The 57,671-nt window shown below is 55.1% G+C and carries 45 protein-coding genes and 1 other RNA gene (1 of these 46 only partly in view); 3 read left to right on the forward strand and 43 right to left on the reverse strand.

Translation table 11 applies throughout. The annotated features are described in order from the left end of the window. The 3 genes from BLR64_RS03655 to BLR64_RS03665 form a co-directional block, all read right to left on the reverse strand. A protein-coding gene (locus BLR64_RS03655) for a hypothetical protein (protein ID WP_090712318.1) crosses the window boundary here: on the reverse strand, positions 1-361 show its 5' portion. 47 nt of this gene lie to the left of the window's left edge; only the first 361 of its 408 coding nucleotides appear in the window; its start codon is at positions 359-361; its stop codon lies off the left edge, out of view. A gap of 12 nt (positions 362-373) precedes the next feature. Then, the gene (locus BLR64_RS03660; RefSeq protein WP_208607126.1) at positions 374-598 is read right to left on the reverse strand and encodes a DUF1540 domain-containing protein; all 225 of its coding nucleotides are present in this window, start codon (positions 596-598) and stop codon (positions 374-376) included. Between the two features lie 229 nt (positions 599-827). Then, entirely contained in the window at positions 828-1,325 is a 498-nt protein-coding gene (locus tag BLR64_RS03665) for a YpuI family protein (RefSeq protein WP_068726411.1), read from the reverse strand. 453 nt (positions 1,326-1,778) lie between these two features. On the opposite strand from BLR64_RS03665, the gene BLR64_RS03670 reads away from it, so the two are divergent. Beyond that, the gene (locus BLR64_RS03670) at positions 1,779-3,677 is read left to right on the forward strand and encodes a S8 family peptidase (protein WP_090712320.1); all 1,899 of its coding nucleotides are present in this window, start codon (positions 1,779-1,781) and stop codon (positions 3,675-3,677) included. Between the two features lie 42 nt (positions 3,678-3,719). Here the strand turns inward: BLR64_RS03670 and pdxR are convergent, their stop codons facing one another. After that, positions 3,720-5,165, reverse strand: coding sequence for a MocR-like pyridoxine biosynthesis transcription factor PdxR (gene pdxR, locus BLR64_RS03675; RefSeq protein WP_090712322.1), 1,446 nt, complete (start codon positions 5,163-5,165; stop codon positions 3,720-3,722). Positions 5,166-5,258: 93 nt separating this feature from the next. Here pdxR and BLR64_RS03680 point away from each other — a divergent pair, with 93 nt between their 5' ends. Further along, positions 5,259-6,488 carry an aminotransferase-like domain-containing protein gene (locus BLR64_RS03680; protein ID WP_090712324.1) on the forward strand — a complete coding sequence of 410 codons (1,230 nt, stop codon included), beginning with the start codon at positions 5,259-5,261 and terminating at the stop codon, positions 6,486-6,488. Positions 6,489-7,029: 541 nt separating this feature from the next. Here the strand turns inward: BLR64_RS03680 and rnpB are convergent. The 30 genes from rnpB to BLR64_RS03830 form a co-directional block, all read right to left on the reverse strand. Next, an RNA gene (gene rnpB / locus BLR64_RS03685) (RNase P RNA component class A) lies at positions 7,030-7,438 on the reverse strand. 62 nt (positions 7,439-7,500) lie between these two features. Next, entirely contained in the window at positions 7,501-8,616 is a 1,116-nt protein-coding gene (locus BLR64_RS03690; RefSeq protein WP_090712326.1) for a Nif3-like dinuclear metal center hexameric protein, read from the reverse strand. After that, positions 8,592-9,368 (reverse strand): tRNA (adenine(22)-N(1))-methyltransferase, encoded by a 777-nt coding sequence (locus tag BLR64_RS03695; protein WP_090712327.1) that lies wholly within the window; start codon positions 9,366-9,368, stop codon positions 8,592-8,594. The genes BLR64_RS03690 and BLR64_RS03695 overlap by 25 nt, the downstream gene beginning before the upstream one ends. After that, entirely contained in the window at positions 9,365-10,204 is an 840-nt protein-coding gene (locus BLR64_RS03700) for a hypothetical protein (protein ID WP_090712329.1), read from the reverse strand. The genes BLR64_RS03695 and BLR64_RS03700 overlap by 4 nt, the downstream gene beginning before the upstream one ends. A 78-nt stretch (positions 10,205-10,282) precedes the next feature. Continuing rightward, the gene (rpoD, locus tag BLR64_RS03705) at positions 10,283-11,416 is read right to left on the reverse strand and encodes an RNA polymerase sigma factor RpoD (protein WP_068729286.1); all 1,134 of its coding nucleotides are present in this window, start codon (positions 11,414-11,416) and stop codon (positions 10,283-10,285) included. Between the two features lie 40 nt (positions 11,417-11,456). After that, positions 11,457-13,277 carry a DNA primase gene (gene dnaG, locus BLR64_RS03710; RefSeq protein WP_090712331.1) on the reverse strand — a complete coding sequence of 607 codons (1,821 nt, stop codon included), beginning with the start codon at positions 13,275-13,277 and terminating at the stop codon, positions 11,457-11,459. A 40-nt stretch (positions 13,278-13,317) separates the two neighbouring features. Further along, complete coding sequence (locus BLR64_RS03715) at positions 13,318-13,797, reverse strand: YaiI/YqxD family protein (protein WP_244157602.1); 480 nt, start codon at positions 13,795-13,797, stop codon at positions 13,318-13,320. Positions 13,798-14,047: 250 nt separating this feature from the next. Then, positions 14,048-16,129 (reverse strand): glycine--tRNA ligase subunit beta, encoded by a 2,082-nt coding sequence (glyS, locus tag BLR64_RS03720; RefSeq protein ID WP_090712333.1) that lies wholly within the window; start codon positions 16,127-16,129, stop codon positions 14,048-14,050. Then, positions 16,122-17,009: a glycine--tRNA ligase subunit alpha gene (gene glyQ, locus BLR64_RS03725; protein ID WP_039876047.1), complete on the reverse strand. Its 888-nt coding sequence runs from the start codon at positions 17,007-17,009 to the stop codon at positions 16,122-16,124. Before glyQ ends, glyS begins: the two co-directional genes overlap by 8 nt. Positions 17,010-17,472: 463 nt before the next feature. Further along, on the reverse strand, positions 17,473-18,228 hold the full coding sequence (gene recO / locus BLR64_RS03730) for a DNA repair protein RecO (RefSeq protein WP_090712334.1): 756 nt from the start codon (positions 18,226-18,228) through the stop codon (positions 17,473-17,475). A 36-nt stretch (positions 18,229-18,264) separates the two neighbouring features. Next, positions 18,265-18,408 (reverse strand): YqzL family protein, encoded by a 144-nt coding sequence (locus BLR64_RS30705; RefSeq protein WP_090712335.1) that lies wholly within the window; start codon positions 18,406-18,408, stop codon positions 18,265-18,267. Positions 18,409-18,515: 107 nt separating this feature from the next. Continuing rightward, the gene (gene era, locus BLR64_RS03740; protein WP_090712336.1) at positions 18,516-19,409 is read right to left on the reverse strand and encodes a GTPase Era; all 894 of its coding nucleotides are present in this window, start codon (positions 19,407-19,409) and stop codon (positions 18,516-18,518) included. Between the two features lie 794 nt (positions 19,410-20,203). After that, a complete protein-coding gene (locus tag BLR64_RS03745; RefSeq protein ID WP_167360599.1) occupies positions 20,204-20,695 on the reverse strand; it encodes a cytidine deaminase in 492 nt (163 codons plus the stop codon). 322 nt (positions 20,696-21,017) lie between these two features. Next, a complete protein-coding gene (locus BLR64_RS03750) occupies positions 21,018-21,413 on the reverse strand; it encodes a diacylglycerol kinase family protein (RefSeq protein WP_068729300.1) in 396 nt (131 codons plus the stop codon). Beyond that, positions 21,413-21,910 carry an rRNA maturation RNase YbeY gene (gene ybeY / locus BLR64_RS03755; protein WP_090712338.1) on the reverse strand — a complete coding sequence of 166 codons (498 nt, stop codon included), beginning with the start codon at positions 21,908-21,910 and terminating at the stop codon, positions 21,413-21,415. Before ybeY ends, BLR64_RS03750 begins: the two co-directional genes overlap by 1 nt. Next, positions 21,907-24,168 (reverse strand): HD family phosphohydrolase, encoded by a 2,262-nt coding sequence (locus BLR64_RS03760; protein ID WP_090712339.1) that lies wholly within the window; start codon positions 24,166-24,168, stop codon positions 21,907-21,909. Before BLR64_RS03760 ends, ybeY begins: the two co-directional genes overlap by 4 nt. Positions 24,169-24,185: 17 nt before the next feature. Then, positions 24,186-25,157 carry a PhoH family protein gene (locus tag BLR64_RS03765; protein ID WP_068729306.1) on the reverse strand — a complete coding sequence of 324 codons (972 nt, stop codon included), beginning with the start codon at positions 25,155-25,157 and terminating at the stop codon, positions 24,186-24,188. 15 nt (positions 25,158-25,172) lie between these two features. Next, a complete protein-coding gene (gene yqfD / locus BLR64_RS03770) occupies positions 25,173-26,354 on the reverse strand; it encodes a sporulation protein YqfD (RefSeq protein WP_090712340.1) in 1,182 nt (393 codons plus the stop codon). Continuing rightward, positions 26,351-26,644, reverse strand: coding sequence for a sporulation protein YqfC (gene yqfC, locus BLR64_RS03775; protein WP_090712341.1), 294 nt, complete (start codon positions 26,642-26,644; stop codon positions 26,351-26,353). Before yqfC ends, yqfD begins: the two co-directional genes overlap by 4 nt. Positions 26,645-26,869: 225 nt before the next feature. Continuing rightward, positions 26,870-27,481 (reverse strand): hypothetical protein, encoded by a 612-nt coding sequence (locus tag BLR64_RS03780; protein ID WP_090712342.1) that lies wholly within the window; start codon positions 27,479-27,481, stop codon positions 26,870-26,872. A gap of 16 nt (positions 27,482-27,497) precedes the next feature. Continuing rightward, the gene (floA, locus tag BLR64_RS03785) at positions 27,498-28,499 is read right to left on the reverse strand and encodes a flotillin-like protein FloA (RefSeq protein WP_068729313.1); all 1,002 of its coding nucleotides are present in this window, start codon (positions 28,497-28,499) and stop codon (positions 27,498-27,500) included. A gap of 52 nt (positions 28,500-28,551) precedes the next feature. Continuing rightward, entirely contained in the window at positions 28,552-29,949 is a 1,398-nt protein-coding gene (locus BLR64_RS03790; protein WP_090712662.1) for an NfeD family protein, read from the reverse strand. A 170-nt stretch (positions 29,950-30,119) separates the two neighbouring features. After that, positions 30,120-30,563, reverse strand: a complete 444-nt coding sequence (locus BLR64_RS03795; RefSeq protein WP_039876079.1) for a GatB/YqeY domain-containing protein — start codon at positions 30,561-30,563, stop codon at positions 30,120-30,122. Positions 30,564-30,578: 15 nt separating this feature from the next. Then, positions 30,579-30,752: a 30S ribosomal protein S21 gene (gene rpsU, locus BLR64_RS03800; RefSeq protein WP_005547957.1), complete on the reverse strand. Its 174-nt coding sequence runs from the start codon at positions 30,750-30,752 to the stop codon at positions 30,579-30,581. A gap of 137 nt (positions 30,753-30,889) precedes the next feature. Continuing rightward, positions 30,890-31,249, reverse strand: coding sequence for a histidine triad nucleotide-binding protein (locus BLR64_RS03805; RefSeq protein WP_090712343.1), 360 nt, complete (start codon positions 31,247-31,249; stop codon positions 30,890-30,892). A 562-nt stretch (positions 31,250-31,811) separates the two neighbouring features. Further along, positions 31,812-35,240 (reverse strand): AAA family ATPase, encoded by a 3,429-nt coding sequence (locus tag BLR64_RS03810; protein ID WP_090712344.1) that lies wholly within the window; start codon positions 35,238-35,240, stop codon positions 31,812-31,814. 1 nt (position 35,241) lies between these two features. Continuing rightward, entirely contained in the window at positions 35,242-36,426 is a 1,185-nt protein-coding gene (locus tag BLR64_RS03815; protein WP_090712345.1) for an exonuclease SbcCD subunit D, read from the reverse strand. A gap of 60 nt (positions 36,427-36,486) precedes the next feature. Beyond that, positions 36,487-40,572: a helicase-exonuclease AddAB subunit AddA gene (gene addA / locus BLR64_RS03820; RefSeq protein ID WP_090712346.1), complete on the reverse strand. Its 4,086-nt coding sequence runs from the start codon at positions 40,570-40,572 to the stop codon at positions 36,487-36,489. Continuing rightward, complete coding sequence (gene addB, locus BLR64_RS03825) at positions 40,569-44,087, reverse strand: helicase-exonuclease AddAB subunit AddB (protein ID WP_090712347.1); 3,519 nt, start codon at positions 44,085-44,087, stop codon at positions 40,569-40,571. The genes addA and addB overlap by 4 nt, the downstream gene beginning before the upstream one ends. Positions 44,088-44,490: 403 nt before the next feature. Then, a complete protein-coding gene (locus BLR64_RS03830; protein WP_090712348.1) occupies positions 44,491-45,891 on the reverse strand; it encodes a class I SAM-dependent rRNA methyltransferase in 1,401 nt (466 codons plus the stop codon). A 98-nt stretch (positions 45,892-45,989) separates the two neighbouring features. Here BLR64_RS03830 and BLR64_RS03835 point away from each other — a divergent pair, with 98 nt between their 5' ends. Beyond that, positions 45,990-46,982 (forward strand): Na/Pi cotransporter family protein, encoded by a 993-nt coding sequence (locus tag BLR64_RS03835; RefSeq protein WP_090712349.1) that lies wholly within the window; start codon positions 45,990-45,992, stop codon positions 46,980-46,982. A gap of 100 nt (positions 46,983-47,082) precedes the next feature. On the opposite strand, the gene BLR64_RS03840 is transcribed toward BLR64_RS03835, so the two are convergent. The 9 genes from BLR64_RS03840 to prmA form a co-directional block, all read right to left on the reverse strand. Further along, complete coding sequence (locus BLR64_RS03840; RefSeq protein ID WP_090712350.1) at positions 47,083-47,910, reverse strand: energy-coupling factor transporter transmembrane component T family protein; 828 nt, start codon at positions 47,908-47,910, stop codon at positions 47,083-47,085. Further along, complete coding sequence (locus BLR64_RS03845; RefSeq protein ID WP_090712351.1) at positions 47,907-49,613, reverse strand: ABC transporter ATP-binding protein; 1,707 nt, start codon at positions 49,611-49,613, stop codon at positions 47,907-47,909. Before BLR64_RS03845 ends, BLR64_RS03840 begins: the two co-directional genes overlap by 4 nt. A 96-nt stretch (positions 49,614-49,709) precedes the next feature. After that, positions 49,710-50,270 carry an ECF-type riboflavin transporter substrate-binding protein gene (locus tag BLR64_RS03850; RefSeq protein WP_167360591.1) on the reverse strand — a complete coding sequence of 187 codons (561 nt, stop codon included), beginning with the start codon at positions 50,268-50,270 and terminating at the stop codon, positions 49,710-49,712. A 177-nt stretch (positions 50,271-50,447) separates the two neighbouring features. After that, positions 50,448-52,673: an Ig-like domain-containing protein gene (locus tag BLR64_RS03855; RefSeq protein WP_090712354.1), complete on the reverse strand. Its 2,226-nt coding sequence runs from the start codon at positions 52,671-52,673 to the stop codon at positions 50,448-50,450. A gap of 138 nt (positions 52,674-52,811) precedes the next feature. Beyond that, positions 52,812-53,249: an NUDIX hydrolase gene (locus BLR64_RS03860; protein WP_090712356.1), complete on the reverse strand. Its 438-nt coding sequence runs from the start codon at positions 53,247-53,249 to the stop codon at positions 52,812-52,814. 366 nt (positions 53,250-53,615) lie between these two features. Further along, the gene (gene mtaB, locus BLR64_RS03865) at positions 53,616-54,962 is read right to left on the reverse strand and encodes a tRNA (N(6)-L-threonylcarbamoyladenosine(37)-C(2))-methylthiotransferase MtaB (protein ID WP_090712358.1); all 1,347 of its coding nucleotides are present in this window, start codon (positions 54,960-54,962) and stop codon (positions 53,616-53,618) included. A 3-nt stretch (positions 54,963-54,965) separates the two neighbouring features. Next, entirely contained in the window at positions 54,966-55,730 is a 765-nt protein-coding gene (locus BLR64_RS03870) for an RsmE family RNA methyltransferase (RefSeq protein WP_090712360.1), read from the reverse strand. A 96-nt stretch (positions 55,731-55,826) separates the two neighbouring features. Next, a complete protein-coding gene (locus tag BLR64_RS03875; RefSeq protein WP_090712362.1) occupies positions 55,827-56,522 on the reverse strand; it encodes a site-2 protease family protein in 696 nt (231 codons plus the stop codon). A gap of 2 nt (positions 56,523-56,524) precedes the next feature. Next, positions 56,525-57,577: a 50S ribosomal protein L11 methyltransferase gene (prmA, locus tag BLR64_RS03880; RefSeq protein ID WP_090712364.1), complete on the reverse strand. Its 1,053-nt coding sequence runs from the start codon at positions 57,575-57,577 to the stop codon at positions 56,525-56,527. Between the last annotated feature and the right edge of the window lie 94 nt (positions 57,578-57,671).

Below are 57,671 nucleotides of genomic sequence, written 5' to 3' on the forward strand. Positions count from 1 at the left end.
TCCCCAGTCCCATCGCCCAGGCTCCCGCTGTTTTCTGCCCGCGGGAATAGGCACTGTAACCAAGAACAACCGCCACGGGTCCGGCAATAATGGACCAGATGAATAACGAAACGACCCCGAACCCCAGAGCGATATAGCCCATTGTCCTGCTGTCGTTATGCTCGCCAGCCGACTGCCGGACCTCTGAAGCATTATTGTCGCTGGTTCCCGGTTGACGCACCAGAGGCGGACTCACCTCGGCAGCATATTCCTCACGGTGTACCGGGTCGCGTCTTGGATAATCCACACGGCTGCGCGGACGCAGGATTACTTTTCTGCGCCGTGACGGGTCAACCTTAGTTTCCTCATCATTAGATTCCATTAGCCATCCCCCCTACTCGCCCGGCTTAAAGGTCAGACAACAGGTTGCAGATGAAGTGCCCGCATGATCATGATGATCGCCGCGGCTTGTCATCTCTTCGGCGAATTCTTCCTTGAAGGCGCTGCCCGCATGCTTGTCGATTTCAATAACGATCTCTTCAGCCCGGCATACATTTTGCGAACCCCAATAATGGCAATTGCTTACGCTGCATCTTACAAGCGGTTTGGCGTTTGACATGATTATCATCACCTCGGTATCATTATGTCCCTGCTCCTGCGTCTGTATGCGGATAGGGAATGCCACCTGCTGGTGGAGCAGGCAATGAGAAGCTTATAAACAACCAAGCGCCGTTCAGCGCTGCGGATGAACGATGTGATACAGCAAAAAGAGACCGGACCTGCCATATGCCATGGCAAGCACGATCCCTTGAGCAATTATAGCTATGGAGCTGACGGTCCAGTGCAGGCTATACCTGATTCTGCATCCGTTTTTCTGTCAGATAATCGTTTTCGTAGTAGCTGAGATCATCCCGCAGCTCTTCGTACACCTTGGTAATTTCCATAATAATGTCGCGCGCCGGACGGACCGGCTTTTTGCGGAAGCGGATGGCATCCTGGCCTGTGTAAGCGTAACGTCCGTCTTCGGAATAGCTTTCATTTTTTGGATAAAAGAAGTTGTTCACTCCGTAATGATATACGTTGTAAAGCGCTTTTTGCGCGAAATCCTGATCAAACGTGGCACGCCGCAACGCAACCCCGAGCTTCTCGTAAGACATTTCGGAGAAGACCAGCAGATGGCGGAGATCGGACAGAAAGCCTTGATAAAATGCTGCTGTTTCCTCATCCTCTTCCGTTACCAGCTGAGGCAGCGCATGGGTGTTCAGGAATAGTTCCATTTTTCCGATTACGGATTTCAGTTTTTCTCTCGTCGTTTCACATAGTTTCTGCACATTAGCTGCTGACATGGCGGTTGCTCCCCCTTATTAGTCCTTGCTCTTAGTGTTGGTAAAGACAGGTATTGCCAGGAATACTTGATCTCATCCCGGCCTCAAAAAGACGGTGCAAGCGGTTTATTTCTTGAAAATATTATAACAAAAACTTCATTCAATTGATACGCAGCCTGGACTGGCCGTTAAATCAGTTTGATATCGCGGATGATTTTGTTGCAATATCAAGGGGCTGAACAAGCTGTTTAATCAGTTTGATATTATAACAAAATCTTCATCGATGCACCTCTGGGGGGACCGGACCGCTCTTTAGCGGATGATTTTGTTGCAATATCAAGAGGCTGAACAAGCTGTTTAATCAGTTTGATATTATCACAAAAATGGGGGACACGGTACCCTTTTCTGTGATGCATAAAAGCGGCGCTCTCTTCTAACCCTACAGGTATACGATACCTAGAAGGAGCGGAGAATATGTCCCGAAAAAATCTAACCGTCGCCGGTCTGATGACCGCTGCGTTCACCGTGATCCTGCTTACTTTTCTGCTTCGTCCTGCCGAAGAAGCGAAGCTGAAGCAGGCAGCCCTTCCCCCCGTTCCAGGTCCCCCGCAGGAGAAAACAATGAAGAAGACCTCTCTTGTGCAGGATGTCAGCGCTACCGACCGCCTGAACCGGACCGATGTCAGCAGACACCTGCGTACAATGCTCGCCGAAACGCATGGTGCAGCCCCGCGGGATATATCAGCATATGCCAAGCGCCTGCAGCAGGGACACGGGCATATCACCATGCTGATGTGGATCGATTACCGGACCCATAAAACCAGCACCTTCAAATCCTCGCTTCCCGAAGGCACTGACCAGGAGAACAAACAGCTGCTGAAATACCTTAATATGGCAAAATCAGCGATCAAAGGCCATCAGTCCTATGAATCACCTTCCTTTATTATCGGAGACAAAAAATATTATTTTATGGCCCAGCGTGACCAGGAAGGCCATATCGGCGTAATCGCGTTAATCAGCCAGAACATTCTGGAGCGCGTTGCCGATCATCAGCTCAAGAACCTGCGCCTGATCCCTTACCCTAAGGAGGGCAAATACCGGGTAGAATCGGTTCATGCCGATACCCTTAAGGATATTACGGTAAAAACAGGCCATGACAACGAGAACGCCAGCCATTTTTACGAAAATGAAATTGTCGTCCGCTTCAAAAACGGCCACCCTACACCCGGCCAGCTTCAGACGATATCTGCTGATATCCGCTGCAAGCAGCCGCGCAAACTGGGATATGCTTATATTTTCCGCTCGGACAAGCTGAACTACTCCCAGCTCAAAACCTACTTTGCGTATAAATGGAGTCCTGAATATACAGAGCCCCACTATATGTATTTAACCAATGATACCTCTTACGAAAATACCGGGACTGGAGCCGTTACGCCAAATGATCTGCTGTTCTCCACCTACCAGTGGAACCTGCCGGCTATTGAAACGGAGCAGGGCTGGAATTTATCGAAGGGCAGCAATGAAGTGATCGTCGCCGTTGTAGACACGGGGGTTCAAGCCTCCCATCCTGATCTGCAGGGCCAGCTGCTGGCCGGATATAACGCCATTAGCAGCGGTTCTGCTCCGGATGATGATGTAGGACATGGAACGCATGTGGCCGGGATTATCGGGGCTATAACCAACAACGAGGAAGGTGTGGCCGGCATCAGCTGGTACAACAAGATCCTTCCGGTAAAAGCGCTCGACAACTCCGGTGCGGGTACAACCTATTCCGTTGCCGAAGGCATTATCTGGGCAGCCGACAACGGGGCAAAGGTCATTAACCTTAGCCTTGGCAACTATGCCGATTCACAGTTTTTGCACGATGCGATTAAATACGCCTATGACAGGGATGTCGTCATCGTCTCCGCTGCAGGCAATGACAACACGGAGCGGCCCGGTTACCCGGCTGCTTACGAGGAAGTACTGGCTGTAGCCGCAACGAACTCTGCCGGGGAAAGAGCTTCCTTTTCCAATTACGGGGATTATATTGATGTCGCCGCTCCCGGTGAGAGCATTGCCAGCACCTATCCGGATAACCAGTATGCCGCCCTCTCGGGAACGTCCATGGCCAGTCCGCATGTTGCTGCGCTTGCCGGGCTGATCCGTTCGCTCAATCCGGCCTTAACCAACAATGAGGTTATGGAGCTGATGACCGCAAATGCCGTTGATCTTGGCGAGGCCGGTCATGATAAGTATTACGGCTGGGGCCAGGTTGATATCTACAAGACATTGCGGGCCGCGGGAGGAAGCGATGTGCCGCTGCAGCTGTTTCCGCAGCATGTCGGCCAGCAGCTGAAGAGTATGCGCGAGAAGGCGGATACTGCCCATTAAAAATGAGACGGCAGGCAGCTCAGGCCTGCTGGTGTATACAGCTCATGTTAATTGGTCCGTGCGCAGATGCTCTGTCAGCAGCTGCAGGAACAGCCTGAGCCCCTTTTCCATATCGGCTTCCTTCATTTGCGAGTAGCAGAGGCGGATATGCCGGGAAGGAACCTCGCCGGAATAGCAGACATCGCCCGGCAGAAAAGAAATGCCAGCCTGCTCGGCCCGTGCATGCAGCTTCCCGATCCCTTCTGCACCCGGCAGCTGCAGCCACAGGTTCAGCCCGCCTTCCGGCACATTACAGGTGACTCCCGGGGGTGCGTATCGTTTCAGCAGCTTCACTGCTGTCTCCATACGCCCCCGCAGTGCCGTGCGCAGCTGCCTGGTATAGGCATCATACCTGCGGGTGATAAACGGCAGGACTGCCCGCTGGTTCAGCAGCGGACTGCCGAGATCGCTGGCCGACTTGGCTGCGATCAGTCTGGACAGGATGTTGCCTCCAGCGGCTACACAGGCGATCCGGCATCCCGGTGCAATAACTTTGCTGAAGCTTTTCATATAGACCACATGGCCTTCCTTGTCCATTGATTTGATCGGCGGCGGGGGCGGCTTATGAAAATAGAGATCGCTGAACGGATCATCCTCGACAATCAGGCAGCGGTAGCTTCTGGCCAGTTCCAGCAGCCGCTGTCTTCTTGTCATGCTCATCGTTACACCGCTCGGATTCTGGAAGGTGGGGTTGGTATAGATGAGCTTTGGGGGACGCTTGTCGCAGAGTCTGGTAAGCACATCGAGCCTCATTCCTTCACTGTCTATAGGGATAAAAATCATCTCCGCTCCGCGTCCGGCGAAAACATCAATGGCTCCTGTATAGCTGGGTGCCTCCAGATATACGGTATCTCCGGGACCGACAAAGGTCCGGGCAACAAGATCAATCCCCTGCTGGGAACCGCTTGTAATCATTACATCGGAAGACGGGACCTCCACCCCGCGGCTCTGCAAATGCCGGCACATCACTTCACGCAGCTCGGCATCTCCCTGAAAATTACCGTAGGAAGCCATCAGCTCAGGCTGGCCGGTTACGAGCGAGGACATCGTGGCCCCGATATATTGCAGCGGCAAAAGCTCACTATGAATCGCTGCAAGATGAAAGGGATACTGTACGGCAGAATAATCAAAATTGCGCCACAGCTGGGCCCGCGGCAAAAAATCGTCATATCCGTCCTGCCAGGCGCTTCCCGCCTCTACCGGGGTGAGCGGCCTCCGTGCGACGAAGCAGCCTTTTCCCTGGCTGCAGATGATATGGCCGTGGCTTTCCAGCTCCTCATAGGCTTTGCTTACTGTAACCTGGCTGACCTTCAGCGAGGAGGCCAGACCGCGTACGGAAGGAAGGCGTATCCCCGGCTGCAGCAGTCCGGAGGTGATGCGCTGACCCAGCGTATCGCTGATCTGCTGCGGCAGAGACTTGCTGCTCCCACGGTTTAATTCAATGTGCATCCAACCTTCCTCCCAACTGTTATATTCACCGCTTTACTGTTATACCGCTATGCCGTTATGATACAACAAAATTCAACTGCGGGGAGATTTTTTATGAAAATTCAATATGCTGAAATGACGAACCATCTCGGTTCATCAGCCGTTCGCGATATACTCAAGGTTACACAGGGCAAGGACATTATCTCGCTGGCCGGCGGGCTGCCCGGGGAAGAGCTTTTTCCGCTGGAAGCGGTGCGGGATGCATATAACCGCGCACTTTCCGGCAGCGCCTCTTCGCTGCAGTACGGGCTCACTGAGGGCTATTCTCCGCTGCGTGAGGCGGTAGCCGCAAGACTTACGCGCCAGGGTATTCCCGTCGAGGCCGGTGATATGCTGCTCACCACAGGCTCCCAGCAGGCCATCGATCTGTTCTGCAAGGTAATGCTAGACCCGGGGGATAAGGTGCTGGTTGAAGCACCTACTTATCTTGCAGCCCTGCAGGTGCTGAACTCTTACCGGGCAGATATCATCACTGTGGATAGCGATGAATTCGGCATGCTGCCGGAGCATCTGGAGGAGCAGCTCATGCTGCACCGTCCCAAGGTGCTCTATACCGTCCCCACCTTCAACAATCCTTCCGGAGGAAGCTGGAGCAAGGAGCGCCGGGAGCGGACCGTTGAATTATGCCGCCGGTACAATGTGCTGATCCTGGAGGATAATCCTTATGGCGAGATCGCATTTGATGACGCTCCCGGCGCTTATCCCCCTTCAATGGCAGCCATCGACAGAAGCTCCGGCGAAGACCCGTGTGTGGTGTACACCGGGACCTTTTCCAAAATCGTAGCGCCTGCCCTGCGTACCGGCTGGATTATCGGCCCCTCCGGGCTGATCAAGGTCATCGCCAGGGCCAAGCAGGCCGCTGATCTTCATTCCAGCGCCATTGACCAGCGGGCGCTTCATGAATTGCTTCTGCACTTTGACATCGACGCCCATATCCGGCTTATCTCGCGGGAATATCATTCCCGGATGAAGCTGCTGGCCGGAGAGCTTAGCGGAGAACGCTGGCAGGACGCCAGCTTCCAGGAGCCGCGCGGCGGGATGTTCCTGTGGCTGAAGCTGCCGGCCGGCACAGATACCGCCAGGCTGCTGCCTTTTGCGGTAGAGCAGGGCGTTGCCTTCGTTCCGGGCGAGGTGTTCTACGCAGCCAAGCCGCTAAAAAATGCCATGCGCCTGAACTTTACCCACACGCCGCCTGAGCTCCTGCCAGTCGCTGTGCGGCGTCTGGAAGCAGCGCTGGAAAGCTACGGGCGTACGCTGGCCGGGGCAGTGGACACACTCGTTTAAGCAGACCGGGTAGGGGCTGCTTCCGTTTACGAGAGGCTGACCGGAGGCAGCCTGTCCCTGGGACGCTCATATGAGGCTGCTCAAGCCGGTATGAAGGCCGCGTAGGGACAATTCAAGGGCATTTTTGCCCTTCGTTCTATCCACCTACCCCACCCGTGGCAACATCAATTAGTTTTTTTAAAGTCTCTCCTACGCCTAGTTGGATTTTTGCCACTTAGATTCAGCTCTTATCATCATGCGAGGATCTTTAGTTGGAAAAAAGGTATCTATTTCGAGCCAAACTGCCCTTTGAGAGGGAAACAGGAGAAATTAAGTATTATTTTTCCATATAGTTCCCTTTATTATGAGTGTCGAGGAGAATTAGATGCTGAATTTCCACTTAGTCTGATGAGCACCCGTTCTAAAAACCAATTTTACCTAAAAGAGTTAATCAAAATGTCTGCAATTGCACACACAAAAAAGCGGCCCTCCAAAGGAGGGCCGCTATCTGTCGTATATAAGCTTCGTAATCAAGCTGTATCCGTTACAACTGGTTGTCAGTTAGGAAAGTTTGCCGTAAGCCGGGTTCTGTGCTCGTCGTGGTTCATACGGGAACTACCCTCCCACCATAAGCGACAATCATCTATCTAGGCCGTACATTACTGCACGGCTCCAGCGACCAACCTAGACACGCCTCAGGCGAAGGCTGCCCTTCCGGTAAAGGAAGCGCTGTGTCTCATTAGGTCTTGCTCCAGATGGGGTTTACCAGGAACGAAGTCACCAGCGTTCCTCGGGGTCTCTTACACCTCGGTTCCATCCTTGCCTGTGCCGCCCTAAAGCGGCCATCGGCGGTCCATTTCTGTGGCACTATCCTTCGGCTCGCGCCGACTGGACGTTATCCAGCACCCTGCCTTGTGGAGCCCGGACTTTCCTCCCGCGGCTAAGCCGCCGGCGATTGTCTGTCAAACTTCCCGAACAACATTGTATATTATACAGACTTGCATCAACCTGCACAAGTGTAAATAAAGGGATTCTAGATGAACCTGAACGGCTCAGTCCCGATTTGCGAAGCATAGACCGCCGTATCGTATTTATGCTCGGTCAGCTTGCCGGACATCCACTCGGCTACCTTGACCTTCATAATTTTCTCGGCATTATGGCCCGGGTCAATGAGCGTAATGCCCGCAAGGTATGCGTCCTGCGCAGTATGGTAGTCAATATCCCCCGTTACCAGCACATCAGCCCCTTTAAAAATAGCGCTGTTATAATACTTGGCCCCCGATCCGCCCATTACAGCAGCCTTACGGATCTTACGGTTCAAGTCGCCTACGACCCGGACATGTTCCACGTCCAGTCCCGTTTTAACCGTTTCGATGAATTCGCCGAGAGTTACCGGCTCCTTGAGCTTGCCTACCCGGCCCAGACCGAAGCTGCGGCCCTTGAGGTCCATGGAGTAGAGGTCGTAAGCAACCTCTTCATAGGGATGAGCCTTTAACATCGCCTGGACTACCTTATTCCGCACGGACAAAGGCACGATCGTTTCGATGCGGATTTCTTCGGCGCGTTCCATTTTCCCCGCCTCTCCAATGAACGGGTCCGAGCCCTCACGCGGCACGAAGGTACCGTAGCCCTCAATGTTGAAGCTGCAGTGACTGTAGTTGCCGATCCAGCCCGCACCAGCGTTCAGGATCGCATCCAGTACCTTCTGATGGTGGTCCTTAGGCACGAACACTACCAGCTTTGACAGCTGATCCGTATGGATGTCTTTAATCGGCGCACCGTCTACAATACCCAGCGCTTCAGCCATCCAGTCATTCATTCCGCCTTCTGCCACATCAAGATTGGTATGGCTGATATAGACGGCGATATCGTTTTTAATCAACTTTTCGTAGAGCTTGCCCATAGGTGTGTCGGTCTGAATCCCTTTGATCGGCCGGAAAATAATCGCATGATGCGCAATGATCAGGTTGCAGCCCTTGGCAATCGCCTCGTCCACAACCTCATCGTTCACATCCAGGGCGACCAGCACGCCGGTAATTTCCTTCTGCAGGCTGCCAAGCTGCAGGCCCACATTATCCCATTCCTCGGCCAGATGCTTCGGGGCAAGCTGCTCCATGTAGCTGATTACAGTCTGTCCTTTGGCAAACATTCCAGCACCTCCGAAATTTTTTTGATCTGCGCCCGGATTACAGTCCGCTTCTCTTCTGCTGATTCCAGCTCTGAACGGGACAGGGATGCCAATATTCCCTCCAGCTTGGTAATTTCACCCTGCCACTTGGCGAAGAACACCGCATTCGGCTTCTCCAGCAGCCAAGGCCCCATCTGCAGAAGAGTCTCGGGACTCAAAACAACACCGCCCGGCAGCACCCGCTCAAGGTATAGTTGCTCATTCGTCAGCCCAAAAGCCTGTCCTTCCGGCAGCGCAGTGAGCACTTCATACGTTTTGCCGTCTTCTTCGAGAATATGCTCGGTGGTGACCACCCAGCCGTTATTCAGCAGCCAGCGGCGCAGAATATCCTCGCCGACATTCGGCTGCAGCGCCAGGGTGTTGACCCCCTCCAGCTTGCCGAGCACACGGCCGCGTTCAAGAATAGCAGCGATCAGCGATCCGCCCATGCCGGCGATCGAGATACAGTCCGCTTCGCCCGGTTCCAGCACCTCTAGACCGTCACCGCGCCTTACAGCGATTTTAGCACCCAGTCCGGCTTCCGCAACACCTTTACGTGCTGCTTCATACGGGCCCGGGTTTACTTCACCGGCAATTGCAGAGATTGCTTTGCCGCTTTCAACAGCAGCTACAGGAAGCAGCGCATGATCGGAGCCGATATCGGCAAGCCTGCTTCCTTCCGGCACCTGTTCCAGCAGAAGCTGCAGCCGGTCTGATAATTTTACTTTGTTCATGATGCCACCCACGTTATCCATTTTTTTCGGAAAATAAACAGCAGAGCCAGCCCCGCCGCTATCTTCACAATCAGTAACAGCGATACCCAGTCCGGAAAGCCCTGTCTAAGCCACAGCGCATCGACCTCCGGCATTAACCACAGTGAAACCCCGACGCCCAGATAGACTCCTGACACGCCACTGACCTTGTGATAGAGCAGCCAGCTTAACCACACCATCAGCACACAAAGCGGCAGCCAGAGCAGCTCCAGCTCCAGCATGGATGCTTCCGGACGCATCTGCCCGGAGAATCCGGCATAGAGCAGTGCCCAAAAGGCAATCCCGCAGTAGTGAAGCAGGCCGATCCGAAGAGTGAATCCGAGCACACTCCAGAGCAGCCCGCAGCCCGCAATCAGCACAGGCCGCCAGAAATCAGGATCAAGACCATGCAGCGCAATCATCCACAGGCCAAAGCCCATGGTCAGCACACTGCCGACCCCGGCCAGCAGAAGACTGATCGTCTGGTTCCGGTCCCGGTAAATAGCAGAATAACCGTAACAGACGACCAGTACACAGAGTGCCGTTGCAATTTGCAAAGGCCAGGGAAAAACGCTAAAATAAAGACTAATCATGAAAATCAAGGAAATTATTCCAAAACCAAACAACCATATTTTGATGCTTCCCTGCTGCAGATTTTGCAAGGATACCGGATTACTGTCTTTGATTTTATCCTCGTCATTATAGAGGTTGGTCAGGAAATCACAGTATTGCTCCGGCAGCAGCTTGCTTCTTCTCCAGTATTGAATCTCTTTGATAATGGTCTCGCGTTTCTCCAGATTCAACGTCTGATCCCTCATTTCCCCCTGGTGCTTAGGCTGTATTAAGCGCAAAGGACCCCCTGCCGCCGTGCAGCAGAAGGTCCGGGTATAGTATAACTATTCGAGGAAATCCTTGAGCCGTTTGCTGCGGCTCGGATGACGCAGCTTACGCAGCGCCTTGGCTTCAATCTGACGAATCCGCTCACGGGTTACGCCGAATACCTTGCCTACTTCCTCAAGTGTTCTTGTCCGTCCGTCATCCAGACCGAAACGGAGTCTGAGTACGTTCTCTTCACGCTCAGTGAGCGTGTCCAGCACATCCTCCAGCTGTTCCTTCAGCAGCTCATATGCAGCTGCATCCGCAGGGGCAAGAGCCTCCTGATCCTCGATGAAATCTCCCAGATGCGAGTCATCCTCTTCCCCGATAGGCGTTTCCAGCGATACCGGCTCCTGGGCAATCTTCATGATTTCTCTGACCTTCTCGACAGTCAGCTCCATCTCAGCGGCAATTTCCTCAGGCGACGGCTCGCGTCCCAGTTCCTGCAGCAGCTGGCGGGATACACGGATCAGCTTGTTGATCGTTTCCACCATATGCACCGGAATACGGATAGTACGAGCCTGGTCGGCAATCGCCCGTGTGATCGCCTGACGGATCCACCATGTAGCATAGGTACTGAATTTGAAGCCTTTGTTGTGGTCGAACTTCTCGACCGCTTTGATCAGACCCATGTTACCCTCCTGGATCAGATCCAGGAACAGCATGCCGCGTCCGACATAACGTTTGGCGATACTTACAACGAGACGCAGGTTGGCTTCAGCCAGGCGGCGTTTTGCTTCTTCGTCACCATTCTTGATCCGCATAGCCAGCTCGACTTCATCATCAGCCGACAGCAAGGGCACACGGCCGATTTCCTTCAGATACATCCGGACAGGGTCATTGATCTTGATTCCCGGCGGAAGCGACAAATCATCGTCAAAGCTGAAGTCATCATTGTCATTGCCGTCACTGTCATCCCCTTGCCGGAGCGGAGAGCCTTCATCCTCGTTATCATTAACCACTTCAATCCCGTGATCGCTGAGCTGCTCGTAGAACTCCTCCATCTGCTCGGGGTCCTGATCAAACGGCGACAGTTTCTCCATAATATCTTTGTAGTTCAGTGAAGATCTTTTTTTACCTTGTTCAATAAGCTGGTCCTTAACCTGATCCAGAGTAAATTCTGCTTCCAGTTCAGTATGCTGATCGTTCGCCATAATTCGACTCCCTCCTCCCTAGGTACATCCTGTCAGTTTCTCATTGTCTCTCTAGGGTTATAATCTCACTTGCTATTTGTGCCGCACGCAAAAAGTCACCGGATTTCTCCGCCTGAATCATCTCTTCACGCTTTTGCTCCATCTTGCGCTGTATAGGGTATTTCCTCACTTCACGGATGCAGTCATCCAGAACCTGCGTGTTCCAGTCCGGAGGGGTATCCATCATGGATATCGCTGTAGCGGTTTTCTCCAGACGGTCATCCTGAAGCGATGATAGAAACCGGCTGATGCCGGGTGGTTTGCCTTGCGCGTAATAGGCATATAGATAAGCAGCAATTGCCGCATGATCATCGATGTTGAACTCTTCTCCGAGGCGTTCGCCCACATAAGCGGCTGCTTCCGGGTCCTGTATCATTAGAGACAGCAGTCTCCGTTCCGCAGCATGATAAGCCGGCAGTAAAGTGGGTGCCTGCACCTGCCCTTTTTTATGCCTACCATTATTCCACCTTTTATCGTTATTATCCCCTTCGGGCATGTTTTTTTGCATAGACGCCCGGAGTAAATTACAGTCCTGCTTCAGGCTGTCATAGGACAGCTCCAGTTCGGAGGATATTTCCCGCAAATATACTTCCCGCTCGGTCGAGGAATGCAGGGTGGCGATAATCTGCAGCGCCTCCTTGACATAGGCAATTTTGCCGTCTTCCTCTAGGAGTATATGGTTTTTTTTCAGATATATAAGCTTAAATTTTATGGCTGAGACCGCAGAATCAATGATCCGCTCCATGAAGCTCTCCGCACCGTGACGGGAGATAAATTCATCTGGGTCCATTCCGCCCGGCAGTACGGCCACTTTAACCCGCAGCCCGCTTTCCTCCAGCATCGGGATTGCTTTCAGCGCTGCAGCTTGTCCAGCCTTGTCACCGTCATAGGAGAGAACAATCTCATCCGCCAGACTTTTCATTAGCGCCACATGGCTTTCCGTCAGCGACGTGCCCATAGTGGCAACACCGTTATGCACCCCTGCTTCCCAGGCCGAAATGACATCGCCGTATCCTTCAAACAGGACAATTTGCCGCATTTTGCGGATAGATGCTTTGGACTGGTGCAGATTGTACAGAATCCGGCTTTTGTTAAATATTCTGCTCTCCGCAGAATTCAGGTATTTCGGCTGTCCGTCTCCGAGGATTCTTCCGGCAAAAGCAACCACCTTGCCCGTCCGGTTCGCTATCGGAAAGATGACGCGCCCGCGGAAACGGTCAATATAGCCCTTCCCTTCTCCTCTGGCAGACAGCAGCCCGCCTTTTTCCATTTCAGCAAGATCAAACCCGCGCTTCTCCAGAAATTGCAGCAGTGTATCCCAGCGGTCCGGGGCAAAACCGATCTGGAACTGGTCAATCATTTTGTCGCTGAAGTTCCGGGATCTTAAATAGTTCATCGCGGCCGTGCCGTATTCCGTATTCTTCAGCAGAAAATGATAAAACTTCGCCGACAATTCATAGGCTGAAAGCAGCCGGTCCCGCTCAGGATCAGGGGGAGATAACGGTCCGCCCTTGCCCTCGGGAATTGCAATATCACTTTCTTCAGCCATTATTCTGACTGCTTCGGGGAAGGATAGTCCTTCGATTTCCATCCTGAATTTGATGGCATTTCCGCCCATACCGCAGCCAAAGCAATGAAACACTCCCCGGTCGGGGGTTACTGTGAAGGAAGGGGATTTCTCCGAGTGGAACGGGCAGAGGCCCCATAGATATTTACCCTGCTTGGTCAGATGGACAACCTTGCCGACTGTTTCGACAATATCATGCCGCGCCAGCACGCTCTCGATAACTTCTTCCGGAATATTACCGTGTCCGCTTGCCACTTTTAGCCACCTTCATCTCTTAACAAATAAATATAATTCGCTATTGCTGCACATTCTCCTGCAAAAGGGTTAAAAGTTTTGTCAGTTTATGTTGAAAAAGATTTTTTTCTTCGGCGGTAATCGCCTTAGGCCCTTTGGAATAGTGCCCACGCCGGCGTTCCACCGCTCTGGCATGCCTGCCTTCCAGCATAAAATCCATATTGGAATCCTCATACTCCTGCCCGCGGTTCGACAGTACTCTGCAGCGTTTGCCAAGCGCCAGTGCAGCCAGGCCGTAGTCCTGGGTAATAACGATATCCCCGGCAGCAATATGATTGGCGATGTAAAGATCGGCACTGTCTGCTCCGCGGTCAACCTGAACCACTGTAACTCCTTCATCCGCCTGAAGCACATGGTCGTAAGAAGAAACCATCAGCACAGGAACTTCAAAGGCACGCGCACAAGCCGTAATCTCTTTTTTCACCGGACAAGCATCCCCGTCGACAACAATTTTCCTTCCGCGGGGCATTTCCATCGCCATCACCAGATTCCTGTGTAATATATATACGCTTTACGCAAACCGAAATCCTTCTTTCGATAAAGCATAAATACGGAACGGATGTCAACTTACGCATTGGCACCGTTCCGTATATTTATACCCCAAAGCATCGATCTATACCATAGTTCACACAAAATCACAACTTTTTCAGGGCTGCTGCCCAAAAACCGGTGAGTGCTTCCTATAGCCAAGCTCTACTTGCGCCAAGCCGCTCCTGTATCCGGCAGGGTAATTACCACACCAGCTTGCCAAAATCGGCAAAGACTCTGGAGTCTGCATCCACCCCTGCCAAAAGCGCAAGACGGTTCGTGCGGATCTGCTCGTCCTCGGCCATAACCATTACGGAATCGAAGAACCCGGTAACGGCATCCTTCAAGCCGGACAGAATGCGCAGCGCTTCAGCAGCATTGCGGGCAGCAATAGCCTCCTGATATGGCGCATGAATACTCTGCCATGTCTCATACAGCTTGATTTCGGCTTCTTCCTTCAGCAGGGAAGGCTCGATAACAGTACCCTCTGCGGCTTTGGCAGCCAGATTGCTGACGCGGGTTAAGGAATCTACGGTAACTTTAAAATCATCCTGAGTACTTACAGCTTCGGTAAGTGCCCGGCTTCTGCCGACAACATCAACGATGTCGTCAAAACCGGCAGCGGTTGCTGCTTCTACAACATCATAGCGAATATTGTCATCAGCCAGCAGGCGTTTTACACGCAGACCGAAGAACTCGTACAGGTTATTACGCAGTTCAGGGGCAAAATGTTTCTCTTTACGTAAATTTTCATGTACTTCCACGGCCGCTGCGAAAATTTCCTGCAAGGTGATAGACAGCTTATGCTCCAGGAGCATCTGCACAATGCCTGCCGCCTGACGGCGCAGCGCGTAAGGGTCCTGGGAACCGGTCGGGATGATTCCGATGGAAAAGCTTCCGACGATCGTATCAATTTTATCGGCAAGGCTGACAACCAGACCCGCTTCGGTCGAAGGCACGCTATCTCCGGCAAAACGCGGCTGGTAATGCTCAAAGATCCCTTTTGCCACATTCTCGGCTTCTCCGGCTTTGCGGGCGTAATCTTCACCCATTGTGCCCTGCAGCTCAGGGAACTCACCGACCATCTGGGTCACCAGATCGAATTTGCAGATATCGGCAGTACGGCTTACTTCAGCTGCTGCAGCTGCAGACAGTCCAAGCTTGGATGCCAAAGAATCGGCAATGGCCCGGATTCTGCGCACTTTATCGCCTACGCTGCCCAGTTCCACCTGATAAACAATGGTTTCCAGCTTGGCCAGGGCATCGCTGATCTGCAGCTTCTGGTCTTCCTCATAGAAGAACTTGGCATCCGACAGGCGGGCGCGAAGAACCTTCTCGTTCCCTTTGGCAATCACATCAAGCGATTCTGCATTACCGTTACGCACGGTTACGAAGAACGGCAGCAGCTTGCCTGCGCTGTCCAGAACAGGGAAGTAACGCTGATGCTCACGCATTGAAGTGATCAGCACGTCCTGCGGAATATCCAGGAAGGAAGGATCAAAGGTACCGAACAGCACAGTCGGTGTCTCCACCAGGAACAGGACCTCTTCCAGCAAATCTTCCTTGATCGCGATCGTCCATTCTTTGTCTGCAGCCAGCTTGTTGATCTGGTTCAGGATCAGTTCCTCTCGTTCCTGTACATCGACCAGCACATGCTGTGCCCGCAGCGCTTCAACATAATCTGCCGGCTGGGCAATAACAGCATCCGTACCCAGGAAACGGTGGCCGCGGCTCACATTACCTGCTTTGACGCCGGTGATTTCCAGATTAACAATCTCCTGGCCGAACAAAGCCACCAGCCAGCGGATCGGGCGGACGAATTTGAAATCATAAGCGCCCCAGCGCATATTTTTAGGGAAGGTCATCGCATTCACGATTCCAGTCAGACCATCAGCAAGCAGGGAGGAAGTCTCAACGCCGTCGCTGTTTTTGGTCACATAGATGTATTCAACACCTGCCAGCTCCTTGAATGTGAACTGCTCGGGAGATACACCCTGGCTGCGGGCAAAACCAAGCGCCGCCTTGCTCCAGTCACCGTTAGCATCCAGCGCGATTTTGCGGGATGGACCCTTTACTTCTTCACTTACATCGGACTGCCGCTCGGCAGCCTCTTTTACCAGTACAGCCAGTCTGCGCGGGGTAGCATAAGCTGTTACTCCGCTGTGCTCAATGCGTGAAGCCTCCAGCCATTTGGCTGTTCTGTCCTGAAGCTGCTCCATCGCCGCCCGGATAAAGCGGGCCGGAATTTCCTCAAGTCCGATCTCGAACAAAATATCTTTAGACATGCTCAGCACCTTCTTTCTTCAGCAGCGGGAAGCCCAGCTTCTCGCGTTCCTCCATATAGGTCGCAGCCACGGTACGGGCCAGATTACGTACTCTTGTAATAAAGCCGGTCCGTTCCGTCACACTGATCGCACCGCGCGCATCCAAAAGGTTGAAGGTATGCGAGCATTTCAGCACATAATCGTAGGCCGGGAATACCAGATGGTTCTCCATCGCTCTGCGTGCTTCCTGCTCGTAGGTGTTAAACAGGGTGAACAGCATCTGCACATCGGATACTTCAAAGGTATACGTGGAATGCTCAACCTCAGGCTGATGGAAAACGTCACCGTAAGTCACGCCGTCCACCCACTCCAGATCGAACACATTTTCTTTCTCCTGAATGTAGGAAGCCAGCCGCTCCATACCGTAAGTAATTTCTACTGCTACCGGACTGGTCTCAATTCCGCCGACCTGCTGGAAATAAGTAAACTGCGTGATTTCCATCCCGTCCAGCCATACTTCCCAGCCGAGGCCCGCGCAGCCCAGCGACGGATTCTCCCAGTTATCTTCTACAAAACGGATGTCATGCAAAAGCGGGTCTACGCCCAGCGCCTTCAGACTGTCCAGATACAGCTCCTGGATGTTGTCCGGTGAAGGCTTGATGATGACCTGGAACTGGTGATGCTGGTACAGACGGTTCGGGTTCTCTCCATAACGGCCGTCTGACGGGCGGCGGGAAGGCTCCACATAAGCTACCTTCCACGGCTCAGGTCCCAGTGAACGCAAGAACGTCATCGGGTTCATCGTTCCGGCCCCTTTTTCCGTATCGTACGGGTTGACGAGAATACAATTCTGTTCTGCCCAGAACTGCTGCAGCGTCAAAATCATCTGCTGAAAATTCATACTACCGACTCCTTCGCTTTACAAGTGTAGTTGGCATCGCTGCCTTGAAGCATCTTACTGTGCCGCGATGGAGGCGGCGTTCTTCTATGCTGCAGCCGTTACCAGCGGCTGCATGCAAAAAAGCTCCCGCCCCCATGCCTGATATCCAGACATAGGGACGAGAGCTTGACTTATACTCCCGCGGTTCCACCCTACTTGATTCCGCCTTGCATTGCCGGCTGCTGCTATCCGCACCGCTGCAACACGAATTGACGAAATCCACTTTTCATTCTGCCGTTTCCGCACTCCCGGGTGCCCTGTTCATGAACCATGCGCTGCCGGGCTTCCACTCTCCCCGGCTCGCTTAAGCGGCATCTTGTTCATTACTTTCCCGATCACTGCACGTCTCTGAGAATTCAGAGTAATACACGGCTGTAAAATTAAAAAGAAACTGTTCCCATAGTAACGGAAATTTCGGGATTCGTCAAATATCGTATTTATCAAGCTGGTCCAGAAAGCCCTGTGACTTCAATTTCAGCCCGAGCTGGGCATCCATGAAGGCTCGCATAATCTTTTTCAGCTCGCTGCGGGTAGCTTCCTTGACATCGACATTGCCGAGGCGTGTCAGATCCAGGGCCGCAAACAGCCGCAGCAGCTTCAGGGCACGCGGAGAAATCTCCATCGCCGGAGGATCATTGTGCCTGCAGCTGCGGCATAACACGCCGCCGAGCCGCGGGCTGATCCGCAGCTCTTCGTCCGGCTTGTCCAGCCCGCAGGCAATGCACTGGTCCAGCTCCGGCCCGTACCCTGCAGCCTGCAGTATTTTCATCTCAAACACATTAATAATGATACCGGGTTCCTTGTCTTCCTCCAGTGCACTGAGACATGCAGACAGCTGGCGGAACCAGAAGCTGCCGGTCTCCTCATCATGTAATACACGGTCCAGGAGCTCGCACGCATATGAAGCATACGCCGCTTTGATCAGGTCTGTTCTTAGAGCATGACGGGATTGTATGATTTCACCGGCATTCAGTGTTCCCAGTCCCCCGTTGTTGCGAAAAAATACAAATTCCCCTGTTGTAAACAGCTGGATCAGCGCAGCATGACGGCTCTTGACCTTTTTTGCTCCCCTGACAAGAACCCCTACTTTGCCGGCGTTCTCGGTGCAAATCGTAATGATGGCGTTCCCTTCGCCGTAATCCATACTGCGGATGACGATCCCTTCCACCCTGTGTAGCATGCCTCTTCCCCCAACCATCCGGCAAGCAACCAGTCTTTACTCAGCTTCTTCATCAAGAACCTGCTCTTCCTCCGCAGACAGCGGCCCGCCTAAATCCAGCGGATCTCCGGCTTGCCTGTACAGCAGATATGCATCGACATCTCCAGTCATTGCAAAATACTTCCACGAAAAGTCTCGCATTCGTATTCATCCTTTCTTCGGAAACACGATGTCTCTTCAGAGATAGGATGTGCGCTGAGCGGAGGTTTATCCTTGCAATTCCTGCCAGAAAGAAGCGGAGCCAGGCTTTAAACGTCCTTGTGGAAGCCCAGATCGCGCAGAACGCGGTCCTGGTTGCGCCAGTCTTTTTTCACTTTAACCCATAGCTCCAGGAAAATCTTCGATCCCAGCAGGTTCTCGATATCGGTGCGGGCCCGTCTGCCGACTTCCTTCAGCATCGCCCCCTGCTTGCCGATAATAATCCCCTTCTGGGAATCGCGCTCAACAAAAATAACCGCACTGATATGCACTACACCGTTAGGTTCAACACGCATATCCTCAATGCCTACCGCAATGGAATGCGGAACCTCTTCGCGGGTCATGTGCAGAATTTTCTCGCGGATCAGCTCGGCACAGACGAATTGCTCCGGATGGTCCGTCACCTGGTCCTCTGGATAATACTGCGGCCCTTCCGGCAGATATTTGGAAATCTGCTCCAGCAGCGTATTGACGTTGCTGCCCAGCTTGGCGGAAATCGGAACGATCTCGGCAAACGTGTGCAGCTTGTTGTATTCCGTAATCAGCGGAAGGAGTGCTTCCGGCTCGATTTTGTCAATCTTGTTCATTACCAGGATTACCGGTGTCTTGACCTCCTTCAGCTGCTCCGCGATGAACCGGTCACCGCCGCCCATCCCTTCCGCAGCATCCACCAGGAACAGCACCGCTTCCACCTCATGCAGTGTGCTTAGTGCTGTCATGTTCATGTAATCGCCAAGCTTGGACTGTCTTTTATGGATACCCGGCGTGTCCAGGAACACGATCTGCGAATTGTTCGCCGTGTACACCCCATGGATTTTGTTGCGCGTCGTCTGCGGCTTGTCCGACATGATGGCGATTTTCTGGCCGATCACTTGGTTCATGAGCGTCGATTTGCCAACATTCGGTCTGCCGATAATGGCGACAAACCCTGATTTGAATTTCATATGATCTTCCCTTTCGTGTTAAAACAAAAATTAAAAAGCTTAAAACCTTTTTCGATCCCCCTAAATCCCCCTTAGCCAAGGGGGACCCCAAGGGCCCCGGCCCTCTGGACACCCGGAAATGGGCGGGTAATTGGTTGCCGGTGCTTCGAGCAGACAATTGGTACAATGAGCGCTTTCGTTCCCTGCGGGAACACGCTGGACTGTCGCGCTCGTAGTGGCGTGTAAGTGACTGTCGGTGCTTGAGCGGGCTTACGGTGCTATGAGCGCTTTCGTTCCCTCCATGGAACACGCTGGACGGCGGCGCTGGGATGTTGTTAACTAAGCAATCTTTAGGACCTCATCCTACCTAAGGAGCTCCAATGACGCAAGGATATTAGTTAACTAACCAAGTAGCAATTGTATGCTTTGTAGCTAGGTAATATTGGAGCTGGCACAACGTCGACAGAGGCTTTAGTTGTATTTTGTACAATTATTTCAGCCTGAACCGGCTGTTTTGCTGATTTAGCTGTATTTCGTACAGTTATTTTTGACTATTTGAGCGATTTTGACAAATTTAAGCCAAAATAGTTGTACAGACTGCAGTTAAACTCAGCTGCGAGCAAATATAGCCAGATTTAAATGTACAAAGTGCAATTAAGCTTGAGCGTAGCTCTTCGGCCGGCGCGAGCAGGCCAAGGGGCAACTGATCAGAAAACAACTGGCCAGCACCAGCAGGCCAAATGGATACGTCCAGATAGCAACTGATCAGCCAACAACCGGTCTGACAGCAATCTGCCAGAGAACAAAAGGCCAGTCTACTCCGGTGCCTGCCCCTGCTCCAGATCTGCCGTCGTAAACGCGCCGGGCAGCAGATCACGTACGGTGGTCTCGACGATGTCGCCCTTCAGGTTGCCGAGGATTACCTTCATATCAGGGCCGCACAGCTCGACCATTACCTGGCGGCAGACGCCGCAAGGAGATACAGGCCCGTCTGTATCAGCAACAACGGCAATCGCCTTGAAGGTTCCCGGTTTATGACCGTCGGCAATTGCGCGGAACAAGGCGGTACGTTCACCGCAGTTCGTCGGGCCATAAGCAGCATTTTCGATATTGCAGCCGTGGTGGACATGGCCGTCCTGATCCAGCAGCGCAGCACCGACGCCGAAACGGGAATACGGTATATAGGCATTGGCTCTGGCCTTGATCGCTTCCTGTATAAGTAGAGCAGATTCCATAGTGGCCCTCCTAAAAGTTTTGTCAGCATATGCTAACTGAGTGACTTCGTACAAAACTATCTTCGTAAGCATGTACCCAAATTTGTTCAACGTATACTATCTTGATGAATCGTCCAAAACTATCTTCCGCAAGCATTCCGTATGTACTCCATGAGTTGACCTCGTACAAAACCCGCTGCGTAAGCATTGACTGTGTTTAGCCCGATTCCACATCTTTTAACTTCAGCAAACTTGCTGCACAGCATTCACTCAATTCGTGAGCAAAGATAATTGCCGGTTTACACACCATTAAATTCCGGCAATTCTGCATGAATGCTGCAAAGCCGCTTAATAGAAGATGGCGGAGGGCACAAACGCCGGTCCGCCTTCCCGTTCTGCTGAATTTGTAAACTGATTATGACATAAACCCGGTGATCCAGTCCATTACCGGGTGATAAAAAACGTAGATTCCCACAATAACGGCAAAAACCGCCGTAAGCAGCACAGCTCCTGCGGCGGTATCTTTGGCAGTCTTGGCCAGGGGATGAATATCCGGCGACACCAGATCAATCGTCGCTTCAATCGCTGTGTTCAGCAGTTCTGTACTCAGTACAAGCGTTATTGCCAGCAGCAGCAGCATCCAGCTTGAAGGCGGCAGCCTGAAAAACGCCGCGGCGGCAAGCACCGCCACAGCAAGCACGCTGTGCACCTTCATATTCAGCTCGGATTTGAACGCAGCGGCGATGCCCTGCGCAGCAAACCGGAAGGAATGCCAGAATTTTTTGTGGCCCACCGCCGTATTCTTGACCATTAGCGGGTCAGCCCAACCTGTGCCAATACCTGCTCCTGCTTGGACATCATCTCAGCCTCTGATTCCGCATCCTGATGGTCGTAGCCCAGCAAATGCAGGAAGCCGTGAACGAACAGGAACCCGAGCTCCCGCTCCAGGGAATGGCCGTATTCTTCAGCCTGCTCCTTAGCACGTGTAACAGAGATAATGATATCCCCCAGCGTGTTTGGAACCTCCCCGTATTCTTCAGCCTCTTCAGACGCATATATAATCTCCGGCTCATCCTCCCCGGCCTCATTCATGGCAAAGGACAGCACATCCGTCGGACGGTCGATTCCCCGGTATTCGCGGTTCAGCTCATGAATGCGTTCGTTATCAACAAAGGTAAGGTCTACCTCCCCCTTATCAATCCCTTCGGCGGCACCCGCTTTTTGCAGAATGCTGTCCAGGAGCGTAATCAGCGCGTCCGTAATTTCGTATTCTTCCTGCTCGTTATTCCAATTGATGGCTAGACTCATGTTGTAGCCGCTCCTTCCTCTTTCTTCGGTTTCTTCACTTCTTCAGGATATTCGATCCGCGAGTGAAAAATCCCCATGACCGTCTCTTTGAGCGTCCGGGCAATGATGTCCAGCTCCTTGATCGTCAGGTCACATTCATCAAACTGGTGGTCATCCAGCCTGCTCTTAATAATTTTTTCAATCATCGTCTCTACCTGTACTACGGTTGGCTTGCGGAGGGAGCGGACCGCTGCTTCCACACTGTCGGCGATCCCGACCACGGCCGCTTCCTTAGACTGCGCTTTGGGACCCGGATAACGGAAATCCTCTTCTGTGAAATCAGGCGTAACGCCCTTTTCCTCCGCTATCTTCAGCGCCTTATGATAAAAATAATGCAGGAACGTCGTGCCGTGATGCTGCTCGGCAATGTCGCGGATCGGCTTGGGCAGCTTGTATTCCTTCTGCATCTCCACCCCGTCCCGGGCGTGCGCTACAATGATGGACTTGCTGAGCGCCGGCTCAATCGAATCATGCGGATTCTCCATATTGTTCTGGTTCTCAATGAAATAAAACGGCCGCTTCGTCTTGCCGATGTCGTGATAGTAGGAGCCTACCCGGCAGAGCAGCCCGTCCGCACCAATCGCCTCTGCCGCCGCTTCCGACAAATTGCCGACCATTACACTGTGATGATAGGTTCCAGGCGTTTCCGTCAGCAGCTTGCGCAGCAACGGGTGATTCGGGTTGGACAGCTCAACCAGCTTCAGCGCCGACAGGATACCGAAGGTAGCTTCGAAGAACGGCATCAGCCCGATGACAAGCACCGCTGTCAGCAGACCGCCGGCAAAAGCAAACCCGACCGAATATAAGGTCTGTGTATCGTTCCAGACTCCGCCTCCAAGCAGCTTCAGCATAAAGACGGTCACTGTACCGAATAAGGAAACCATGATCCCGCCCTTGAGGAGCGTGGAACGCTGGCCGGCGCGGTGGGTGGCAAAGATCGCTACATACGATACCACCAGCGCAAAGAAGCCGAAGGTAAAATCAAATACCGTGTTCTGCTGCACGTTCAGAATAATGCTGGCAAGCACACTGAACAGGATCGAGCAGAAGTACGCCAGAGTAATATCCAGCAGCATGGCAATCAGCATCGCCCCGATAGCGACCGGAGCCAGGAAGCCGACATAATAGCGGACATCGGTCTGCAGGAAGGCAGCCAGCTTCATAGTGATAATAGTGATGATAAAGACGAGCATCAGCATCAGAAGCTGCGAATTATTGTACTTGAACCCTGCTCCGCCTGTGCCTCCCGAATAACGGATGAACACCATCATCCCTGCAGAGAGCATAACCGACAGCAGCAGCAGGCCGAATTGCGGCCAGTAGTTAACCTCGTTGCTGAGCAGCCCGTTCTCATCCAGGAGCGCGTATAGCTCGGGCGTGATGACATCCCCTTTGGCAACAAGCACATCGCCCTGCTCAATGAACACATCCGGCGTATTCTCGCGGGCCTCAACCTTCGCTTCCTTGGTAGCTTCCTCGTCAAAAAATTTATTAGGCATAATGACCAGCCGTACCAGCTCCTGAGTCACCTCACGGGCTGTCCGCTGGCTGAGGGAGCTGACGCTGACCTGCTCCGCCACCTTCGCACGGGCGGTCTGGGCGTCAACAATCTGGTCATTCATCAGCTTGATGACAATTTCCCGGGCAACCTGCTTCATTTCGATAATATCCTGGGAGGTGAGCCGCGGAATTTTGATATAGGTCTCTTCCGGAATGGTGTAGGCCTGCTCGGCAATGCCGGACTGGATCTCCTCCAGGAGTGTATCGGAATATGTACCGGCGCTGCGGCTGGAATTGATAAAGCTCTGTACAAAATCATTGGCCCGCTGCGGGATAACATCTTTGTAAATGCCGATTTTATCGCTTTGCGAGATCAGATCATCCTGATTCAGGCTGTCAATCCGGTCCAGCAGCAGGGTTATAAGACTGTCCGCCCTGATCGGTATAATTGCATATTTGTTCTGTACAGCCTCCGCCGCAGCTTCCTGCGCCTTCAGCTTCGCCTTGTTATCAAGAATCTGCTTCGGAGCCGTAATCTCCTTGGCGCTGGTCGTATTCACTTTAATATCATAGCGTTTCGGCAGCAGGTCGGATGAGAGGCTGAAGTAGAATACCAGCCCCAGGAACAGGAAAAGAGCATAGCGCGTTGCCGCGCTATACTTCCATCCGGTATTGCTGTATACAAATCCGCTTAGTTTCGATGGTTGCTTTGAAGCCATGAGGACAGTCCCCTTTGTTAGTCGAGGTTTTCGGCAGAGCGGTCATAGGCTACGATAATTTTCTGCACCAGAGAATGTCTTACTACATCCTGTTCTGCAAAATATACAAACCCGATTTCTTCAATGCCGGATAAAATCGCCTTAGCTTCGATCAATCCCGATTTTTTGCCGCGAGGCAGGTCGATCTGGGTAACGTCACCGGTGATGACCATCTTGGAGCCGAAGCCAAGCCGGGTCAAAAACATCTTCATCTGCTCCGGAGTCGTATTCTGGGCTTCATCCAGGATTATAAAAGAATCATCCAGCGTACGCCCGCGCATATAGGCAAGCGGTGCAATCTCAATCAGTCCCCGCTCCAGCGCCTTGGCAACCTGGTCCGGCCCCATAACGTCGTACAGGGCATCGTAGAGCGGACGCAGGTACGGATCAACCTTCTCCTGCAGATCGCCCGGCAGAAAGCCCAGGCTTTCACCTGCTTCCACAGCAGGCCGGGTAAGCACGATCCGCTTCACGGAGCCCTCCTTGAGGGCTGCAACGGCGAGTACAACAGCGAGGTAAGTTTTCCCCGTTCCCGCGGGCCCGATGCCGAAGACGATGTCGCGTTTCTTAATGGTTGTTACATAATGCTTCTGGCCGATGGTTTTGACGCGGATTGGCTTACCGCGGAACGTAGTCGTAATTTCGCCTTTGAACAGGTCCAGCAGCTGATCAGAGCGGAACTCCTTGGCCAGCTCCACCGCATACTGGACATCGCGCTCGCTGAGAATGTAACCGCTGCGGATCAGGGACAGCAGCACATTGAACAGCTGCTCCAGCATGTCCACCTCACGCTCCGCCCCGCGAATTGTAATTTCTGCTTCGCGTGAGTCAATCACTGCCGGAATTTCACTTTCAACGATTTTCAGAAATCCATCCTGCGGGCCGAACAGGGATTGCGCTTCTCCCGCATTTTGTAAAGATATACGAATGCTTGCAGTCTGTTCTGACAAGTAGCCTCATTCTCCTCAGTTGTTTACTATCGGAAGTTCTTCCGCGATTCTCTCTTCCACCTCAAACAGCACTTTCATATAAACTTTACCATTGTCTTTCTTCTCATGCAAAATTTTTTGACTTTTAATGGTGCTGTCCGTGCCGTAACGGGCCAAAATATCGCTTTTTGCGCGGGCAATCCCTTCCTCCCTCGCCTCTTCCTCCGTCTTCACCGAAGACGCATAACTGATCTCCAGCTCCTTCTCCGTCATGACGCCCAGCGGCAGCTGAAGGGAGCGCCAGGAGAGCATATTATTTTCCGTGAGTGTACGCGATTTGCTGAAGCCGGATTTACCGTATCCCCACAGCTGTACTGCCCAGTCTCCGATTACAAGATAGGTCCGGTCTTTTCGTTCCCCGGTATAGGAGCTGCTTGTCGTCTTCAGCGGGACCTCGATATTGTATTCATGCCAGACGAGGCCCTTTACTTCGCCCTTGGCTACAACATATTCTATATTTTCCTCATCACCCAGTGCCCCTGAAATGAGGATCTGTCCTTTTTTAACCCGGGAATTTATGCCCACCACCGGCCTGCCCTGCTCCGCATAAATACCGGTAACAACCGCATCCGTTCTGCTGACCAGATGGCGCTGGCTAAGGAGGGGCCGCTTTTCCGGCTGGTCTGCCTCGACAACCTGGATGGTGATGCTAGTCCCTGTCCGCTCTACGCCCACCCAGGAAAGCCCCGGTATGCGGGAGGTCAGCCTTTTGGAGAGCTTGTCCGGCTCGTCCATGCGCCAAATCCACTGAAACGGATAAATCCCCTCCTGGCGGGCTGCAGCCAGCAGATCATCGGAGGCAATACGCTGGTTGCCTTCGATCCGGACGGTCCAGACCATGGAGCAGAACAGCAGAAGCATGACCCCGAACAGCAGGATGCCTCCGGCAAAAAGCTTACGCCTCCACAGCCTGGCCAGCCGGAAAGGAAGGCCGCTTCTCGCAGTGACGTGCACGCGGCAGCCTGTCTTTTTTAAGAGCGGCCGAAGGCTGAAGAAGTCATCCAGCAGCAGGTTCAGGGAAGCGCCGTTCCCTGCAGGCTTCACCTCCCAGATGACAATGCCGGCTTCGGTTACGGCGTTGATAAACTTTTCCACCGCAGGTCCCGTCACATGCAGTGTAACGAACCCCCGCAGTGATGACAGAGGCGGCTCTTTCATGGTTTCTCCTCGCTTCCCTTGTATCTGATTTCCCCGATAATGCCTTCAACAGCCAGCTCCTGGCCGAGGATATTGCGGATCATTAGCTCCTGCCCGGAGATTTCAAGCGAACCCTGGGCTAACGCGATGGTAAGCTGGCCGGACGAAAAATGCAGCACACCGCGGTGGTTCTCAATATACAGTTCCTTATTGCCGATCAGGGTGATCCGGGGCAGCTCCTGCAGCACATCCTGCGGAAGATCCAGTACCCCGTTTGTCCATCCCCGCAGCCTGCGGCCGATACGGGTCATATGTAGACTTCTCCCCCTTCCTGCCTTCTTTACACCTTATGCGGCGCTGCAGGCTTTTATGAGAAATACTCACACAGGGACAGAGAAATGCGGCTGCGGTCCTTCCGCAGAGTTTGCTGAAAAACGCAAAGAGCCTCTGAACCCTTAAAAAGGGTCCAGAGGCTTGCCTTGCATAAACTGTAATCCAGTTATGAACGTCTAAACACGGCTGCCGCTGTACGGCTGCTATCTCCTCGTTGAGTGGGGACGTCGGGAACGCGGCGGACTGAGAATTTCCGCCCAGATAATCCCGTTCCGCAGCGCCTGACGGCTGTCCGCAGCTCCGCCGGGGAGAGAGGCGGAAGCAGAACCCTGCATACGGGCCGCTGCAGGCCCGTCAGCAGCCTTCTCCAGGCCATAGGCTGCCATACCGTCATATGCGGCCTGCAGACGCTCCAGCTCACGCTGCATCCGTTCTGTGCGGGCCTGCACACTGTCCTCCTGATCCGCAGGCTGCTCGTAAGACATCCCTTCACCCGTCTCATAGTCGGGAGTCGGGATCTGGGGCGGCTCTTCCCAGGCAGGGGCCAGTTCATGCTCATGCCGCTCATAGGACGAGCTGTCCCGCGAGGACCTGCTGCCTTCAGGTGCAGGGAAGCCGCTTCCGGTTCCGGCAGAACGCGCTTTATCTTCCTCGGCGTCCGGGCGTCCAGTCCTGCGCAGCGGGTTATCCCCGCCCCCGCCAAAGGTAGGCATTCCGCTGCGGGTGTTAGGCTTTTTCTTATTCTTGGCCGCTTTATTCACATTGGTAAAGATTGCGATCAGAATAATCACGGCAATATAAATCAGACTGCCCATGGGATCTCACATCCCCTTATTTATTGGTCGGACGGTTCGGATCATCCCCGTCGTTCACTTTACCGAGCGAGCCGCGCATCTGCGTATCGGCCTCGATATTTTTGAGATTCATGTAATCCATCACACCCAGCTGTCCGGACCGCAGCGCTTCGGCCATTGCCAGCGGCACCTGGGATTCGGATTCGACAACCAGCGCCTTCATTTCGACAACTCTCGCCTTCATCTCCTGCTCATGGGCAACAGCCATCGCTCTGCGCTCCTCGGCTTTCGCCTGGGCGATGCGCTTATCGGCTTCGGCCTGCTCAGTCTGCAGGTAAGCCCCGATATTTTTGCCGACATCGACATCCGCAATATCAATGGAGAGAATTTCAAAGGCTGTTCCGGAGTCAAGCCCCTTGGACAAAACAGTCCGGGAAATCGAATCGGGATTCTCCAGCACGTCTTTATGCGAATTACTGGAACCTACCGTGGTAACAATCCCTTCGCCGACACGGGCAATAATGGTTTCTTCGCCCGCACCGCCGACCAGCCGGTCGATATTGGCCCGAACAGTCACGCGGGCTTTAACCTTAACTTCAATCCCGTTTCTGGCAACTGCAGCTACAATCGGCGTTTCAATGACACGCGGGTTAACACTCATCTGCACCGCCAGCAGCACGTCACGCCCTGCCAGGTCAATCGCCGCCGCACGGGTAAATTCAAGCGGAATGTTGGCCCGCTGCGCCGCGATCAGCGCATTGACAACCCGGTCCACGTTACCGCCGGCGAGATAATGGCTCTCCAGCTGGTTGATGTTAAGACCCAGTCCGGCTTTGGTAGCCTTAATCAGCGGATTAACAATCCGGCTTGGCGTTACCCGGCGCAATCTCATCGCCACCAGCGTAATAATGCTGATTCTTACACCTGATGCCCATGCAGAAATCCACAGCATAACCGGGAAGAAGCTGAAGAACACACTCAATACAATGATCACGACAACCGCAATCAGCAAAATAGGAATCAAAGAAGCTTCGCCCATACCTGTTCCCAACCTCCGTTACTTTTATTAAAAATCATACTACATTCGCAGCTCATTCCGCCGCTTCCTTTACCACCACACGGCCGCCCTCCACCTTCACCACAGCAATAGGACGGTCAGGATTGATAAAGCTTCCTTCGGTAACCACATCCACCCGTTCTCCGCCGATCATGGCTGTTCCCGCAGGACGGAGCGGAGTAATGCTCATTCCCGCTGCGCCAATGAGGCTGAGCTTTTCCAGTGCAGGCACAAAGCCCTCTTCTTTGGTCAGACTCTCACGGAGAATGAACCGGTTCCAGATGCCGCGCTCCTTAAAAGTAACCACAACGACCGCAATGACTACCGCGGCAGCAGCAAATGCGATCCCGAGATTAAGCAGGGCGTGGGTGTAGCTGAAGGCTGCACGAACAACACCTGCTACCAGACAGACTGAACCCAGCAGTCCGAGTATGCCGAAGCTTGGCACAAAGAGCTCCAGCACCAGCATGACAAGCCCCAGAATGAACAGCAGCCATGTCTCCGCTCCAGCGAAGCCGGCCACGTAATTGCCGAAGAAATACAGGGCAAAGGCCAGGGTCCCGATAATACCGGGAGCACCGAAGCCCGGCACCAGCAGCTCAATGACAATCCCGGCAATCCCTATAAAGAGCAGAATAATCATTACAACCGGATTGGTGAGAAAATGTGACACCTTTTCCGCGCCGGTCTGCTTGACGTGAAAAATGTCGTCCGTCGAGTAGCCCAGCAAGCCGACTGCCTCCTCAGAGGTAGCCGCCAAATGCTCGGCATAGCCCGCTTTAATCGCTTCGTCACTGGTCAGCGCAATGATCTGTCCTGCCGCCTTGTTGACGCCGAGCTCAGGCTTGTTCACAACCAGGTTCACATCCATCATTCCTGCTGCAATGTCAGGATCACGGCCGTTCAGCATGGCTGCCCCGACCATTTTGGATTTCCAGTAGGAGACGATTTTGGCGTCATCCACACTGTTGCCGTCCCTGTCTACAAGAGACGCCGCGCCGATCATGCTTCCGGGCTTCATAATAATGCTGTCTGCGTTCAACGCTATGTAACTGCCTGCCGACGCAGCGTCGCCCTTAATAAAAGCAGTAACCGGAATGTCGTTGTCCCTGATCAGTGAACCAATCTGCTCTGCAGAATCCACAAGTCCCCCGGGTGTATCAATCTCCAGTACAATCAGAACCGCTCCGTAGTTAGCCGCCTCTGCAAATCCGCGCTCCAGAAAGCTCTGCAGCCCGCGTTCAATCTCATGTTCAACCGGAATGATAAACACAGGGCCGCTTTTGACTTCTCCGGCCGACCGGTCTGTTGACCCGGATGATGCGGCTGCACCTGCCAGTACCGGTAGGCACAGCATCAGCAGCAGAATAGCGGCAGTAAAGGAAACAAGCCCTTTCCGGAATCTGCTCACATTAGAACCTCCCCTCTTCATGATAACCCATTTCATACTCCTAGTACGCCCATATCCGTCAATCCGTTTCAAAACATTAACCGGGCTGACGGCTTATAACCCATGAAAAAGGGACAAAGATAAGCAGATGCTTATAATTTGTCCCTTTATAACGAAAAACACCCCTTATTAAAAGGGGTGTTAGCGCTATATTATTGCAGAAATTGCAGAACCGCCTGGTTCACAAGTTTACCATCGGCGCGACCTTTGACCTTAGGCATCAGTGCGCTCATGACCTTACCCATATCACTTTTCGAAGAAGCACCGGTTTCCTGGATGGTCTGCTGTACAATTACTTTAATTTCTTCTTCGGAAAGCTGCGCAGGAAGATACTTAATGATAATCTCGATTTCTGCCTTCGTATTCGCGGCAAGCTCTTCACGACCCGCTGATTCAAATTCTTGGAGGGCATCTTTGCGCTGTTTGATTTCACGACTAAGGATATCAAGCACTTCGTTGTCGTCTAATGTTCTCTTTAATTCTATTTCAGAATAATTTATCGTAGAACGAACCATTCGAATGGTGGAGAGTGTGAACTTGTCCTTACTCTTCATCGCTTGCTTCATATCTTCGTTCAATCGTTCGCTAAGATTCATGACTCGGTAATCCTCCTAAAACTTTCTCTTACGAGCAGCCTCAGACTTCTTCTTGCGCTTAACGCTTGGCTTCTCATAATGCTTGCGTTTCTTCACCTCAGCCAAGACACCATCTTTAGCGATGGAACGTTTAAAGCGACGAAGTGCAGCATCAATTGTCTCGTTTTTACGAACTTTCGTTTCAGACACCAGTTTTCCCTCCCTCCGACCAGACCGTCCAAGAGCATAACACGGTTCATCAAATTTCATTATAGGTCAAACTGAAATAAGGTGTCAACCTTCGTGTTATTCTTTTTTCGGCAGGCAATCTGATTTTCGTAAAAGTATTACGCGTGTGAGTCTGAAATGCCGACAAGGGCACCCAGCTTGGCGCCGCCGATCAGATGGTAATGCAGGTGCGGAACGGCTTGTCCGCTGTCTGGTCCGCAGTTATTAATCAAACGGTATCCGGTTTCCGCGACACCAAGCTCGAGCGCAATCTGCTGGGCAACAGCATGGATCTCAGCGATCAGCGGCAAATCCTCTGCCGTAACATCGTTCATCGAGGCGATGAACTTCTTGGGAATAATCAGCACATGCACCGGTGCCGCAGGCTGAATATCATGGAACGCCAGAATCCGCTCGTTCTCGAACACCTTTTTTGAAGGAATTGTGCCCTCAATAATTTTGCTAAAAACGGTTTCCATACAACACTTCCTCCTGAACGTTTTGTGGAGCATACCTGTCTGAGTAGTCTTTGCGGCAAAACCTGCTGCTTGGAGAGACATTTGGTCCCTATGGACCGACTGCCTTACCTTGGAATGCCCGACGCTTCTCGCCATCTGTTTTGTGTGTTCTAATCATACAGGATTTTGGCGCAATACGAAAGCCGCAGTGAGCCATTTGCAAGCAGTGCAATTCAGGTTGCGGGTAATACAGCCCGGCAGTCACACGTAATCAAAACTGTATCTGTAACAGCAGCTGATACGGCCTGAAATCCCCCTGTGAATCTTACCCTACGGATATTGCCATCCTTTCCCGGCAGCAAATATAGGGACGAGCAGTAATTCTTTTTCTCACGATACATAAAAAAAGACAAAAAAAAGAAACACCCTATCAGCTGAAAGGCTGATCGGCGGCGAACGTATGAAAAGGAGTGCATCCCGGTCATACGTCCGCCGAGGTGTTTCTAAAAGATGTCGGCTTAGCTGTATTATAACAGGGGCATGATGGTGTCTCTGTGATTGACATCACATCAAGCCCCCGGTTTCACATTTTTTCCAAAAGAATGTGCGAACCCCCGCCACCCTGCTCGGCAGGAACGACAATCAGCTTGCGCGGCAGCCTGGCCCGGAGCTCGGGAACATGGCTGATAATCCCGACGGACAGCTGGTCATTATGCAGCTTCTCGAGGGAAGTGATTACGGTATCCAGCAGTTCTGTATCCAGCGTACCGAACCCTTCATCAAGGAAAAAGAACTGCAGCGGGTATTGTCCGCGCAGCTGGATCTGTGCCGACAGGGCGAGCGCCAGTGACAGGGAGGTCAGGAACGTCTCACCGCCGGACAAGGTAGAAACCGGCCGGCGCACTCCCCCGTTGCCGTCATCGCGGATCACGAAGCCGCCGCCGGAGTCGACCTCCAGCGCATAGCGCTGCTTGGACAGAAAGCGCAGCCGCTGCGACGCCGCCTGGCAGACCTGCATCAGCTGCTCTTCGGCGATATATTCGACGAAGGCATTGCCGCGCAGCACAGTCTGCAGCTTGGACAGCCGGTCCTGCTGCTCTGCATGACGGGACCGCTGCTCCTCCAGCTCCATCCAGCGGATATGGCGCTGCTGGAGATCCTCCAGGTCGCGCTCGGCACGTGCCCGGCTCCGCAGCGATTCCTCGTCGTCCTCCTTGCACTGCTTAAGCGCAGCCACGCTTTCCTGCCAGTCTCCGTCGCTGAGGACTTCGCCCTGCAGCTTATCGGCGATGCTCCGCAGCTGCAGGTTCACTTCAGCTTCCTCCTCACGGTGGCTCCGCACCCGGAGGACAGCCGCCGTCCGTTCTTCCGGCGGCAGGGCTGCAGCTTCGATCTCGGCCGCTGAAGCAAACGGAGACGACTTCAGGCTCTCTTCCCAGCGCGCAGCAGCTTCGGTGTAATGCTCGCGGGCAGATTCAGCCGCCTGGCGGGCAATGGCCGCTTCCTTCAGCTCATGCTGCGCCTTCTCGGCGGCCTGGCGGTGGCTTAGCCTGCTGCTCTCAAGCGCAGCCTGCAGGCTGCGCAGCTGCCGCTCGCAATCAGCAAGCAGCCCGGCAGCGGCCCGGCCGCCGGTCCACTGCTGCAGGCGCTGCGCTTTCTCGCGCTCCAGTGCTTCCTTGCCCTCCAACTGGGCATGCAGCTGGGCCAGCTCCTTGTCCAGACCGGTAATTTCCTCCTGCAGCGCCTGGACGGCGGTATGTTTGTCCTCCAGGAATTTCACGCTGATCTCCAGCCGTCCCCGGATTTCCTCCGACTGCTCGTCCTTAAGCTGTATGGCCCGGTAAGCGGCCTCCGCCCCGTTCACCGCCAGTTCCGGGAACAGCGCTGCCCATTCCCCGCGCAGGCCGGCTAACTGGCCTGCCAGCTCCTCGGCTTTGGCGGCCAGCCCCTGCAGCCAGGCTGTCTCTGCCTCGACGGCAGCCGCTTCCTTATGGCACAGCTGCTGCTGCTCCTGCATGGACTGCTGCCAGCGGGCAGCTGTGCTGCGCAGCTCTGCCGAGCGGGACTTGCCGGAAGCCAGTCTGGTCTCCAGCTCCGCAAGCAGCCCGGCATCAGGCGCTTCCGCCTGCACCTGCCCGGCCTGGGCAACGGCAGCGGCGGCCTGCTCCAGGCCCGCAGCAGCCGGCGGATTACCCATAACGTCCGCCACGCTTCCGCCGTACACCTGCTCGAGCCAGGCTCCGTCCTGTTCCAGCAGGCTGCGGAACAGGTGGCGTGTATCGAGCGCCTGTCTGGCCAGCTGGCGCACCTGCTGAAGCCGGCGGGCCGTCTCGTCCTCCGCAGTGCCGTCCTGGGCGGACGCAGGCGCGGGGTGATGCTCGCTGCCGCAGACCGGGCAAGGCAGCCCGTCACGGAGTTCACCGGCGAGTGCAAGCGAGAGCCGGTGAACCTCCTGCTCTTTGAGCGCGGCCTCCAGCGCGCTGCCGTGCTGCTCCAGGCGCACGGCAGCTTCCCCTGCGGCGGCTTCCGCAGCCCGCAGGTCCTCCAGGTGCAGCGCTGCCGAGGCGACCAGCCCGCTGCGCTGCACAGCCAGCTCTTGCCGCCGGCCCTCGGCCGCGGCAAGGCGCGCCTCCGCTGCGGCGAGCACCGCCGCGCGGCCCTGGCGCTCGCGCTCGGCCGAGTCCCACTGGGTCTCGGCCGAGCGCAGCCCCTGCAGTCTCTGCATGGCTTCCTGCAGAGACTGCCGCTCCTGGGAGCGGACCGCCAGCGGCAGCAGGCTCTGCTGCAGCTCCTGCTGCTTCTTTTGGCCACGGGCCAAAAGTTCCCGCTCCCGGGCCATCCGCTCCTGCGCGGCGCCCAGCGCGCCGGAGAGCGTCCCGCTGCGCTCCAGCACAGCGGCGCGCTCCTGCCGCAGCCCGGCGAGCTCGGCTTCGAGCTCAAGCGCGCGGCGGTAAGTGTCTGCGCACTCCCGCAGCGCAGGCTCCTCCGCCTGCAGCGCAGCCTGGGCCGCCGCTTCGGCTGCGGCAAGCCCCGCCGCTTCCCGCTCAGCGGAAGCGGCAGTCACCTCCTGGCCCTCCGCGCGGGCCAGCCGGCTCTTCCAGGCCGCTTCCGCACTGCGCCAGGCAGTCAGCACAGGCAGCCGCTGCTCGGCCTCGTCAGCCTGGCCGAGCTTCTGCTCCAGGAGGAGGATACCGTCCTCCTGGGCAAGCAGCGCCTGCCGCTTGGCCTCGCGGCGGGTGCGCTCCTCCTGCAGTTCGCGGATCTTCGCGAAGCGGTCTGAACGCTGCTGGGCTTCCTCCAGCAGCCTGCGGCACTCCTCTGCGCGGCGGGCCGCTTCCGTAAGCCGCACTTCCGCCGCCTCAACGTCTGCTTTACCGGCGCTGCCGAGCCCCTGCTGCTCAGCCTCCAGTGCGCGCAGCGCGGCTTCATTGTCCTTGACCCTGCGGCTGAGCTTCAGTGCCAGCTGGTCCCCGTACTGCTCCAGGTGAAAGAGACGCTGGAGCATCTGTCTGCGGTCAACACCCCGCAGCGACAGGAACTCGGCGAATTTGCCCTGGGGCAGCACGACCGCCCGGGTAAAGTCGTCCATCTTGAGCCCGATATGCTCCTCCACACAGCGGGTAACATCAGCCAGCTTGTCCGCAAGGACATGATCGCCGTCCTCCGTAAGCTCAATAAACCGGCTGATCGTATTGCTGACCGACTGATCGCCGGTGCGCTTGAACTTCCGTTCCACCCTGAAGCGGCGGGGGCCTGAAGAGGAGACCAGCTCAAAGGTAAAGGCTACGCTAAGCTGATCCTCGGAATGGTTCATGATTCCCTGCGTACCGTTCACCGCACGCTCCACCTTGCCGTACATCGCCAGCGTTATGGCATCCAGCAGGCTGGACTTGCCGCTGCCTGTCGGGCCAAAGATCCCGAACAGCCCTGTCTCGGTCAGACTGGCAAAATCTATCTCCTGCTGCTCCCTGTAGCTCTGTAGTCCGGACAATTTTAATAGAATCGGCTTCACGTCAGCCCACCTCCCCTTCCTCCGGCTGGCGCCGGTCCTCTTCTTCCGCCAGCTCCAGGAACAGCCGGATCAGTTCATCCTCCGGTTCTGCGCCGCCGGTCTGCCGCTGGTAAAACTTGCGGAACAGCTCCTGGACCGGCATGCGCGACCGGGCGGTCTGTTCGAGCTCCAGCTCCATCTGCGGATAGACCGGTCGGATATGAATAATCCCTTCCCGCGCCTTGCGCAGACGCTGGATATCATTCAGCGACATCGCTTCCGTCAGCCGCAGCTCCAGATCGATAAAAGCGTTGGCGTCACGGCCCTCATCAAGCCAGCTGTAGACCTCCTGCAGCCCGCCGGAGGATTTCCAGTTCACAAGCGGACGGCCGCAGCTGAGATAAATCTCCTCAAATACCGGCTCGCCCCCGGGAGCAACATCCACCATCGTTACCGATTTGGCCTGGCCTGCTTCGGAAAAGCTGTAGGCCAGCGGCGATCCGCTGTAACGGATCATTCCGTCCCCTTTAACCCGCTGGGCGCGGTGCAGATGCCCGAGCGCTGTATACTGGGAGCCGCAGGACAAGGCAGACGGATCTACCGTGTACGCACCGCCGACCTGGATCGGACGCTCCGAATCACTCTCCACACCGCCCAGCACATAAATATGGCTCATTGCCAGGTTTACCGTCTGCGGCGTAAACTCCCGGCCCAGCAGCTTCATCAGCCTGCCGACTCTGGCACTGTAAGCCAGCCGCAGCTCGTCTTCCCCGCTCTCTCCGGCGAGGAGCTCACCCAGACGGGCTTCTGAGGGATACGGGAGGGCAGCGATTTTGGCAATTTCGCCCGTCCGCACCGCATGCACCGTTACCGGCTCCGAAGTAGGCATACCGACCAGTGTAATGCCCTGTCTGCGCACCAGCGGGGAGACGGAGGCCACACGTTCCGGCTGGTCATGGTTGCCCGAGATGACCACAAGCGGCCTGCCGCCCGCAGTCAGCCTGGCTGCCGCATCATAGAACAGCTGCTCAGCCGCCGCCGGAGGATTGACCGAATCATAGACATCCCCCGCCATCAAAATAAGATCCGCCTGCCCGGCGTCGGCAATTTCAACCAGCTCGTCAATGAACTGCTCCTGCTCCTTCTGCCGGCTCCGGCCTTCCAGCGTACGGCCCAAGTGCCAGTCGCCTGTATGCAATATGCGCATTTCCGCCCTCTTTTCCCCGCCAACTTTGCGGTATTCGTTGTATCAAAATATTTAATAGATTTACAGACTCACAGCATGCCCGCCGTCAAAAAAGTACAGCCAGATCTCGCTGACCCTCTCGCCTGTGATGTCCTGCAGCGCTCTGCTGTACAGCTCAAGCTGGAAACGGTATTTCTCCTTCAGCCCGTCCAGCCCGCCTGTATGCTCCAGTACGGCATCTGTTTTGTAATCGACCAGGATCAGCCGTCCGTTCTCGCGGAACAGGCAGTCGATGACCCCCTGAATCAGCACGGCTTCCGCAAGCGCACCTGCGCCGGTCATCCCGCTCTCAGCCGCCTGCTCATAATAATCAAGTCCCTCGTAAGCCTCGCCGGCCGGAACCATATAACTGAACGGCTGCTCTCTCTGCTTCCACTCGGCGTCCAGCAATCTGCGTCCCAGCTCACTTCTATAAAAAGCTTCCACTTCATCGAGTTTAACCGCCTCAGCCTGCTCACCGCTCAGGATGGCAACCCTGGCAAGACGCGCCAGCGTCGCTTCCAGCACGGCACGGTCAACCGGTCCCTCCAGCGGAACATGCTGCATTACCGTATGATAGGCGGTACCGCGCTCCGCACCTGTCAGGCCGCGCTTCTCCATAAATTTGGGCCGGCGCAGATGAAGGCTGTCCGCACGTGAAACCGGTGCTGTGCCCGGACTTTCCTTCCGTCCGCCGGCTTCAGCACGCTCCTCCAGCAGATCAAATGAGGGCTGGTCCTGCAGCGACAGCATGGATTTCAGCTCCGTAACCGATGTCTTCGCCGGAATAGCGGAGGCTGCAGCCAGCGGATACTGCCATTCGAGTCTGGCGGCAATCTCCCCAGCCGCTGCTGTAGAATAGGCGGTTACCGCCTTGCCTTTGCGCAGCGCTTCAAGCACCTGCCGCTTCTCCTCATGTTTATCTGCATCGTCCTCCGCAGCAAAAGAAGAGCTTGAGCTTAAAGAAGCGGCATTCTGTACGGAAATACTCCAGTTGGAGCTGTCGCCGTGCAGCACCGCCGATCCCGTCCCCTCTATACCGGCCAGCTTGCGCAGAATGGCTGCGGCAGGATGGCGGATCAGCGCCGGGCCGACCCAATCCAGATAGCTGCGGCCCCTGGCCAGCAGATGATCGGCAAGCAGCAGCTCCTCACGGTTCTGCGTGCCTGCCCAGGCAGTTACTGTCCGCGGTACATCACGCAACGTGCCGACGAGAATCATTTTGTCACGCGGCCGGGTTAAAGCTACATACAGTACACGCATCTCCTCGGCCAGCAGCTCCAGCCGGGACCGCCGGTTGATCGCCAGAAACGGCAGCGTCGGATAGCTGACTCTCGTCTCCCGCTCCACAAAGCGCGGGCCGAAGCCAAGCTCCTTATGCATCAGGAACGGAGAATGCAGATCCTGGCGGTTGAACTGCTTCGCCATCCCGGCGATGAAGACAACCGGGAATTCCAGACCTTTGGACTTATGGATCGTCATGATATTTACCCCGCCGGTTTCTTCACCGGTTCCTGCAGCAACACCCAGGTCACCCCCGTTTTCACGGAGACGGTTAATAAAGACGAGAAAGCGGAACAGCCCGCGGGCTGTAGTATCCTTTTCGAACTGGACAGCCCGGTCATACAAGGCTTTGAGGTTGTTCTGGCGCTGGAAGCCGCCCGGCAGACCGCCGACCCATTCCAGATACCCGCTTTCCCCGTAAATGCGCCAGATCAGCGTGCTCAGGCTCCCCTGCCTTGCGGCATTTCTCCAGCCCTCAAGCCGGTTAAGGAAATGCTGCAGCTTCTCACGCAGCCGCGGCGGGATCTGTATTGCAGAATCTGCGCCGGAATCTGTAGAGCCGGAATGTTCCAGTGCTGCTGCAATCTCCGCCTGAGCCTGATCATCGGACCCGGTTCCGGCCGTTTGCCCCCCGGCAGCCGCTATGAGAGCGTCATAGAAAGTCCCGTTGCTGCACAGACGGACAGCGGCCAGCTCCTCCTCGGTCAAACCGACAACGGGCGAGCGGAGCACACCGGCCAGCGGAATGTCCTGGCTCGGATTATCAGTGATCTGCAGCAGCGAAAGGGCGATTTCTACTTCGGTAGCCTGAAAATAGCCCTTGTTCTGGTCCCCGAAGGCCGGAATGCCTTCCAGGCGCAGCTCTTCGATCATCAGCGGTGTCCAGATCCGGGCCGAGCGCAGCAGTATAACGATGTCCCCGTAGACAACCGGACGCATCAGCTTCTGTGACTTATCATAGATCAGCAGCGGTGCGCCGCCGGTCATACCGGTCATCTGCGAGATGCGCCGGGCAATGGCCCGCGCTTCCAGCTGCGCCGTTTCGCTCTCGATGGCATCATTCTCCTGTACCGGGATTTCACCGTCTTCCCCGGCTTCTTCTGTCCGTCCGCCGGAGGAAGATCCCTTGTCAATCAGCAATAGCTCAGGGGCAAAATAAGTATCCGGCCCCTTCTCGGCCGCACCGGGAAAGTTCGCCCCGTAGACGAGCTCAGCCCGTTCATCATAGCTGATCTCGGCGACCGTCTTGTCCATAATCTGCCGAAACACCATATTAACGGCATTCACGACCTCCATCCGGCTGCGGAAATTGCGGGCCAGATCAATAACCATACCGCTCGGAGCATTCCCGTCTTCTGCGCCTGCAGCAGACGTGTTCTCAGCTTCAACGCCTCCTGCTGCACTGAAGCTGTTGTATTTGTCCAGGAACAGCCCCGGCTCGGCAAGCCTGAACCGGTAGATGCTCTGCTTCATGTCGCCGACCATGAACCGGTTCCCCGGGGCCTCACGCGCAATCAGCCGGACAATCTCCTCCTGCACACTGTTCGTATCCTGATATTCATCGAGCAGCACCTCATCGAACTGCTCACGGTATTCCACCGCGGCATCCGAAGGAAGCGAATGGCCCGGCTGTGAATCAGGATGACGCAGAATCTGCAGGCAGTAATGCTCCAGATCACTGAAGTCGACCAGCCCCCGGCCGGCCTTCTCCTGGCGGTAACGCTCACCGAAGGCGATAACAGTCTCCGCCAGCTCATGCATCAGCGGAGCCGCCTCATGCAGCTCTGCCAGAAAAGCATCAGCGGGACGGCCGAACAGTGATTTCTGCAGCTCCAGCAGACTCTTCTTCACATTGTCGCGAAGCTCCTTGACCATCTCCTGCAGCCCGGGATCGGTCGAGTCCTTCCGGCAGGCCTTCAGCTTGCCGAAATAGATTTCCACAAACACATCATACAGCTCCGCCCAGGGCCGCGAGGCAAGAGCCTCCTGCATACCTTGCACCATGGCCAAATCCTCGGCCAGATTATCCGCATACGGGGCAGGCCCGCCCGGCTGCAGGGCGATTTCCCTGGCTTGCATCAGCTGGCTGGCAGCTCCGTCCAGCGTCAGCTTGGCTTCAGCCAGGATGCTCTGCACCCATGGGGTCTCTCCCAGGCTCTCCGTGTCCGGCAGGGCAAAATCAGCCGCAGTGTCCCGCAGCCACTGATCGGGCCACGGATGGCTGCGCGAAAAGTCATGCAGCCGCTGTATTAACGCATGCACCGCATCATCGCTGCGTTCCCCGCTGAACCAGTCTGCCAGCTGCACAAATACAGGGTCTTCCTCATCCTCATTCATTTCCCCGTATTTTTCCTCCAGCAGCTCTTCCAGCAGCTCCTGGCGCATCATTTCCGCCTCATGCTCATTCAGAATCCGGAAGCCCGGATCGATCGGGATGATCTGATAATATCTGCGGATGACCTCCAGGCAAAAGGAATGCAGCGTTGTAATCGAAGCTCTGCCCAGCAGGGCGAGCTGGCGGCGCAGATGATCGGTCTCCAGGCTCTGCCCGCCTGAGGCACCCTCCGCCTCCTCCAGCTTCTGTTCCAGTGCTTCACGGATCCGCTGGCGCATCTCAGACGCCGCTGCTTTGGTGAACGTGGCGACGAGCAGCCGGTCCACACTGAAGCCGGTTTCCGCCCGGCTGATTTTGCGGATAATCCGCTCCACCAGTACGGCCGTTTTGCCTGAGCCTGCCGCAGCAGCAACCAGTATATCGTCACCGCTTTCGGCGATCGCCCGCCACTGGTCGTCACTCCAAAAGCTGCCTTCCGGCTTCGGTTCTATTTCCGCTCTGATCCTCACGGCTTCTCTCCTCCTTTATTGGACAGCAGCTCCCAGACGGCATCCTTGCCCGGTCTGCCCAGATTGTTATAACCGTTGCCTTCCACCGCTTCGTCGAACTGGCAGACCGGCCGGAATGAGCAGAAGGTGCAGGCTGTCTCCTGCTGAATCCGGTAAGGCTGGATGGCCACATCCCCTTCCGTAATCCGCGTCCCGATCTCTGTAATATTGCTGCGAACGGAGGATAGCAGCTGTCCCCACTGCTCAGGCGTAGCCACGGATGCGCTGCTGTAGAAGCTTCCGTCACTTTTTAGCGCCACCGGTACAATGGAGGAATAGCCCTTATCCAATGTCGTATCCATCAGCGAGACCACCTCACGGTCGGCGGTCAGCAGCCCCTTCATTTTGAACCGCTTGAGCAGCTCCTGCGCCGCCTGTTCCCGGTTAAGGCCGTTCGGTGAAGTAAGCAAGGGATCATGTACATGAAAATATAATGTTCCGGCCGGAAGCGCCGCTCTGCCCAGCCACTGCTCCGAATAGGTAAGCAGCACGTCGAGATAGGTCAGCATCTGCAGCGACAAGCCGTAATACACCTCATGCAGCTTCAGATCCTTCTGGCTGGATTTGTAATCAATCACCCGCAGCAGCACGCCCTGCTCGCTTTCCGCTTTATCGACCCGGTCAATCCGGCCGACCACCTCCATCACACAGCCGTTAGGCAGATTGATTCGCAGCGGGGGCAGATCCTTGCCCGGTCCAAAATCCAGCTCAAGCCCCGCCGGCTCAAAGCTGCCCCGGCGGGCATGCTCGCCGAGAATAATCGAGGCGCGCCCGACAATATTCTTGAGCTTGCGGGAAATATATCCGTACCGTTTGGTGCTCATGAGGATTTCTCCCTGCAGCAGCGGAGCAAGCTTGTCCACCGTCGCTCCCGCTTCCCGCCGGCATTCCTCGGCCGACAGGCTGCCCCAGCCCTTGCCCTGATCCTGCAGGCGCTTAGCCATGTCGCTCAGTGCCGCATGGAACAGCTGGCCGATATCCGGTGCCTGTAGCTTGTAGAGCTGGCGCTCCTTGAGCCTCAAGCCGTATGAGGCAAAGTGGGAGAAGGAGCAGGCCACGAATTTCTCCATCCGCGAGACACTGCCCCGCAGCGTTGAACCGCCGTACAGCCGCAGGCTGGTCTCCCGCCGCAGCGGAATCCCGCTGTTGCGGTAGAACAGCGATCCCAGCAGGCGTTCCAGCGGCAGCCGCCGCTCCCGGCCGCCGCTGATGTACCAGTTATAGGCATCCCACCAGAGGCCGGGTATGTCTACGCCTTGCTTCCATTGACGAAGCTGCATAATCAGCATGCGCAGTGTCTGCTCCGGCTGGCCGATGAAGCCGAGATGCCGGGCTTCTCCTTCAGCATCGTCCGGCTGGACCGCGGAAGGGAAGCCCGACATAATGTGCTCAGTCAGCCCCTCAGGGAACATAATGTGCAGCTGGCGGATAATCTCGGAAGGCAGAAGCGCCTTGCCTTCATCATCCGCCGTCGCATAGCTGATCCACAGTCTGCGGCTGGCTGTTGTGAGCGCATTATAGACCAGAAACCGCTCGTCCAGCAGCTTGCGCGCGGCTCCCGGCGCAAGCTCCATTCCGGCATTCTCCAGCACCAGCCGCTCGCCTTCGGAGAGGATTCCGTCCTCCTTGAACTGGGCCGGAACAACCCCTTCATTAAAGCCGAGCAGAAAAGCATATTTAACACCCGTCGTCCGGGTCCGGTCCATCGTTCCGACCAGCACCTGATCCAGTGACGGCGGAACAAGTCCCATTCTGAGTTCAGTCAGGCCTGTTTCCAGCACACCGGCAAACAGCTCAAATTCCAGCCGCTCCTCGCCCATCATTTCCGCAATCTGGTCCAGCAGGTCAAGCACCGCATCCCACAGCTGGCTGTGCTCACGGGCAACCGCCGGCTCACCCTGCTCCAGAGCTGCCCTACTACGCTTCTCCAGCTTGCGCGCGATATCCGTTTCCTGCAGCAGCTGATAAACGGCCGTACACAGCTCAAGACCGGTACGGCTCCGCTTGACCCGCTTCTCAAAGGCATACAGAGGCCCTGTGATCGCCTCCCGGCACGCTTCCATCTTCGCCAGCAGCGCTTCATCCACGGTTCTGGCTCCTTCGAGCGAGAGGCTCGGTATCCCCTTCCACGGCTTGCCGTTAGTCCAGCGGTAGCCCTGGATGCCGCAGGCCAGCACATAGTTCTCAAGCTGATCCATATCCTCACGGGTCAGGCTGCCGTCCAGCGGAAGCAGCAGCTCCGTCTTCACACAGCGGAACACATCCTCGTAACGCCAGCGGCGGCGCACGGTATCGAGCGCAGAGCGGATAAATTCCGCCAGCGGATGATGCAGCTCACTGGCCTTTTGGTCAAGGAAAAAGGGAATGCCATAATCTTCGAATAACGGGGCAACCAGCGCCTCGTAGTCGCTGATATTCCGTACAAATACGGCCATTTCGCCGTACCTTGCCCCTTCCTCGCGGGCCAGCCGGAGCATTTCCCGCAGCGCGCCTTCAACCTCGGTCCTGCGGGAGGAGGCTGCCGTTACCGATAGTTCCCTGCCAACCTGCCCGGCAGCCCCGTTCCACTTCCAGCGGCGGCCGTAGCCCCGTTCCAGATGGGCAAGGGCTGGACTGTCCGCAAACCGCGGCAATACAGGGGGAGCAAGCAGCTCATCCCACACCTCAAGCCCCGCCTCTTCCGCCATCCCGCGCAGCTTAATATACGTAACAGCCGGCGGATGAAACAGCTCCAGCTCATGCGGCTGCAGCCCAGGCGGATACATTTTGTCCAGGGTCAGCGCCACGGTTAACTTGGAGGCATGCAGCATGATTTCGCGCAGCACCAAAAATTCTTGCGGAGTAAAGCCATGAAATCCGTCTACCCAGACTTCGGCGCCGCGGATAAAGGAAGAATCCGGGATATGTGCGGCGAGTTCAGCCAGCCGGTCTTCTTCATCGATATACAGTCCCGCCATTGCCCGTTCCAGATCGCTGAATACAAGCTGCAGATCATCCAGCTTGCCGGCCAGAATCGGGCTGCCCGAAGAGTCCCGCATTCTGGACAGCTGCTCCTCCAAATCATTCGTTCCGAGGCAGCAGCGCTTCAGCTCGGTATGCAGGCTGCTCAGCCGTTCAACGAAGCCGGGCCGGTCACCGGAGGCGCCGAACAGCTTCAGCTCATCCTTGCGGCGGCTGATAATTTTGTAGAGCAGCATTTTCTTGCCTTCCTCGCTGATCGGCAGACCCGCGCTGCCACCTGTCTCCTGCTTCACCCGGTAAGCCAGCCGGGAGAAGCTGAGCGTCTGGGCCCGGATGCTGCCCTTGGCTTTTGCCGTACTCAGCAGCCCCCGTTCCGCACTGAATGAGCCCTGCTCAGGCACAAGCACAATCAGCGGTGCGCCCAGCGGCGCTGATTCCAGCCGGGAGGAGACCTCCTCCCAAATTCTCGTAGTTTTGCCGCTGCCCGAGCGGCCTAGCAAAAAGTTCACCGTCATTGCAGTAGACTCCTTCCGTGGTGCAGATGGGGTGCGTAAACCCCGGCACCCTTGTTACATTCGTCCCAACATTATAGCATATCTGCAAATCTCTTAATAGAACGTACGTTTGCCATTGTTTTCAAATCTCAATATTTACCTGTACAGAACGAAAAGAAAACAGCCGCAATTCCTGCGGCTGCCTCCTTGTTTGGACATGAACAAAACGATCCTATTTTTTTGCAGCAGCACTTTAAGCCATTCCTGCGCCTCGGCTTCTCTGGAGTATACAAGGGAGGCAGCTTTTCCACCTAATGATTCCAAAAGTTAGGAAGTGACGGAATTAGGTGGCGAACCCCCCACTAAGGGCCGGGAAGCCGCCGCCCCCTTTCCGTCATTCCCAGATTCAACGCACAGCCTTACATTACTTCCTGCTGCGCACCTCAAACACGGCAAATTTCAGGTAGTGGCCCTCGTCCACGCCGAGAATCTGCGGGTGGTCCTTGCCGGCTGCACGCCATTCGATCAGGCGCAGCACCTTGCCGGCATCCTTGGCCGCCTCGGCGATGGTGTCCAGGAACAGCTGCGGCTGCATATGATACGAGCAGCTGGCCGTTACCAGGTAGCCGCCCTCGTTGACCAGCTTCATGCCATGCAGGTTAATGTCCTTGTAGCCTCGGACGGCACCCGCTACTGCGCTTTTGGTTTTGGCAAAAGCGGGCGGGTCCAAGATGACAACATCCCAGGTGCGTCCGCCGCCGGCGGTCATCGGCTTGGCCGTGTCCGTCTTGGCTGCCGGCTTGCCGCCCGGTTTGACGTCTGCTTTACTGGTGGCCCGCTCCGAGCGCTCCTCCAGCCCCTTTACCTGATTGCGCAGGAAAGCAAACGCATCGTCCACAACAAACTCTACACGGTCCGTAAATCCGTTAATCTCGACATTCGCTTTAGCGCTTTCGATCGCATGGGCGGACACGTCAAGACAGGTCACCTTTTTCGCACCATACTTGCAGGCATGCAGTGTGAAGCTGCCCGTATGCGCGAAGCACTCCAGCACGGTTGCACCATCCCAGTAAGGGAAAGTGACCGGCTTGCCGCTTTTGTTAACCGGAAGGGTCTGCACAGATCCGTCTTCGGTCTCCACTTCCTGCAGCGTAATGCCGCTGCGTCCGCCCCAGCCCTTCATCAGCGGAGCGATGGATGCCCGGTTTTCGCGCTGGTCGAAGAAATAGCCGGTCTTCTGGCCTTCTTCGATATCGACGATCACCTTCAGCCCGTTCTCGGTGACGGTAATATGGCGCGGGCATTCGCCGTACAGTACGCCGGTTCTCTGCTCCAGGCCTTCCAGCTCACGGACGGACACGTCGCTGCGCTCATAAATGCCCTGCGGTGCCATTACCTGTACGAGCGCTTCAACGATTGCGTCCCGGCATTTGTCCATGCCCAGTGTCAGCAGCTGGACAACCAGCACATCGCCGAACCGGTCAATAATGAGCCCCGGCAAAAAATCAGCCTCACCGTATACGAAACGGTATGCGTCCGCTCCCGGCAAGAACCGCTCCCGGTGCCGCAGGCAGCTTGTAAACCGTTCAATGAAGAATGCCGTATCCATACTGGCGAGCGGCGACTCCGATACAACTCTCACCCGGATCTGCGAGGCCGGATTGTAATAGCCGGTCGCCAGGTATCTCCCCTGATGATTAAGCACATCCACCAAACCGCCAGCCTGCGCCTCTCCGTCCACTGAAGCTACCTCGCTGGCGAACACCCACGGGTGGCCCTGCTCCAGTCTTTTTTTGCGGCCGCGTTCCAGAATAACCGATGCCAATGACTTCAACTCCTTGTTCCTATTGTTAATTTCATACATGTCCACTGCGCTGCTTTCATATATTGGTGTACAACCCCCGTCCAAAGGAGCATGTCCTTATGATCCGTGACCTGCTGTTCCCTGTCATATACGGTCTTGTAATCTTTCTCGCCGGCATGAAGCTGATGGAGACCGCGCTGGCGAAGCTCGCCGGCCCGCTGCTGACGCGGGGCCTGCATAAAGCGACCTCTACGCCGCTTAAGGGCCTGATCGCCAGCAGCCTGCTGTCGGCGCTGCTGCAGAGCAGCACCGCCGTGACTGTGCTGACCATCGGCATGGTCAATGCCGGGCTGCTCACGTATGCCCGCACGCTGGGCATCATCCTTGGCAGCAACATCGGCACCTGCCTGACCACCGAGCTGATCGGACTGCAGATCAGCTCCGCAGCGGCGCCGCTGTTCACCGCAGCGCTCTGCCTGTGGGCCGCTGCCGTCATCGTCGGCGAGCTGCCACCCTTCACCTGGCGTTCAGCCGAGGCCTGCCGCAAGGTTTCCGGCCCGCTCCAGTTCATCAGCCTGGCGGTGGCCGGCTTTGCCCTGGTGCTGTGGGGCATCGCCGTCATGCAGTCGGTCGGCCCCGCGCTTGAAGCCAGCGGTATGTTCCGCTGGTTCCTGGACCATGCGGCCACCAGCGCCCTGTGGGGCCTGGCCGCCGGGGCCTGCCTGACCGCGATGCTGCACAGCAGCGCTGCGGTCATCGGGATGGCAATGGGCCTCGCATCCGCAGGCACCATGCCGCCCGAAATCGGCATCGCCATTGTGCTCGGCGCAAATGTCGGCACCTGTGTCACCGCCGTCATCGCTTCAATTGGCGGCTCAGCCTCCGGCAAGTTCGTCGCCGGCTCGCATGTGGCGCTCAACGTCGGCGGCGCCGTGCTGTTCCTGCCGTTCATCGGCCCGCTGCAGGACCTGTCCGCCTTGTTCGGCGGCGGGCCCGCCTCCCAGCTCGCCCACGCCCAGACGATCTTCAATGTCGTCTGCTCGCTGGCCGTGCTGCCGCTGTGCTATCTGCCGCTCTGGTCCAGAGTCGAGCAGCGGCTCAGCCGCATTTGATCTGTCCCTGTCCCAGCCCGCACAGCGGTTCTCCGTAACCCGGAGAATCGCTGTACTATTATACTTCAAACTGCCCTGTGATACTAATCTATTCTTTCATCTAAAAGATACTGTAAAACCTGGACCCGTCATAAAAAGTAATGATCAGCGCTGCCGCGGCCAGCGACAGCATCAGCCCTAAAGCAAAATAGTCCCTGCCCGTAAAGGGGCGGCCCATGTACCAGGTCCGTTTCCGGCCGCTGCCGAAGCCACGCAGCTCCATCGCCGTGCTGATTTTCTCGATCCGCTCAATGCTCGACAGGATCAGCGGCAGCAGGATGGATACGATATTTTTGAGACGACGGGGCAGCTTCTCCTTCCGGGAAAGATCAATTCCCCTTGCCTGGGCCGAGAAGGAGATATTCTCGTAGTCCCGCTGAATATCGGGAATATATCGCAGCGCCAGTGATACCGAATATGCGATTTTATAATTAACCCCGATCCGGTTCAGCGATGCGGCGAATTCGCTCGGATCTGTCGTCAGCAGGAACAGCAGCGCCACCGGGATGACTACGGCATACTTCAGCGCGATATTGAGCTGGTAGAACAGCTGTTCAGCTGTAACGGTGTACCGTCCGGCCAAGTGGAACAGATCGTGGCGCGTGCCGTAAATCCGTGTACCCTCCAGAGGCGAGAACAGAAAAATCGCCAAGTGATTCAGCAGGAAAAAGAACAGGATAAAATACAGCACAAAAGCGTAGTCCTGAAACCTCACTGTTGAAACTTTAAACAAAACAAGACTGATCAGCAGCATAACAACGAGGCATCTCGTATCGTAGGTAATCATGGCCGTCAGCGACCAGGCAATGAACACAATCAGCTTGGCTGCTCCGCTCAGACGGTGGACCGGCGAGTCCTGCTTCGTATAGGTCAGCATTCTGGCCCTCATCTGCGCCGCACCTCCCGGTCAAAAGCGATAAACGTGCGGACCAGCTCCTCCGGCTGCTGCAGCCCCGCCCTTAGCGCAAGCGTATAAAGCGAAGTTTCCCTCAGGTTGGCCTTCTCTACTATAGAACGGTCCGTCAAAATCCGCTCCGGCCGGTCATCGCCCGCCTTCTTCCCGTCCGCCAGCACAATCGCCCGCTGCGCATACTCCAGCATCAGATGCATATCATGCGTGATCATGATGACCGTAATTCCCCGGCTGCTCAGCCCCCGCAGAAATTCCATCATCTCATTATAATGCCGGTAGTCCTGGCCGGCTGTCGGCTCATCCAGAATAATAATCTCCGGTTCGAGCACCAGGATCGAAGCGATGGTAACCCGCTTCTTCTGACCGTAGCTTAGTGCGGATATCGGCCATTCGCGGAATGCATGCAGGCCGCAGATTCGCAGCACCCCATGAACGCGTTCCCGGATCAGCTCCTCCGGCACATCGCGCAGTTTAAGACCAAAGGCGACCTCGTCATACAGCAGCGTCTTCGACAGCATATGATTCGGATTCTGCATCACAAAGCCGATGCGCTCCGCCCGCTCTTTGATGGTATCCCTTCCGATATCCCGGCCGTTCAGCCAGATACTTCCCGAGGATGGCTTATAAAAACCGCAGATCAGCTTGGATACAGTCGACTTCCCGGCCCCGTTCCTGCCGGCGATGGCCAGCATTTCGCCCCGGTTAACTGTCAGAGACAGCTTGTCCAGCACGGCTGTCTCCCGCTCATAGCCGAAGGTGACCTCTTTCAGCTCAAGCAGCGGAACAGCCTCAGCCGGACCGCTCTGCTCCCTGTATCCGTCGACCCACTGCTCCAGCCGCTGAGCCGCCCCCTCCAGCCTGATGAGCTCCGGGTGCTGGGGCTGGAGGTCAGGCGTTACCGCCACTCCGGCATACCGCAGCGCCGTCAGATACAGCGGCTCGCGAAGCCCGGTTCCGGCCAGCAGGCCGGAGCTCAGCAGCTCGGCAGGCGGCAGGTCGCAAGCGATGACCCCGTCATTCATGATGATAATCCGGTCCACCGGCCGGTGCAGCACCTCCTCCAGCCGGTGTTCGATGATAATCACTGTTTTGCCGGTTTCACGCTGGAGCCGGTCAATATGTTCAATTGTCCGGGTACCCGTGAAAGGATCAAGGCTGGCCAGCGGCTCATCGAACAACAGAATATCAACGTTACCGGCGAGTACGCCGGCCAGCATCGTCTTCTGCTTCTGGCCGCCGGAGAGCTCCTGCGGCGAAGCCGACAGCAGGTCCCCGATACCGGCAGCCCTTGCAGCGGCTGTCACCCGCTCCTTCATCTCCTGCAGGGGCACTGCCGCATTCTCCAGCACAAAAGCGATATCCTCCCCGACTGTAAGTCCGACAAACTGCCCGTCCGGGTCCTGCAGCACAGTCCCTACCGTCTGTGACAAAGCAGCGATACTCTGCTCCTGCTGCTCCTGCCCCATGATCCGCAGGCTTCCGGCCGTCTCTCCAGGGTAGTAAAAGGGGATCAGCCCGTTGATGCAATGGGCAAGCGTGCTTTTGCCGCTGCCCGAAGGGCCGACAATCAGCACCTTCTCGCCCTCTCTGATGCTCAGATTGATTCCACGCAGTGTAGGCTCCTGCTGAGCCCGGTAGGTGAAGCTGAAATCTGTAAATTCTATAACGGCTTTGCTCATCTCTACCTTCCTCTTTCAATAATTCGTTCCGTATGCATCCTCTTTATTTCAACAGAAAAGCCGGTGATTGTCACCGGCTTTCTGCTAAATATTCAATTAACCCAGCTTCCGCAGGCTTCCCTGCTTGGTCCGCGTCTTGGCATAGGCTGCTGCGAGCAGCGTGCCGATGACAGCTACCGTTACAATGTTTGCCGCTCCGGCAGCCAGCCCCTGCGTGTATACCTTATTCGCCGGCTCTGCATAGATCAGAATATCCAGCGTCGGTGCTACAGCGAACCAGGCAATGGCATTGGCCACAATCTGAGCCAGGTTAAAGCGGATAATCTCTCTTTTGCCGAACACACCATCCTGGATGGAAATGCCGGCAACCAGCAGGCCGATAATCAGCCCGACCAGTCCGGAGGAGATGACCCAGCTGAACCAGGGGGAGCCGTAAAAAATAAAATCCTTCAGCGTGTGACCGATCAATCCGATCAGCAATCCGGCTACAGGGCCATACAGCAGCGAAAACAATGCAAGCAGCGCGTAAGTCGTTTCAATGTTCGTATTCGGAATGCCCGAGGGAATCGAACCGAATCTCCCCAATATTACGAATAAGGCCGAACCGATCCCCACCGCTACAATCGATCTGATAGATAATAACTCTTTCTTCGCCATCTGCTTCATCTCCTTGTAAATTGGATTTACCTATGGCGTACAGCATGTTCTGCCTGACCTGAATACGCCTGTTATGTACTTTTCAGAATTATACATCGGATTACTTGGGTTTACTATAGCTTTAGCCAAAAAAAATCTGCAAAGCGCTAAAACAGCAGCTCTGCAGATCAGATGGATTTATTTTACATTAACGGTTACAGTTACCGTCTTGTTGTTCCATTTACCCTTGATGGATGCTGTCCCCTTACCCACCGCTGTAATTGTACCGGAAGCATTCACCTTTGCTACAGCAGGCTTGGAGCTGGTCCAGACTACACTGCCCGTAACGATGGCTGTTTTGCCGGTATCATACAACGCTGTTGCCACTACACTCTGGGAAGCGCCGGCAGCAAGCACCAGCTTGGTTTCATTCACGGTCAGCTTGGTAAGCTTAGGCACTACGTTGACCTTGACTGTAGCCGCGATACCTTGATAAGAGCCGGTCATTGTCGCTGTACCTTCAGCTACCGCTTTGACTGTCGTTCCCTTCACAGTTGCCACTGCAGTATTGGAAGATTCCCAGTTCATTGCACCGGAGAAATTCGCCGATTTGCCATTGGCAAAATATCCGGTTACTTTGATGGCCTTGGAAGCCTTAAGGTTCAGATCCACTGTGCCCGGCTCTACTACGAGCTTCACGACCTTCTGCTCAATCGTTACCGGAATACTGATCGTTTTGTTGGAATACGTTCCTTTAAGTGTAGCCGACCCTTTGGTAAGGCCTTTAATCACTTTACCGTTCGCTGTCTGTTTGAGGACCGCATTGGTGCCGGTAATTTCCCAGGTAATAGTGCTTGTAACATCAACCTCATCCCCGTTTTCAAGCACTGCGTTTACAGAAGGCAATCCCTGCTCCTCACCAATAACGAGACCCAGCGCATCCTCAGGCCCGATCAGCACCAGCACCTTGTTCTGCACGGTAACCTTCAGCTCCACGGTCTTTTCACGGATCGGGGAAGCTCCGGAGGAGACGTTGCCCTTCTTGATTTTACCGGTAAGCGTTACGGTTCCAGCCTTGACGGCAGACAGCTTATTGTCCTTGATCTCGGCAATTTCTTCGTTAGCTGAGGTCCATTTGATTTCCTGGCTGATATCCAGCTTCGTACCGTCCAGCTTCGTTCCGCTAACCTTCGGCAGGCTGACGCTGTCCGCTGTATATGCCTCCAGTTCGGACTTATCCAGAACCAGTTCAGTGATTGTAGGCAGCACGGTTACCTTTAATGTTTTGCTGACACCAAAGCTCTCTGCCTTAATAACAGCCGATCCGACCGCCTTACCTGTAACTGTTGCTGCTGCTGCATCTTTAGTAACTGTAGCCGCGAGCAGGTTGTCGGAGGTCCAGGTTGCACCCGATGACTGGTTTTGCCTGGAGTTTACAGCGTTTCTCATTTCCGCTTTTACTGTCAGGCTTTCACCCAGGAAAAGCGTCTGATCCTCGGAAGGAGTCAGCAGCACTGCCTCGTAAGGGGCACGCACATAGACATCCACCGACTTGGATACACCAAGGTATTTTGCTGTAATTACAGCTTTACCGGAACCAACTACTGTAATGATACCGGCTTCTACTGTTGCCACACTTTCGCTGGAGCTTGTCCATTCTGCCTGATCAGAAACAGGCTTTTCCTCGCTGTTCTCGGTTGCTTTTGTCATTGCCTTCAACACTACGGGATCATCACCGACCAGCAGCTCAAGCTCCTTAACAGCCACATTATCTTGTTTAAGAACAATAGCTGAATACGGCAGCTCTACCTTTGCTTTAAATGTAGCGGTAAGTCCCTTGTATTTGGCGGTAATGGTCGCGGTGCCTTCACCTACTAACGTAATCTGGCCTTCATCAATGGTCAGCACGCCTGTATTGGAGCTGCTCCAGTCGGCATCAGCCGAGACATCCTTCACCGAGGTTGCCGATTGTCCCCCTGTGGCTTTGGCCGTGACGAGCAGCGTTTCTTCGCTGTCACCTAATTTATAATTCCCGTCAGAGCGGCGCTCCAGGGTTAAATCTTTAAAGGGATGGGTAACGGACACCTCCAGGGTGGCTACCGCATTCAGGTATGTAGCGGTAATCATGGCTGTTCCGGTATCGACCGGGGTCAGCAGCCCGTTGACTACTCTGACTGCATTTGTATTTGAGGATACCCAGGTTGAAGCTGCAGTCACATCCTTTTTGGAGGAGGACCCTTCAATGTTGGCATATACTTTAAGCTGTTTTGGGGTTTGCCCAACCGTAAGCTCCACTTTTGCCGAGCTGTCAAAATCAATCGAGTTCGTATCGCCTGTAGCCGCAAAGACGTTTACCGGAAAAGCTGCGGCAGTAACCAATATCAAAATGAGGAGCATCTTCGTCATTTTCCTGTACACAGTCATCTGTTCTCTCCTTAGGCAGTAAGTTTCGGTGGTGATTACCACACTCTTCCACTATATCGACAATTACGCCTAAAGTGTTTACCTTATTTTCAGTTAATTTTCTGTCCCCGGCGAATTCAGGACTTTTTAACTAGATTGCTAATCCGGAAAATGTCCGGAGAGCAGCGCTATTGCTTTCTGTAAAATAGGGACATTGTTGGCATACATGTTGCTCTTCCCCCGCTCCCAGGCGGCTTCAGCTTCATGCCATTCCACAGCGTTAATCTCCTCTGCCTGTGCCCTGGTGATCCCGCCAACCGCCTCCACCAGAAAATAATGAACCTCTTTATCTACGATTCCGTAGATGTGGTGCCCGAACGAGTATTTAATGACATCAATCGGAGCCTTGATAACGCCCACAGCGCCCGTCTCCTCACGAATCTCCCGCAGTGCTGTCTCCTCTACCGTCTCCCCGTCCTCCATCTTGCCCTTGGGCAGCGCCACCTTCCCGTAACGGTCCACGATCAGCTGGATCTGGAGACCCGCGCTGCCCCGCCGGTACACCACGCCGCCCGCTGAAATTTGCTTATGCGCCATGCTGACAGCTCCTTAATAGGGTTATGTTTTATGGCCGCCTGTCCTGTGCTACTCCCGAAGCGTGCATTTATCCTGTTAGCCGCAGCCATTTAGAAATTCTCCCCTTGCTCACTCCTTACCCTTTTTTCCGGACTTCAAGCGCGGTACTCCGGGCAAGCTTCCCGCACACTCCTGTACTAAGCTTTGTCCCGTGCCTTAGTCTCCCCCAAACAGCAGCAAGGATTTCACCTCCGGACGGGAAATGAAATCCTTGCTTGATTACGCTATTAATCGGGAATCTGCTGCACATGATGCAACAGAACATGTCCCGCTATCAGCGGTGAGTCCATTCACAGCACCGCAGACAGCGGAAATACGCTGGACTGGTTACGCCAGTTCAGTCTGGCGGAGTCCGGTCCGGCTGACGCCAACCAGCTCGCCTTTGCATTCGTTAATGCCCGCTTCGGTAATCTTCACCTGGCAGAGCTCGCCCTGCAGTGAATCGTCGCCGCCGAAGAACACCTGCAGGTAGTTGTCGCTGAAGCCGTGCTGGATGCTGCGGCCCGGCGCGTCCTTGGCTGAGCGCTCAGCGATAACCGAGACGGTCTTGCCGACGAACTTGTTGGCATAGGCCAGCTGCATCTCCTCGGAGAGATCGATCAGCTGCTGTACGCGCTCGTTCTTGATCTCCTCGTCAATCTGGTTAAGCATCCGCGCCGCCGGTGTACCGGTCCGCTTGGAATAAGGGAACACATGCATCTCGGAGTAATTCACAGCCTTCATGAAGTCGTATCCTGCGCGGAACATTTCGTCCGTTTCGCCCGGGAAGCCGACAATGACGTCTGTAGTGATGCCTACATCCGGCATGGCCTGGCGGATCAGCTGCATTTTGGCATAATATTCTTCCGTAGTGTATTTGCGGCGCATCGCCTTGAGCACCTCGTTATGGCCGGCCTGCAGCGGAATGTGCAGATGGCGGCACATTTTGGAGCTGCGGTTCAGCACATCCAGCAGCTTCTCATCAATCTGACTCGCTTCAATCGAGCTGATACGCACGCGCTCAAGCCCGTCCACCTTGTCCAGCTCCCAGAGCAGGTCGGCAAGGCGGTAGTTGTCCAGATCATCGCCATAGCCGCCAGTGTGAATACCGGTCAGCACGAACTCTTTATAGCCTGCCTCAACCAGCTGGTGCGCCTGGGCTACAATCGACTTCGGATCCCGGCTGCGCGACAGTCCGCGCGACCATGGAATAATGCAGAAGGTGCAGAAGTTGTTGCAGCCGTCCTGAATCTTCATGAACGCCCGCGTCCGGTCAGCGAAGCCCGGCACATCCAGCTCCTCGAACTCACGCGTCTTCATAATGTTACGCACCGCGTTGACCGGCTGGCGCGACTCCTGAATGTTCTTGACATGAGTCATAATATGCTCACGGTCCTGGTTGCCGATGACCAGATCGACGCCCGGAATATCCAGAATTTCGCCCGGAGAGGTCTGCGCATAGCAGCCCGTTACAGCGACAATCGCTTCCGGGTTGCGGCGTACGGCGCGGCGGATCATCTGCCGGCTCTTTTTGTCGCCTGTGTTCGTCACCGTACAGGTGTTAATCAGGTATACATCGGCGGTTCCCTCGAAATCCACCTGCTCGTAACCTTCATTTTTGAAAAGCTGCCAGATGGCTTCAGTGTCATAGAAATTCACTTTACAACCTAAAGTATAAAATGCTACGGATGGCATTTCTCAAGCTCCCCCCATTTCTCCGGATTCATATAAAATGCAGGCTGCAGCAACCATACCGGCTGTCTCGCAGCGCAGAATTCGCCGTCCAAGCCCAACAGATACCGCCCCGGCAGCTTCTGCCGCCTCGCACTCCTCCGGACTGAACCCGCCTTCGGGACCGACAACAACCATCACCTTGCCCCGGAATCCGGCAGGCAACCCGGCAATCCATGGTGCGGCGGCGCTGCGCAGCTGCAAGCCTTCTTCTTTTTCGTAGCAGAAGTACACCGCGTCATATCCGCTGAAGCTCTGGAGCAGCTGCTTCCAGCTGAGCGGAGAATGAACGTCAGGAACAATATTACGGTGCGCCTGCTCAGCGGCTTCCTTACAGATCTTGCGCCAGCGCTCCAGCCGTTTGCTCTCCTTGCGCTCATCGTACTGTACAATCGTCCGCTCCGAGAGAAACGGAACAAAAGCCACGGCACCGATCTCGGTGCATTTCTGGATCACCGTCTCCAGCTTGTCGCCTTTGGGCAGGCTCTGGGCTACCGTAACCTGAATGCGCGGCTCATGCGTCATTTCAAGCAGCTCCACAATATTCACGACAACCTCGCCGGTTTCAATCGAAGCAATCTCCGTCAGAGCCTCGCGGGACACCCCGTCGCTGACAATCAGCTTATCCCCGGCCTTCCCGCGCATCACCTTGGCAATATGACGTGCATCTTCACCGCCAATGCTCACCTGCTCTGCTCCAAACTGCTCCGGGCTTACAAAATAACGCTGCATAGTTTAGCCTCATTCTATTGAAAATTCATATACTTTCTTACCAGTATTAAAAAAACATATTCCATCATACAACGTTTGCAAGGCAATGACCAGCCCTTAGTAAAACCCGGAGAATCCGAACAGGTTCAGGAATAACCGGATAAAATGATTGCCGATTTGAATGGCCCAGTTATACAGCGGGGCAATCGTATTGGCGCTAAGAACAGGGATAAAGATTACCAGTAAAAAGATAAAGACGGCCCACTGCTCAGCCTGCTGCATTTTGGCGCGGACCGGACGCGGTGCGACATCCTCCAGAATCCGGTAACCATCAAGCGGCGGCAGCGGAATAAGATTGAACAGAAAGAGGAAAAAGTTGGTCTTGATAAAGATCCCGAAAAACCAGACAATCGCCAGCTGCAGCTGCTCATTGGTGATGGAGTCGATCGCTCCTGTACCCATGAGCACCGTATAGATCAGCGCCCCGATAATCCCCAGCAGAAAATTGCTCAGCGGCCCGGCAGCCGACACGACGATTCCCATCACCCGCGGACGGCTGAAGTTGTCACGGTTCACCGGAACCGGACGCGCCCAGCCGAAGCCGGCAATGAGCAGCAGGATAATTCCGAACAGGTCGAAATGGACGGCCGGATTCAGCGTCATGCGGCCAAGCAGCCTGGCCGTCGGATCGCCGAATTTGTTGGCAAAGTAAGCATGCGCGAACTCATGCACAGTAAAGGCAATGACGATCGTAATCAGGAAAAACGGAAGCTGCTGCAGGGGATATACCAATATATCATTTAAAAAATCCATCTCTACCTCTTTCCGGCTGTAATGGCCACCCAGTCTTCTTCACGGGTAATCTCTATAATCTCAAAACCGGAAGCCTCCAGCGCCTGCGACACCAAACCTTCCTTATCTTTATAAATACCGGAAGTAATATAGATTCCGCCCGGCTGCAGCGCACGGAACACATCGTCCGTGAACAGCACAAGAATCTCCGCCAGAATATTGGCGACAATAAGCTTCACCGGCAGTGTAACACCAAGGCCTGCCTCCGCAGACGGGTTCACCTCTGCAGCTGCCCCGGTATAGCCGGGTCTTGCACTCGGCCACATGTCCCCCGCCGCAGTATCTGCCGCACCTTCGCCTCCTAGCAGCGAGAGCAGATCGCTCTCTTTTACCGTTACCGAGGCCTGCAGCCTGTTCAGCTCCACATTCTCCCGCGCACTCTCCACAGCGACAGGATCAAGGTCAAGGGCCAGCACAGACTTAGCACCAAGCAGAACCGCACCTACCGCCAGAATGCCGGAGCCGGTTCCCACGTCAATGACTTCTTCGCCTCCGCTGATATGTTTCTCCAGCGCACGCAGACACAGCGCCGTAGTCGGATGCGTTCCTGTTCCGAAGGCCATGCCGGGATCGATTTCGATAATCTTTTCGTCCGGGCTGGCTGGTGTATATTCTTCCCAGGTCGGCTTGATCGTTAGACGGTCAGACACGCGCAGCGGCTTGAAGTACGCTTTCCAGGCATGGGCCCATTCTTCATCGTCTACCGTTTTCCAGGAGATCAGCGCTTTGCCGGGATCGATCCCGAATTCACGCAGCTCCTCAACCCGCGGAGCAACCTCTTTGATGACATCGTCCATCGATACATTTTCGGCATAGTAGCCTTTAATTACAGCCTCACCGGGAGGGATATCGTTAAGCGGTTCATCGTATAGTTCACCGTACCGGGTATCTCTTACTTTATTAAGCGTTCCCGATTCTTCGATCGAAACACCGCCCGCTCCGGCTTCATACAGCAGATTGGATATCATCTCCTGTGCCTCTTCTGTTGTATGTACCGTCAATTCATGCCATAACATGTGTGTGGGTCCTCCTAAAAGTTTTGTAAGCAGTACTTCCATGATTTAGCTTCGTTCAAAACTCACTAATCCAGTTATTCAACATTTATCAGTA

Source organism: Paenibacillus typhae (genome assembly GCF_900099765.1).
GTDB lineage: Bacteria > Bacillota > Bacilli > Paenibacillales > Paenibacillaceae > Paenibacillus_AQ > Paenibacillus_AQ typhae.

Excerpts from the sequence above, each read along its gene's own strand:
- BLR64_RS03660 (WP_208607126.1), bottom strand. The coding sequence starts at position 598 with ATGTCAAACGCCAAACCGCTTGTAAGATGCAGCGTAAGCAATTGCCAT.
- BLR64_RS03665 (WP_068726411.1), bottom strand. The coding sequence starts at position 1,325 with ATGTCAGCAGCTAATGTGCAGAAACTATGTGAAACGACGAGAGAAAAA.
- BLR64_RS03670 (WP_090712320.1), top strand. The coding sequence starts at position 1,779 with ATGTCCCGAAAAAATCTAACCGTCGCCGGTCTGATGACCGCTGCGTTC.
- pdxR (WP_090712322.1), bottom strand. The coding sequence starts at position 5,165 with ATGCACATTGAATTAAACCGTGGGAGCAGCAAGTCTCTGCCGCAGCAG.
- BLR64_RS03680 (WP_090712324.1), top strand. The coding sequence starts at position 5,259 with ATGAAAATTCAATATGCTGAAATGACGAACCATCTCGGTTCATCAGCC.
- BLR64_RS03690 (WP_090712326.1), bottom strand. The coding sequence starts at position 8,616 with ATGTTTGCCAAAGGACAGACTGTAATCAGCTACATGGAGCAGCTTGCC.
- BLR64_RS03695 (WP_090712327.1), bottom strand. The coding sequence starts at position 9,368 with ATGAACAAAGTAAAATTATCAGACCGGCTGCAGCTTCTGCTGGAACAG.
- BLR64_RS03700 (WP_090712329.1), bottom strand. The coding sequence starts at position 10,204 with ATGAGGGATCAGACGTTGAATCTGGAGAAACGCGAGACCATTATCAAA.
- rpoD (WP_068729286.1), bottom strand. The coding sequence starts at position 11,416 with ATGGCGAACGATCAGCATACTGAACTGGAAGCAGAATTTACTCTGGAT.
- BLR64_RS03715 (WP_244157602.1), bottom strand. The coding sequence starts at position 13,797 with ATGGCGATGGAAATGCCCCGCGGAAGGAAAATTGTTGTCGACGGGGAT.
- glyS (WP_090712333.1), bottom strand. The coding sequence starts at position 16,129 with ATGTCTAAAGATATTTTGTTCGAGATCGGACTTGAGGAAATTCCGGCC.
- glyQ (WP_039876047.1), bottom strand. The coding sequence starts at position 17,009 with ATGAATTTTCAGCAGATGATTTTGACGCTGCAGCAGTTCTGGGCAGAA.
- recO (WP_090712334.1), bottom strand. The coding sequence starts at position 18,228 with ATGCTACACAGGGTGGAAGGGATCGTCATCCGCAGTATGGATTACGGC.
- BLR64_RS30705 (WP_090712335.1), bottom strand. The coding sequence starts at position 18,408 with ATGCGAGACTTTTCGTGGAAGTATTTTGCAATGACTGGAGATGTCGAT.
- era (WP_090712336.1), bottom strand. The coding sequence starts at position 19,409 with ATGAAATTCAAATCAGGGTTTGTCGCCATTATCGGCAGACCGAATGTT.
- BLR64_RS03745 (WP_167360599.1), bottom strand. The coding sequence starts at position 20,695 with ATGCTTACGAAGATAGTTTTGTACGAAGTCACTCAGTTAGCATATGCT.
- BLR64_RS03750 (WP_068729300.1), bottom strand. The coding sequence starts at position 21,413 with ATGGTCAAGAATACGGCGGTGGGCCACAAAAAATTCTGGCATTCCTTC.
- ybeY (WP_090712338.1), bottom strand. The coding sequence starts at position 21,910 with ATGAGTCTAGCCATCAATTGGAATAACGAGCAGGAAGAATACGAAATT.
- BLR64_RS03760 (WP_090712339.1), bottom strand. The coding sequence starts at position 24,168 with ATGGCTTCAAAGCAACCATCGAAACTAAGCGGATTTGTATACAGCAAT.
- yqfD (WP_090712340.1), bottom strand. The coding sequence starts at position 26,354 with ATGAAAGAGCCGCCTCTGTCATCACTGCGGGGGTTCGTTACACTGCAT.
- yqfC (WP_090712341.1), bottom strand. The coding sequence starts at position 26,644 with ATGACCCGTATCGGCCGCAGGCTGCGGGGATGGACAAACGGGGTACTG.
- BLR64_RS03780 (WP_090712342.1), bottom strand. The coding sequence starts at position 27,481 with ATGGGCAGTCTGATTTATATTGCCGTGATTATTCTGATCGCAATCTTT.
- floA (WP_068729313.1), bottom strand. The coding sequence starts at position 28,499 with ATGGGCGAAGCTTCTTTGATTCCTATTTTGCTGATTGCGGTTGTCGTG.
- BLR64_RS03790 (WP_090712662.1), bottom strand. The coding sequence starts at position 29,949 with ATGAAGAGGGGAGGTTCTAATGTGAGCAGATTCCGGAAAGGGCTTGTT.
- BLR64_RS03795 (WP_039876079.1), bottom strand. The coding sequence starts at position 30,563 with ATGAATCTTAGCGAACGATTGAACGAAGATATGAAGCAAGCGATGAAG.
- BLR64_RS03805 (WP_090712343.1), bottom strand. The coding sequence starts at position 31,249 with ATGGAAACCGTTTTTAGCAAAATTATTGAGGGCACAATTCCTTCAAAA.
- BLR64_RS03815 (WP_090712345.1), bottom strand. The coding sequence starts at position 36,426 with ATGCGCATATTGCATACAGGCGACTGGCACTTGGGCCGTACGCTGGAA.
- addB (WP_090712347.1), bottom strand. The coding sequence starts at position 44,087 with ATGACGGTGAACTTTTTGCTAGGCCGCTCGGGCAGCGGCAAAACTACG.
- BLR64_RS03835 (WP_090712349.1), top strand. The coding sequence starts at position 45,990 with ATGATCCGTGACCTGCTGTTCCCTGTCATATACGGTCTTGTAATCTTT.
- BLR64_RS03840 (WP_090712350.1), bottom strand. The coding sequence starts at position 47,910 with ATGAGGGCCAGAATGCTGACCTATACGAAGCAGGACTCGCCGGTCCAC.
- BLR64_RS03845 (WP_090712351.1), bottom strand. The coding sequence starts at position 49,613 with ATGAGCAAAGCCGTTATAGAATTTACAGATTTCAGCTTCACCTACCGG.
- BLR64_RS03850 (WP_167360591.1), bottom strand. The coding sequence starts at position 50,270 with ATGGCGAAGAAAGAGTTATTATCTATCAGATCGATTGTAGCGGTGGGG.
- BLR64_RS03855 (WP_090712354.1), bottom strand. The coding sequence starts at position 52,673 with ATGACTGTGTACAGGAAAATGACGAAGATGCTCCTCATTTTGATATTG.
- BLR64_RS03860 (WP_090712356.1), bottom strand. The coding sequence starts at position 53,249 with ATGGCGCATAAGCAAATTTCAGCGGGCGGCGTGGTGTACCGGCGGGGC.
- mtaB (WP_090712358.1), bottom strand. The coding sequence starts at position 54,962 with ATGCCATCCGTAGCATTTTATACTTTAGGTTGTAAAGTGAATTTCTAT.
- BLR64_RS03870 (WP_090712360.1), bottom strand. The coding sequence starts at position 55,730 with ATGCAGCGTTATTTTGTAAGCCCGGAGCAGTTTGGAGCAGAGCAGGTG.
- BLR64_RS03875 (WP_090712362.1), bottom strand. The coding sequence starts at position 56,522 with ATGGATTTTTTAAATGATATATTGGTATATCCCCTGCAGCAGCTTCCG.
- prmA (WP_090712364.1), bottom strand. The coding sequence starts at position 57,577 with ATGTTATGGCATGAATTGACGGTACATACAACAGAAGAGGCACAGGAG.